This window comes from Pseudomonas syringae group sp. 26L6 (genome assembly GCF_032587815.1).
Taxonomy (GTDB): domain Bacteria; phylum Pseudomonadota; class Gammaproteobacteria; order Pseudomonadales; family Pseudomonadaceae; genus Aquipseudomonas; species Aquipseudomonas amygdali.
Window position 1 is genome coordinate 1 of sequence record NZ_JAWHPJ010000020.1, and the last position, 52,350, is coordinate 52,350.

Below are 52,350 nucleotides of genomic sequence, written 5' to 3' on the forward strand. Positions count from 1 at the left end.
GACCTGCATTCCCACGCTGGAGCGTGCGGAACGATAATCTCAACTATCGTGCGGCACTCCGCGTCGCATGCCTTTCCGGACGCTCCGCGTCCTCTTGCGACGCAGAGCGTCGAGACCTGCATTCCCACGCTGGAGCGTGCGGAACGATAATCTCAACTATCGTGCGGCGCTCCGCGTCGCATGCCTTTCCGGACGCTGCGCCAGAGCGTCGAGACCTGCATTCCCACGCTGGAGCGTGCGGAACGATAATCTCAACTATCGTACGGCGCTCCGCGTCGCATGCCTTTCCGGACGCTGCGCCAGAGCGTCGAGACCTGCATTCCCACGCTGGAGCGTGCGGAACGATAATCTCAACTATCGTGCGGCGCTCCGCGTCGCATGCCTTTCCGGACGCTGCGCCAGAGCGTCGAGACCTGCATTCCCACGCTGGAGCGTGCGGAACGATAATCTCAACTATCGTGCGGCACTCCGCGTCGCATGCCTTTCCGGACGCTCCGCGTCCTCATTGCGACGCAGAGCGTCGAGACCTGCATTCCCACGCTGGAGCGTGAGGAACGATAATCTCAACTATCGTGCGGCGCTCTGCGTCGCATGCCTTTCCGGACGCTCCGCGTCCTTTTTGCGACGCAGAGCGTCGAGACCTGCGTTCCCACGCTGGAGCGTGCGGAACGATAATCTCAACTATCGTGCGGCGCTCCGCGTCGAGACCTGTATTCCCACGCTGGAGCGTGAGGAACGATAATCTCAACTATCGTGCGGCGCTCCGCGTCGAGACCTGTATTCCCACGCTGGAGCGTGGGAACGATAATCGCAACTATCGTGCGGCGCTCCGCCCTACTTCTTCACGCCCAGCTTCTTCAATTCCTCATCACGCAGCTCGCGACGCAGGATCTTGCCGACGTTGGTAGTGGGCAGGACCTCCCGGAATTCCACGCTACGCGGCACCTTGTAGCCGGTCAGGTTGGCGCGCATGTGCTCCATGACCTGTTCCTTGGTGAGGGTAACGCCCGGTTTGGCCACGACGAAAACCTTGATGGTTTCGCCTGACTTCTCGTCCGGCACGCCGATCGCCGCGCATTGCAACACACCCGGGAGCGTGGCCAGCACGTCTTCAAGTTCGTTGGGGTATACATTGAAACCGGAGATCAGAATCATGTCTTTCTTGCGATCGACAATCCGGATGTAGCCATCGGGCTGGATGATCGCGATGTCACCGGTCTTGAGCCAGCCATCACTGTCGAGCATTTCATCGGTGGCTTCCTGGCGCTGCCAGTAGCCTTTCATGACCTGAGGGCCCTTGATGCACAACTCGCCGGTTTCACCGAACGCCAGCTCGTTGCCAGCATCGTCGATAACCTTGCACAGCGTCGACGGCACAGGAATACCGATAGTGCCCATCTGCACGTCTTTAGCGGGATTGACCGTAGCCACCGGGCTGGTCTCGGTCATGCCATAGCCTTCGCAGACCTGGCAGCCAGTGACCTGCTTCCAGCGTTCGGCAGCGGACTGCTGCAGGGCCATGCCGCCGGACAGGGTAACTTTCAACGCCGAAAAGTCGAGGTTGCGGAAACCCTCGTTATTGCATAAGGCCACAAACAGCGTGTTAAGGCCGACAAAGCCGCTGAACTTCCATTTCGAAAGCTCCTTGACCATCGCTGGCAGATCACGCGGGTTGCTGATCAGGATATTGTGATTGCCGAGCAGCATCATCGCCATGCAATGAAAGGTGAAGGCGTAGATGTGATACAGCGGCAGGGGCGTGATGATGATTTCACACCCGTCGCCAAGGTTTGAAGCCATCAGCGCCCGGCACTGCAACATGTTGGCGATCAGGTTGCGATGAGTCAGCATTGCGCCCTTGGCCACACCGGTGGTGCCGCCGGTGTATTGCAGCACAGCAACATCGGCGCTGCCGGGCGACACGTCGGTCACTGGCTGGCCACGCCCCTTGCCGAGAACATCGTTGAATTTGACGGCTTTGGGCAAGTGATAGGCCGGGACCATTTTCTTCACGTACTTGATGACGCTGTTGATCAGCAAACGCTTGAGCGGCGACAGCATGTCAGCCACTTCAGTGACGATGACATGCTTGATCTGCGTTTTGGGCACGACCTTTTCGGCCAGGTGCGCCATGTTTGCCAGACACACCAGCGCCTTGGCGCCGGAGTCGTTGAACTGGTGTTCCATTTCCCGCGCGGTGTACAGCGGGTTGGTGTTGACCACGATCAGCCCGGCGCGAATGGCACCGAAGACGGCAATCGGGTACTGCAACAGGTTGGGTAACTGCACAGCGATGCGATCACCCGGCTGCAGGTCGGTATGTTGCTGGATCCAGGCAGCGAACGCGCCGGACAGCTCATACAGTTCGCCGTAGGTGATGGTCTTGCCCAGATTGCTGAACGCCGGTTTGTCGGCGAAGCGTTGGCAGGACAGCTTCAGGACAGCCTGGACATTGGGATACTCGTCAGGATTGATATCGGCGGGGATACCAGACGGATATTTATCCTTCCAGAAGTTTTCAATCATTCAGTCGGCTCCGTAGCGATAGCGAATTCTTCACATCGCCTGAAGCGATGATTTTCTTGTGCTTGGAATTATGCAGTAGACGCTTTTTTCGCTTTATGACTGATCAAAAAGCGCGCCGAGAGTAGCAGCTTTGCCAAACGTCGACTAGAGGCTTAAGAAGGCCACGCAGTCATCAAAAAGACCATAATCTATAAATCAGTCATTTTTAAAACATTAAAAGAATATTAATAACCACCACGAAAGCACCGGAACAGAGCGGTCGCTCCCCATAATTAAGGGTTTTTCAAAAAACAAGACCCCGCATGCAGCAACCTGCAAACGGGGTCATGTACACAAATAGAGACGATTAGGTGACTCAGGCGATGTCACGAAGCTCCCGGCGCAAAATCTTGCCTACCGGCGTCATCGGTAACGATTCCCTCAGGACAATATGCCTGGGTACCTTGTAAGCCGTAAAATTCTCCTTGCAGAAGGCCTTGAGCTCTTCAACGCTCAACCCCGGCTCGCGCGCCACCACAAACAGTTTTACGGCCTCCCCCGAACGCTCGTCCGGCACACCGATACAGGCGCAGTTGGCGACTTTCGGGTGGGCCATGACCACGTCTTCGATTTCGTTGGGGTAAACGTTGAAGCCAGACACGATGATCAAGTCTTTCTTGCGGTCGACAATACTGACGAATCCGTCGGCACCAATCACCGCAATGTCACCAGTCTTGAACCAGCCTTGCGCATCCAGTGACTCGGCGGTGGCAGCCGGCTGGTTCCAGTAGCCCTTCATGACCTGCGGCCCTTGGATACACAGCTCGCCTCGCTCGCCGAAGGGCAATTCGGCACCGTCGTCGTCAATAACCTTCATCGCAGTGCCCGGCACCGGAATACCGACTGTACCCAGACGAGCCAGAGCACCGTAAGGATTGGCACTGGCGACAGGCGAAGTCTCAGTCAGGCCATAACCCTCGACGATTGTGCAGCCGGTGATCTGCGCCCAGCGCTCGGCCGTGGCCTTGACCAGCGCAGTACCACCGGAATTGGTGCTTTTCAGCGCCGAGAAATCCAGACTCCTGAACTGTGGATGATTCATGAGCGCCACGAACAGTGTGTTGAGGCCGATCATGGCGGTGAATTTCCACTTGCCCAGCTCCTTTATGAAGCCGCCGATATCGCGAGGGTTGGTAATCAGGATGTTGTGATTGCCGCTGATCATCATGCACATGCAGTTCGCCGTGAATGCATAGATGTGATAAAGCGGCAACGGCGCGATCATTACCTCTGTGCCCTCTTCAAACAGCGAGCCGCCTTCGGGACGCTGCTGGCGCATGCAGGCATAGACTTGCTGCATGTTGGCGACCAGATTGCCGTGAGTGAGCATCGCGCCCTTGGCCAGCCCCGTGGTGCCACCGGTGTATTGCAGCACAGCAACGTCGTCCAGACCTCGCGGTACGACCTGCATACGGCTATCACGCCCCAGGCGAAGCGCACGCTTGAAGCCAACGGCCTGAGGCAAATGGAATGACGGGACCAGCTTTTTGACCTTGTCGACGATGGTATTGACCAGCCATCCCTTGGCAGGTGACTGCATGTCGCCCATTTTCACTTCGATCAGGTGTTCGATTGCAGTGTCGGGGAGCACTTCCTGCACCAGCTTGCCGAACAAATTGAGGTACACCAGCGCCCTGGCACCAGAGTCCTTGAATTGATGGCGCATCTCGCGTGCGGTGTATAACGGATTGGTGTTGACCACGATCAGACCTGCACGCATCGCACCAAAGACGGCAATCGGGTATTGCAGGATATTGGGCATCTGTACGGCAATACGGTCACCCGGTACCAATTGTGTGTGCTGCTGCAGATAGCCTGCGAAAGCGGCAGAGTGACGCTCAAGTTCGGCGTAGGTCAGAGTCACGCCCATATTGCTGAATGCAGGTCGGTCCGCAAACTTTCTGCAGCAGCGCTCAAATACTTCAATGACCGACTGATAGGTCTGTAAGTCCACCTCGGAGTCGACACCTGCCGGACGCTTGTCATCCCAGAAATCACTTTGCATTATTTTTATCCTCTTCCCTGCGTAGGCCTGGCCCGACGTTAGCAGTTAAAACGTCTCAGGCAAATAATCGGCCGAGCGTCATCAGCAGCATGAATCTTGCCTCCGTTCAGACTGAAATCTGCCGACGACGATACACTTCCAATTGCAGATGGCCCGCTAATCAACAGGCTATCGATACCGCAACAGCAGTATTCTCATGACATTCGCTTATTATTTGCCTTGAATGTGATCCGGGCAGCCCCGGCAAGCGTCTGAATGATCTTGTCCGCGCAATGGCGGCGGCAGGTCATCAAGTGTTACAAATCAAGGCTAAGTCGGATTGCACGAACCGGCCCGCTTCAATCCATTTTTATTGTCAGGACAGCCACATGACTCAAGTCACCAACACGCCTTACGAAGCCCTTGAAGTCGGTCAGACCGCCAGCTATAGCAAGACAGTGGAAGAACGTGACATTCAACTGTTCGCCGCCATGTCCGGCGACCACAACCCGGTTCACCTGGACGCCGAATATGCCGCCAAGACCATGTTCAAGGAGCGCATCGCTCACGGCATGTTCAGTGGTGCGTTGATCAGTGCGGCCGTTGCGTGCGAGCTGCCTGGGCCGGGCACTATTTACATCGGTCAGCAGATGACTTTCCAGAAACCGGTAAAACTGGGCGACACCCTGACTGTGCGCCTGGAAATCCTGGAAAAACTGCCAAAGTTCCGAGTGCGCATCGCAACCCGCGTTTTCAATCAGAACGATGAGCTGGTTGTAGACGGCGAAGCCGAGATCCTCGCCCCGCGCAAGCAGCAGACGGTCGACCTGACCGTATTGCCCGAGATCACCTTCGGCTGATACCGCGCATGGGCGTGCGCCACACCATGCGCACGCCAGACTCGCCAGTGGCCTGAACAAAAAAATTCATGATGCATCCGGAACTGCTTTGCTGCGCTTTCCACTCAGGAAACCAGCGGCACTCTCTATCCGGATCACGAATTGTTCATCCTACAGGCGGGGAAATCAGCCATGAATATGATCAACAGAAACTATTACCCCGTCTCCGGGATTCCTGCGCAGGATGCCACTGCACAGACCGATCAAGCGCAGTCGCAAGGCCAAGGCATCAAGCCGGGCCACAATAGCAACCTGATCGACTTCGGCCTGACACAACAGGCCAATGGTCCGCACTCCTCGCTGAACACACTAAGCTCCAGAGTCCAGCCGACTGATACAAGCGCGTCTTCAAACATGCTGGGCGGTAACAGTGAGCAAGTACTGAACAAACTTGTGGAAGCCATTCGTAACTTCCTCAAGGAATTGTTCTCTCTCTTGCGCGGCAATCAGCAACAGGACGTTACGCCGCCTGCACAGACTCAACACGAACAGGCGCCGACGCTCGCTCAATCGCCCTCTTCCTCATCGTCATCGTCGCCTTCGACGCCTCAGGGCAACGCAGAAAAACCCTTTGTAGTGCAGAACGATCACCCTTCAGAAAAACCTGTATCACTGCAAAAAAATACAGAGTCGACGCCCACTACACCTTCACAAATAGCACCTTCACAAACACCACCGTCACACACTGCCCCCCGCACCGCCGAGCGAAGCAGTGCTCCTCCAGAGACACCGACCAGGCCCGATGCGGTAAAACCAGCAGTGGTCCATGAACCTGCGTTGCCGAAAACCTCGACCTCCACCACCGCCACACCGGATAACACGGTTAAAGCAGCAAAACCCGCCACACCGGCTGCGCACGGCCAGGGCGCGGACATGTCGGGCATCGTGGGTTTCGCCAAAGACGCTGGCACGACCGGCGGTAACGGCGGTCAAGTGGTCACTGTGAATACCGTGGCGGAACTCAAGAAAAACATGGAAGACGACACGGCTCGTACGGTGCGTCTGGGAGCCAACCTGTCTGCCGACAGCAAAGTGACCATCAATTTCGGAGCCAACAAAACCCTGTTGGGCACCGATAAGGGCAACACCCTGCACAATATCTATCTGGCCAGTGGCAAAACCGCGAGCAATGATATTTTCCAGAACCTCAACTTCAACCATGACAGCCGTTACCGTGAAAACGGTGACATGCAGATGTTCATCAGCAGCGGCAAGAAGTACTGGATCGATCAGAACACCTACACAGGCACCAAGGATCAGAACCCCAAAGGGCTGGATAAGCTGCTCTACGTTGGCGGGACGGCAGATAATGTCAGCCTGACCAATTCAAAGTTTCAGAACAACGAATATGGGGTGATTCTGGGCCAGCCCGATGATTCTGCGGCGGCCAAAGCCGCCTACAAGGGTTATCCGCAAATGACCATTGCCAACAACGTCTTCAGCAACCTGGATGTCCGGGCCCCCGGCCTGATGCGTCACGGGCAATTTGACGTGTTCAATAACTCCATCGACAAATTCCACCTCGGCTTCACTGCGACGGGGGATGCAACGATTCTGTCGCAGTCCAACTATTTCGCAAAAGGCGTGGATGTCTCCAACAAGGCAAGTAACTCCGGCGTGCTGGATGACTACGGCGACGCCCACTTCAAAGACATCGGCAGTAACGTCAGTTTCACTCAGAAATCACCGCTGACCGCTTGGTCACCGAGCTATAACCGGGACGTGAAAACAGCCGAAGAGGCCAGAGCCTACAACCTGACTCATGCCGGCGCAAAAACAGTGGCCTAAAGGCCTGGGTTGAAATACGGACGAAAAAAAGGGCGACCTGGGTCGCCCGAAATGCCTTGCGTGCTCACTGACAGAATGACTGGCCCTGGCCAGTCGTTCTTTTTTGTGCCGCCGATACCGAGCTGGCGACGACTGGCTGGTCGTCGTGTTGCGCCGTATTCGATGGCATCAGGTTAAACGCAGCTGCACGAGGGCACCTTGATCCAGATCAATGATGCAGAAAGGAGTTATCAGCGTTTTTTAGGCTTTTTCTTTGGCTTTTTGCTGCTTAAAGGCATCGCCTGTTCGAAGGCGTTGCGCACTTCGTTGAGGCGTTTGTCGTTCAAATCGTGAACGCGTCTGGCGCGCTCTGCGCCCAGGTCGATCAATTTTTCATCGTCGCTCATGGCTTGCCGCTCTCGAACACTGGAAATCAATGCCAATAATGCTTAATCGCAGCGGCCATGACCAGCGAAGAACCAGGCTTTCCCGCTTATCAGATCTGAATATCCACCCAGAGACCCTGACGCGGCTCGTCGTCGATGAGCGGTACGACAGGAACGGTGTTGTCAGCGTTCAGAGAATCCCCTGGAACGACCAACCCCTGATATTCCTCGGCCTCTTCAGAGGTTCGACCCTGCTGCTGTTGCTGACGCTGCTGTTCTTCGCGCAACAGCAACGCGCTGCGTTCGGTATCTTCGTTGCGCAGGTCGATGGAGGTCTCGTTGGAGCTTTGCTGCACCGGTGCGACAGGCGGGATGTCCGGCATGCGTTTGGCCGGGTCCATCTGTGATGTCACAGGCACCACACTTAGCGGAAGCATAGGTTGCAGCATGGTTTTATCTCCTCTTACCGGGGTGTCGGCCGTGCACGAGGCAACTTGAACCGGGCTAAAATAGTCAGCAAATGTTTATAAGATCTTTTTCGACCGCTGACAGTGAAATTAGTGTCATGGAACTAAAAATTCGATGGGTTATCAGCGCTGAAGATGAGTTTTTTCACGCTGCCTTTGGCCTTCGGTGCGCGTTCCGTTAACATACTCAGCTTTTTCAAGCGGGAGACAGGCAGCATGGCGCAGCAGTATCAACCGGGGCAACGCTGGATTAGTGACAGCGAAGCCGAGCTGGGTTTAGGCACCGTTCTGGCACAGGACGGCCGCTTGTTGACCGTGCTCTATCCGGCCACTGGCGAAACACGTCAGTACGCACTGCGTAATGCGCCGCTGACCCGCGTGCGCTTCTCCCCAGGCGATGTGATCACACATTTCGAAAACTGGAAGATGACCGTACGCGAAGTCGACGATGTCGATGGCCTGCTGGTCTACCACGGCCTGAACGCGCAGAACGAAGTGGTGACACTGCCGGAAACCCAGCTGTCGAACTTCATCCAGTTCCGTCTGGCTACCGACCGTCTGTTCGCTGGCCAGATCGACCAGTTGTCCTGGTTCTCGTTGCGCTACAACACGCTGGAGCACACCAGCCGCCAATTGCAGTCCTCGCTGTGGGGCCTGGGTGGCGTGCGGGCACAGCCTATCGCCCACCAGTTGCACATCGCTCGCGAAGTCGCGGACCGTATCGCGCCGCGCGTTCTGCTGGCCGACGAAGTGGGTCTGGGCAAAACCATCGAAGCCGGTCTGGTAATCCATCGCCAACTGCTGTCGGGGCGCGCCAGCCGCGTGCTGATCCTGGTCCCGGAAAACCTCCAGCACCAGTGGCTGGTGGAAATGCGTCGCCGCTTCAACCTGCAGGTCGCGCTGTTCGACGCCGAGCGCTTCATGGAAAGCGATGCAGGCAACCCGTTCGAAGACACCCAGCTTGCACTGGTTGCCCTGGAATGGCTGGTCGAAGACGAAAAAGCCCAGGACGCCCTGTTTGCAGCAGGCTGGGACCTGATGGTAGTCGACGAAGCGCACCATCTGGTCTGGCACGAAGACAAGGCCAGCCGCGAATACTCGCTGGTCGAGCAACTGGCCGAAGTCATTGCCGGCGTACTGCTGCTGACCGCGACCCCGGAGCAACTGGGTCAGGACAGCCACTTCGCCCGCCTGCGCCTGCTGGACCCGAACCGCTTCCACGACCTCAAGGCCTTCCGCGCCGAAAGCGAGAACTACCGCCCGGTGGCTCAGGCCGTTCAGGAGCTGCTCGACAAGGGCAAGCTGTCCGCTGCGGCTCAGAAAACCATTCATGGCTTCCTGGGTGCCGAAGGCGATTCCCTGCTGGCAGCCGTGAATACCGGCGACGACGAAGCCAAGGCGCGCCTGATTCGCGAACTGCTGGACCGTCACGGCACCGGCCGCGTGCTGTTCCGCAACACCCGTGCCGCCGTGCAGGGCTTCCCGGAGCGCAAGCTGCATCAATACCCGCTGCCCTGCCCTGTGGAATACCTTGAGTTGCCGGTTGGCGAACACGCCGACCTTTACCCGGAAGTCAGCTTCCAGTCGCAGTCGGAAGTCAGCGAAGAAGAGCGCTGGTGGCGCTTCGACCCACGCGTCGACTGGCTGATCGACACGCTAAAAATGCTCAAGCGCGTCAAGGTGCTGGTCATCTGCGCCCACGCCGAAACCGCCATGGACCTGGAAGACGCACTACGCGTACGTTCCGGCATTCCGGCCACGGTCTTCCACGAGGGTATGAACATCCTTGAGCGCGACCGCGCGGCTGCTTATTTTGCGGACGAAGAATTCGGCGCTCAGGTCCTGATCTGCTCGGAAATCGGCAGCGAAGGCCGCAACTTCCAGTTCTCTCACCATCTGGTGCTGTTCGACCTGCCGTCGCACCCGGACCTGCTGGAGCAGCGTATCGGGCGTCTGGACCGGATCGGCCAGAAGCACACCATCGAGCTGCACGTACCCTTCCTGGAAACCAGCCCGCAGGCACGCCTGTTCCAGTGGTATCACGAGGCGCTCAATGCGTTCCTCAATACCTGCCCGACCGGCAACGCCCTGCAGCATCAGTTCGGCCCGCGCCTGCTGCCGCTGCTGGAAAGCGGTGACGACGACGAGTGGCAAAGTCTGATCGACGAAGCCCGCACCGAGCGTGAACGCCTGGAAAGCGAACTGCACACCGGTCGCGACCGCTTGCTGGAACTCAATTCCGGCGGCGCCGGCGAAGGCGAAGCGCTGGTTGAAGCCATTCTGGAACAGGACGATCAGTTCAGCCTGCCGATCTACATGGAAACCCTGTTTGACGCCTTTGGCATCGACAGCGAAGACCATTCGGAAAACGCTCTGATCCTCAAGCCAAGCGAGAAAATGCTCGACGCCAGCTTCCCGCTCGGCGACGACGAAGGCGTGACCATCACCTACGACCGCAATCAGGCGCTGTCTCGCGAAGACATGCAGTTCATCACCTGGGAGCACCCGATGGTTCAGGGCGGTATGGACCTCGTGCTGTCCGGCTCGATGGGCAACACCGCCGTGGCACTGATCAAGAACAAGGCGCTCAAGCCGGGCACTGTCCTGCTGGAACTGATCTACGTCAGCGAAGTGGTTGCTCCTCGCTCGTTGCAGCTGGGGCGCTACCTGCCTCCTGCCGCGTTGCGTTGCCTGCTCGACGCCAATGGCAACGATCTGTCGAGCCGTGTGTCGTTCAACACCCTCAATGATCAGCTCGAAAGCGTGCCTCGTGCCAGCGCCAACAAGTTCATCCAGGCGCAACGTGACCAGTTGACCCCGAGAATCAATGCGGGCGAAGAGAAAATCACCCCAAGACACGCAGAACGCGTGGCCGAAGCACAGCGTCGTCTGGCAGCCGACACTGAAGAGGAACTGGCTCGCCTGACGGCATTGCAAGCGGTCAACCCGACCGTGCGCGACAGTGAACTGGTCGCCCTGCGCAGCCAGCGCGAACAAGGCCTGGCCATGCTTGAAAAAGCAGCCCTGCGCCTGGAAGCGATCCGGGTACTGGTTGCGGGTTGAAGCCTTGATACGCTCCGCGTCCGGTCTTGCGTGTGCAGTGCGGCGCAGATTTGTGACGCGGAGCGTCACGCACGGCATTCCCACGCTGGAGCGTGCGGAACGATGACCTTAACTATCGTGCGACGCTCTGCGTCGCATGCCGTTCTGGACGCTCTGCGTCCGATCTTGCGTGTGCAGTGCGGCGCAGATTTGTGACGCAGAGCGTCACGCACGGCATTCCCACGCTGGAGCGTGCGGAACGATGACCTTAACTATCGTGCGACGCTCTGCGTCGCATGCCGTTCTGGACGCTCTGCGTCCGATCTTGCGTGTGCAGTGCGGCGCAGATTTGTGACGCAGAGCGTCACGCACGACATTCACACGCTGGAGCGTGCGGAACGATGACCTTAACTATCGTGCGACGCTCTGCGTCGCATGCCGTTCTGGACGCTCTGCGTCCGATCTTGCGTGTGCAGTGCGGCGCAGATTTGTGACGCAGAGCGTCACGCACGGCATTCCCACGCGGGAGCGTGAGGAACGATAATCCAACTCTGCGTCCGTTCTTGCATCAGCACGATCACTGCCTGGCCACCACAATTCCCTGCGCCAACTCCTCCACCGGCTCGTCAGCCGCCATTCTCGCCTTCATCCGCTCGGCATCCCGGCTGAAACAGCGCGAAGCCTGATACAGGAACAGCAAGGTCAGAAACAGCGCTGCCGGGATCAGGTACATGGCATCGTGCAAACCGATGGCTTTAAAGCTTTCGCTCATCACCTCGACACCTGCAACGCCCATCGCAGCATGGGCAAAGTGATCAGACAGCAAACCGACCACCACCGGCCCCAGCCCTCCACCCAGCAAATAAAGCCCGGCAAAGAACAGCGCCATGGCCGTGGCCCGCAGGCGCGGTTCGATTACGTCCTGAATAGCGGTGTAGACGCAGGTATAGAAGTTGTAAGCGAACAGCCAGCCCAGACTGAACACCCCCACGAACACACCGATCCCGATCTGCCCTGCATGCAGCGCATAGCCTGTGGCCAGTGCGGCGATCAACATGCTGATGGTCGCAAACAACAGCCGTCCATTGGAAAAGCGCTGGTGCAGTTTGTCGGCTATCCAGCCCCCAAGCGTCAGACCGATCAGCCCGGTTACGCCGACAATAACCCCGGTCGCCACTGCAGCTTCCTGCAAGGGCAGCAGAAAATAGCGCTGCAGCATCGGCACCATGAATGAATTGCAGGCGTAAGTCGCAAAGTTGAAGGTCAGACCGCCCAGCACCAGCCAACGAAAGGTCGGAATCGACAGCACACGGCGGATCGGCTTTTCAATCTTCGCCTCTGACATCCGCACGCTTTCAGCCGCGCCGCGCCTGGGCTCCTTGATGAAAAAGATGAACACGGCCAGCAACAGACCAGGAACCGCAGCGATAAAGAACGGTGCGCGCCAGCTGTCAAACGCCTTGACCATAGCGCCGATGGTAAAGAACGCCAGTAGCAGCCCCAACGGCAGACCCAGCATGAAAAGCCCCATGGCCCGCGCACGCCGATGGGCTGGAAACAGATCACCGATCAGTGAGTTGGCAGCAGGCGCGTAGCTGGCCTCACCTATGCCGACGCCCATGCGCACCAGCAGGAAGGTCCAGAAACTGCCCACCATGCCATTAACCGCAGTCAACCCGCTCCAGACCGCCAGACCGCAGCCCATGAGCTTCTTGCGCGACCCGTTGTCGGCCATGCGCCCCAATGGCAGACCAGCGAAAGCGTAGACCAGCGTGAATGCGGTCCCCAGCAACCCCAGTTGAAAGTCACTCAAATGCCATTCCAGACGAATGGGCTCGACGATAATCGCCGGGATGGTGCGATCAAAGAAGTTGAACAGATTGGCCAGAAAAAACAGGAACAGCACGCGCCAGGCATTGGCAGCCTGAGTAGCGTTTTCAGCCTGGAGCGTGTTCATAAGGCATCCATCCCTTGACTCTCAGTCACTTCAATCTAGAAGCAGAAGCGCTATCTGTCTGTAAACATTCGTAACTACGCATAGGACATGATGGCCTTTTATAACTATTCGTTATTGAGTCAATATCAAAATGGCCGCTCGCAGGGGTGGCAGGTTGTAAACAGCTTCTATACTCAGCTCAAATCGCCAGGTCCTGAGGCTTGGCGCTCTTGTAGTGAGAATAGGGCGCGCTATGGAGTGGCTGGGTTTGAACGTATTCGCTGGCCTCCCAGCGGACGGGCAATTATTAATCGACTGCAGTCATAACCTGTTTCTGGTAGCGCTGGCTTACGGTGTGGCTTGCGCCGCATCCTTCGCCACGCTGGATATTGCCGACCGCGTCATTCAGGTCGACGCCATCAAGAGCCGTCGCCTGTGGAAAGCACTGGGCGCGTTATGCCTGGCGGGCGGCGTGTGGGCGATGCATTTCATCAGCATGCTGGCGTTTGAGGCCCCGCTGAAAATCTCTTACGACCTGACAGTCACGCTGGCTTCCCTGCTGATCGTGCTGATCACTGCACTGGTGGCCATGAGAGCCCTGACCATCCCTGAGCTGACGCTCAGGCGCTGTCTGATCAGTTCGCTGGTCATGGGGACCGGCATCAGTGTCATGCACTATCTGGGCATGTCGGCGATGCGCTCCGCTGCCACGCAGTACTACGAACCACGGATGTTCGCGCTGTCGATCGTGGTTGCCGTCCTTTCCAGCATTGCTCTGCTGACACTGTCCCGGCATCTGCGTCAGTACAACGGCATGTTTCATCAGATGTTCCGCTACGGGGTGAGTCTTCTGCTGGGTGCGGGTTTGCTGACCATGCACTTGATGGGCATGAGGGCACTGCGACTGGTCATGCCCGAAGGCGCTGCGCTGCACATCCCCGGCACCGAAAACAGCCAGCAGCTTGGGCTTACCATTGCCGCCATCACCCTGCTTATCATCGCCGGCAGCATCAGCGCGGCAATGGCCGACAAGAAACTGCAGGGCAAGGAGCACGACCTGCAACGCGTCAACGCGCTGCTCAGCCAGCTGGATCAGGCCCGCGTCTCGCTTCAGCAGGTGGCCCATTACGACCCGTTGACCAACCTGATCAACCGCCGGGGCTTCAATCAGATATTTGCCGAAAAGCTGCAGGAGCACACCTACAACAACGGCATGCTTGCAGTGATGTTTCTGGACATCGACCACTTCAAGCGCATTAACGACAGTCTGGGCCATGACGCCGGTGACGAACTGCTCAAGGTGATTGCCGAACGCATCCGCAGCGCCACCCGTGTGCAAGACGTGGTCTCCCGTTTCGGCGGCGATGAATTCTGCATCCTGCTCAGCATTCCGGACTACGAAGAGGCACGACACCTGGCCTATCGGGTCATGCAAAAAATGAAGGAAACCATCGCGCTGGCAGGAAGGCGCATGGTCATGACGACCAGTATCGGTATCGCCGTGTTCCCGCGTGACGGTTCAACCTGCGATGAACTGCTCAAACACGCAGACCTCGCGCTTTACCAGTCCAAGGGCAACGGACGCAACAGGGTCAATTTCTTCAGCCCCGCGCTCAAGACCAGGGCCAGCCTGGAACTGCATCTGGAGGAGGAACTGCGCAATGCCCTGCGCGAAGAGACCGGTCTGCAGGTCTATTATCAGCCTATCGTCGACATGCATACTGGCCACGTTGCCAAGCTGGAGGCACTGGTGCGCTGGAATCACCCGCAACACGGTTTGCTGGCTCCCGGGCGCTTCATCGGCATTGCCGAGGCCAACGGGCTGATCGCCGAGCTGGATAACTGGGTGCTGCGCCGCGCCTGTCACGACCTGCGCACACTGCGTCAGGAAGGGCTGGAACAGCTGATCATCACAGTCAACTGCTCGGCACTCACGCTGGGCCGCGACGAACTGGTCGAAGAGGTCGAGCAGGCACTGGCCGACGCCGACGTTGCACCTGGCCGACTGGAACTGGAGGTGACCGAAAATGCGTTGATGGGCAATATCAGCAATACCATTCTGATGCTCAAGCACATTCGCAGCCTGGGGGTCTCCCTGTCGATTGACGACTTCGGCACCGGCTACTCATCGCTTGCCTATCTCAAGCGGCTGCCACTGGACACGCTGAAGATCGATCGATCATTCATCATTGATATTCCCCAATCTCCACAGGATATGGAAATCGTCCAGGCGATTCTCGTCATGGCTCATACCCTGCACCTGAAAGTCGTCACGGAAGGCGTGGAAACCCCGGCTCAACTTGAGTTTCTCAGCCGATTCGGCAGTGATTACGTACAAGGCTATCTGTTCAGCAAGCCTCAGCCACTGGAGCGAATCCTGCCCCTTGCCAGACAGATGAACGAGCGCGAACCGACTACCCGTTGGTCTGCCCTGCCACCACCGCACATGCACGGCCCGGACATCGACGTTTCAGAACCTGCCGATGTGTTTGCCGACCTGACCGACAATGACGAATTTGCCAGTCACAGGCCCGTCCGTACCTGACGCTACGCTTTGTAGTCACTGGTCGGCAGGTGTGGTTTTACGCTACGTCGACGCCGGGACAGTTACCTTCCAACTCACTCCGGCAAATCGTCAGGCACCTAAATGGTGCGCAAATCAATCCTGCGCTCTGTTTTGAATCAGAACCCAAGGTGCCACCACTACAGCCCAGAGCGAAGGATCGGTCTCCACCAGCTCAAGCGCCTTGCTTTCCGAGACCTTGCCGACCTGTCCTTCAGCCAGCCATGCAGACACCCTCACTGCATCATTTTCGGCCACGGCCTCGGCAACTTCGATCAAATCCAGAGGCAGTTCGACCCACAACAGGGCACCCTTGGCAAAGAATGGTTGCAATTCAGTCCAGGTGATTGATGCGGTTTCGCCAAGCAGTTTGGCATAGAGGGTGCTAGGTTCTTGCGTCATGGGTTTCACCAGAAAGAAAATCGGCGCAATGATAGCGCCGACTTTCCCATCGGCAAGCCCAGAAGCAGGTGATTTATCGCGGGAAAGTGCAGATAACCTTATGGATCTGAAGCGATTTCAGGGCCTCAGGCGGTTTGATTCTGTAACTTTCTTTCGATTAAGCGACACGCATCGGTTTGTCCCCAAACGCCCGGCTTTCCAAGCCAACGAGCGGCACTCTAAACTGTTCCGGTACAGTTGGCGGCGTGGGAGAACCGGTGATCGAATCCGGTCCTGGAGCCTTGGCCATCAGGATTATAAAAACTACAACGCAAGAGTGGAGCATCATGACTAAGGGTACCAATAAGCTTTCAAGGCTGTTTGCCGCACTGGTTATGGCGGGGGTTGCCAGCCATTCGTTCGCAGCTGACACCATCAAGATCGGCATCGCCGGCCCCAAGACCGGCCCGGTTGCCGAATACGGCACCATGCAGTTCAACGGTGCCAAAATGGCCATCGAGCAGATCAACGCCAAAGGCGGCGTGGATGGCAAAAAGCTTGAAGCCGTCGAATACGATGACGCCTGCGATCCGAAACAGGCCGTTGCGGTCGCCAACAAGGTGGTCAACGACGGCGTGAAATACGTGGTCGGTCACCTGTGCTCCAGCTCCGCCCAGCCAGCGTCCGACGTTTACGAAGACGAAGGCATCATCATGGTGACCCCGGCTGCCACCAGCCCGGAAATCACCGCACGCGGCTACAAACTGGTATTCCGCACCATCGGTCTCGACAGCGCCCAGGGCCCGGCCGCAGGCAACTACATTGCCGACGTCGCCAAGCCGAAAATCGTTGCTGTGATTCACGACAAGCAGCAGTACGGCGAAGGTATCGCGACAGCAGTCAAGCAGACGCTGGAGAAAAAAGGCGTCAAGGTTGCTCTGTTCGAAGGTATCAACGCAGGTGACAAGGACTTCTCGTCGCTGATTGCCAAACTCAAGCAAGCCAACGTCGACTTCGTCTACTACGGCGGCTACCACCCGGAGCTGGGTCAGATCCTGCGCCAGTCCAAGGAAAAAGGCCTGAACGCGAAGTTCATGGGCCCTGAAGGCGTCGGCAACGAGTCCATCTCGCAGATCGCCGGCGATGCTTCGGAAGGCCTGCTGGTCACCCTGCCAAAATCCTTCGACCAGGACCCGGCCAACCAGGCGCTGACCGAAGCCTTCAAGGCCAAGAAAGAAGACCCGAGCGGCCCGTTCGTCTACCCGTCCTACTCCGCCGTTCAGGTCATTGCTGATGGCATCGCCGCCGCCAAGTCTGAAGACACCGCCAAGGTGGCTGCTGCCATCCATGCTGGCACCTTCAAGACCCCGATGGGCGAGCTGAGCTACGACGACAAAGGCGATCTGAAGAACTTCCAGTTCGTGGTTTACGAGTGGCACTTCGGCAAACCCAAGACCGAAGCCGCCAAATAAGCTGCTTGCGTTAACCCTCAAAGCCCACTGCCAGCGCAGTGGGCTTTGTTTTACGAATCCAGGCCCGTACGCACATTTCGGCGACCCGAACTGCATGCACGAGGCCCCCTGAAAATCTTAAAACCGTCAACAGCGGTTCCCTGACAGCGCGACAGGCTACGCATCGACAGAATGCCACCCCGGCGCAGGTCAGAGAAATGCAGATCAGGTTTTTAGGAGCGCGGTAAATGCCCGAGTTATTCCACTACATGCAGCAGCTGGTCAATGGCCTGACCATTGGCAGTACGTATGCATTGATCGCCATCGGCTACACGATGGTGTACGGCATCATCGGAATGATCAACTTCGCCCATGGCGAGGTGTACATGATCGGTTCCTATGTAGCTTTCATGGCGCTCGCCGGTCTGGCGATGCTGGGTATTCACAGCCTGCCGTTGCTGATGATTGCCGGTTTCGCCGCAGCCATCGTCGTAACCAGTGCCTACGGATACAGCATCGAGCGTGTGGCCTACCGTCCGTTGCGCAACAGCAACCGTCTGATTCCACTGATTTCTGCAATCGGCATGTCGATCTTCCTGCAGAACTCGGTTCAGCTTTCCCAGGGCTCCGGCAACTTCGCCATCCCCAACCTGCTGCCCGGCAGCCTGTCGTTCGGGCCCGGTGGTGCTCAGGAAGTGCTGATCTCCTACATGCAGATCGTGGTCTTTGTCGTCACCCTGCTGGCCATGACCGGCCTGACCCTGTTCATCTCCCGCTCACGCATGGGCCGCGCCTGCCGCGCCTGTGCCGAGGACATGAAAATGGCCAACCTGCTGGGGATCAACACCAACAACATCATTGCCCTGACCTTCGTGGTCGGTGCTGCACTGGCTGCCGTCGCGGCGATGCTGCTGAGCATGCAGTACGGCGTGATCAACCCGAGCGCCGGCTTTCTGGTCGGCCTGAAAGCCTTCACTGCTGCCGTACTGGGCGGTATCGGTTCGATCCCGGGCGCTGTGCTCGGTGGCCTGGTACTGGGCGTCGCCGAAGCCTTCGGTGCCGACATTTTTGGTGATCAGTACAAGGACGTCGTGGCCTTCGGTCTGCTGGTTCTGGTGCTGCTGTTCCGACCGACCGGCATCCTGGGTCGTCCGGAGGTTGAGAAAGTATGAGCAAGTCTTTCAAACAGGCGCTGTTCAGCGCCGCACTGGTCTGGGCCGTGGCCTACCCGGTGTTCGGCCTGAAACTGGCCTTTTCCGGCGTCACCCTGCAAGTGCAGAACGCCAGCCCGCTGACCCTGACCATCATTGCCTTCTGCTCGGTCATGCTGTTCTTGCGCGTACTGTTCGCAGAACAGATCGGCAGCATGCGCCGCGGTACCGAAAAGCCGTTGATCTCGCAGAAGACCAGCGATTTCCTGACTCAGCCGAAAACCCAACGCTGGGGCCTGGCCGCATTGATCGTGCTGGCGTTCATCTGGCCATTCTTCGGGTCGCGCGGTGCGGTGGACATCGCCACGCTGATCCTGATCTACGTCATGCTCGGCCTGGGCCTGAACATCGTGGTCGGTCTGGCCGGTCTGCTGGACCTGGGCTATGTCGGTTTCTATGCAGTCGGTGCCTACAGCTACGCCTTGCTGTCCCACTACTATGGGCTCGGCTTCTGGATCTGCCTGCCGATTGCGGGCCTGATGGCGGCGCTGTTCGGGTTCTTGCTGGGGTTCCCGGTGCTACGCCTGCGCGGTGACTATCTGGCCATCGTGACGCTGGGGTTCGGCGAGATCATCCGCATCTTCCTGCGCAACCTCACCGAGCTGACCGGTGGCCCGAACGGCATCAGCAACATCGACAAGCCGACCTTCTTCGGCCTGACGTTCGAGCGCAAGGCCGCCGAGGGCATGCAGACCTTCCACGAGTTCTTCGGCCTGCCTTACAACTCGATCAACAAGGTCGTCTTCCTTTACCTGATCGCCCTGCTGCTGGCGCTGGCGGCACTGTTCGTCATCAACCGCCTGCTGCGCATGCCGATCGGCCGGGCTTGGGAGGCGCTGCGTGAAGACGAGATCGCCTGTCGTGCGCTGGGGCTGAATCCGACCGTGATCAAGCTCTCGGCGTTCACCCTTGGCGCTGCGTTCGCCGGTTTTGCAGGCAGCTTCTTTGCCGCACGTCAGGGTCTGATCACCCCGGAATCGTTCACCTTCATCGAATCGGCAATCATCCTGGCCATCGTCGTGCTCGGCGGTATGGGCTCGCAGCTGGGCGTGATCCTGGCCGCCATCGTGATGATTCTGCTGCCTGAACTGATGCGCGAGTTCAGCGACTACCGCATGTTGATGTTCGGCGCGCTGATGGTGCTGATGATGATCTGGTGCCCTCAAGGCTTCCTGCCCATGCAACGGCCTGAAATGAAATTGAAAACGGAGCTGCCGAAATGAGCCGCCCATTATTGCAAGCCACCGGCTTGAGCATGCGTTTTGGCGGCCTGTTGGCGGTCAATGGCGTTGCCCTGACCGTCAATCAAGGGCAGGTCGTGTCGATGATCGGCCCCAACGGCGCGGGCAAGACCACCGTTTTCAATTGCCTGACCGGTTTCTACCGGCCAAGCGCAGGCACTATTCTGCTGGACGGCGAGCCCATCCAAGGCCTGGCCGGTCACCAGATTGCTCGCAAGGGCGTGGTGCGTACGTTCCAGAACGTGCGCCTGTTCAAGGAAATGACCGCTGTAGAGAACCTGCTGGTTGCCCAGCATCGGCATTTGAATACCAACTTCCTGGCCGGTTTGTTCAAAACCCCGGCGTTTCGCCGCAGCGAACGCGAAGCCATGGACTACGCCGAGCACTGGCTGGAAGCCGTCAACCTCAAGGAATTCGCTAACCGCCCTGCCGGTACACTGGCCTACGGTCAGCAACGCCGTCTGGAAATCGCCCGCTGCATGATGACGCGCCCGCGCATTCTGATGCTCGACGAACCGGCAGCCGGGCTGAACCCCAGAGAAACCGACGACCTGAAAGCCCTGATCGGCGTGTTGCGCAGCGAGCACAACGCTACGGTCCTGTTGATCGAGCACGACATGAAACTGGTGATGAGCATTTCCGACCACATTGTGGTGATCAATCAGGGCACGCCTCTGGCAGACGGAACGCCAGAACAGATTCGTGACAATCCTGATGTGATCAAAGCCTATCTGGGGGAAGCGTAAATGCTGCAGTTCGAAAACGTTTCCACTTTCTACGGCAAGATCCAGGCGCTGCACAGCGTCAACGTGGAAGTGCGTCAGGGCGAAATCGTCACCCTGATCGGCGCCAACGGCGCAGGCAAGTCCACGCTGCTGATGACCCTGTGCGGCTCACCACGCGCGCACAGCGGCAGTATTCGCTACATGGGCGAAGAGCTGGTCGGCCTGGAGTCGTCGATCATCATGCGCAAGAGTATCGCCGTAGTACCGGAAGGCCGTCGCGTGTTTGCGCGTCTGACCGTTGAAGAGAACCTGGCGATGGGCGGTTTCTTCACGGAAAAAGCTGATTATCAGGAGCAGATGGACAAGGTCCTGCAGCTCTTTCCGCGCCTCAAGGAACGCTTCAATCAACGCGGCGGCACCATGTCCGGTGGCGAACAGCAGATGCTGGCCATCGGTCGTGCGTTGATGAGCAAGCCCAAGCTGCTGTTGCTCGACGAGCCTTCGCTGGGCTTGGCTCCGATCATCATCCAGCAGATTTTCGAGATCGTTGAACAGTTGCGTCGCGATGGTGTGACGGTGTTTCTGGTCGAACAGAACGCCAATCAGGCGCTGAAAGTCGCCGACCGCGCTTATGTACTGGAAAACGGTCGTGTGGTGATGCAAGGCACCGGCGAAGAACTGCTGGTCGATCCGAAAGTGCGGGATGCGTATCTGGGCGGGTAAGCGCTGCGAAGCGCATTAACGTTCAGAACCAGGATGGGCCACGATGATTCTCATTACCACGCTCTGCGTGGTAATGCCTTTCGTGACGCTCCGCGTCACACTGCGGCGCAGGTCTGGCCGTTCCCCCTTGTGATGCACCTCCAGTCTGAGTAACGTGGCGACACTTGTCTGGAGACCACACCATGTTTGCTGCCCGTTCCGTCCTCGTATTTGCCCTTCTGCCACTGTTCGCCGGGTGCCAACTGCTCGGCAAACAGACCGAGGAACCCAAGGTTTCCACGGCAGGCATGCTCCGTATGCAGGGCGACCTGACGGGCAGCAATGGCCAGTTGCTGTTCAAGCCGTGCAACGAGCAGCGGCGCTATGTGGTCAAGGATCGCGGCAATACCGGCATCTTGCAGGAAGCTGCTTCACTGGCAGACAGCAAGGGCACGGTATTCGCCGATCTGCGCGGTAACTTTGCTGCGAGCAAAGCGGCCAACAGCGATGGTCAGCTGGACCTGCATCAGCTGTACCGCGTCGAGCGTCCCGGCCAGGCCTGTGAAGACGCCAATTTCAAACGTCTGACCTTGCACGTCAATGGCAATAAACCCGCCTGGAACGTCAACGTCAGTGGCAAGGGCATGGTGCTGGAGCGCGAAGGTCTTGCACCGCTTGCCTTGCCTTACGTGGAAGAGAAACTGCCCGACGGCAGCTTCAGCGTCAGCAGCGAAGCCAACAACCAGCGCATCGAGATCTGGGTGGCGCCACAACGCTGCGTTGACAGCGTCAATGGCTCGGTACAACACCTGACGGCCGAACTGCGTATCAACGGCCAGGCCCAGCGTGGCTGCGGTTATTATGGCGGTTCGCGCGACGAGTGATCAGGCAGGCTCGCCGCCAAAGGGGTTCAGCGCTTATAATCGCCGGTCTTGTAGTGCTGTCGGGCTGAACCTGCGGCCCGAAAACTGGACCCCTTAATGTTACGAATCACCGAACTCAAGCTGCCGATCGATCACCCGGAAGAAGACCTGCGCGTTGCACTCTTGCAGCGCCTGGGCATCGACAGCAGCGAACTGCTGGACTTTACCCTCTTCAAACGCAGTTACGACGCGCGCAAAAAGTCATCCGAGCTGTGCTTTATCTACACCATCGACTTTCAGGTCAGTGATGAACAGGCACTGCTGCGCAAACTGGGCGATGACCGCCACGTCGGCCCTGCACCTGATGTCAGCTATAAAGTGGTCGGTCACGCTCGCGAGGGGCTGACAGAGCGCCCGATCGTCGTGGGTTTCGGCCCATGCGGTATCTTTGCCGGGCTGCTGCTGGCGCAGATGGGCTTCAAGCCGATCATCCTTGAGCGTGGTACCGAGGTGCGCCAGCGCACCAAGGATACCTGGGCGCTGTGGCGCAAAAACGTACTCAATCCCGAGTCCAACGTGCAGTTCGGTGAAGGCGGTGCCGGGACCTTTTCTGACGGCAAGCTTTACAGCCAGATCAAGGACCCGAAGTTTATTGGCCGCAAGGTGCTGCACGAGTTCGTGAAAGCCGGTGCACCGGAAGAAATCCTCTACGTCAGCAAGCCGCATATCGGCACGTTCCGCCTGACCGGCGTGGTCGAGAACATGCGCCATCAGATAGAAGCGCTGGGCGGCGAAGTGCGCTTTCAGCAGCGCGTGACCGACCTGATGATCGAGGACGGTCAATTGCTGGGCGTCCAGCTCGACAGTGGCGAGCAGATCGAATCCCGGCACGTCATTCTGGCGCTGGGCCACAGTGCCCGCGACACCTTCCGCATGCTGCATGGCCGTGGCGTGTTCATGGAAGCCAAGCCGTTTTCGGTGGGTTTCCGTATCGAGCACCCGCAGTCGCTGATCGACCGCGCGCGGCTGGGCAAATACGCCGGGCACCCGAAGCTGGGCGCAGCTGACTACAAACTGGTGCACCACGCCAGCAACGGTCGCTCGGTCTACAGTTTCTGCATGTGCCCTGGTGGCACTGTCGTAGCCGCCACTTCAGAGCCGGGGCGCGTGGTCACCAATGGCATGAGCCAGTATTCGCGCAACGAGCGTAATGCCAACTCGGGCATTGTGGTCGGTATTTCTCCGGAACAGGATTTCCCCGGCAGCCCGCTGGCCGGTATCGAGTTGCAGGAACGCCTGGAGTCTCATGCGTATCTGCTCGGCGGCAGCAGTTATGAAGCGCCGGCGCAGTTGGTCGGTGACTTTATCGCTGGCAGGGCCTCGACAGCACTGGGCAGCGTTGAGCCCTCATACAAGCCGGGCGTGAAACTGGTGGACCTGGCCGACGCCCTGCCCGCCTTTGCCATTGAAGCCATTCGTGAAGCATTGCCTGCGTTCGACAAGCAGATCAAAGGCTTCTCGCTGCACGATGCGGTGCTGACCGGCATCGAAACCCGTACCTCGGCCCCGCTGCGCATTACCCGCGGACCGACCCTGCAAAGCCTGAACACCAAAGGCCTTTACCCGGCCGGTGAAGGCGCTGGCTATGCGGGCGGGATTCTCTCGGCTGGCGTAGACGGCATTCGGGTTGCCGAAGCATTGGTGCGGGACATGCTGGGGATTGAGGGCTGACCTCAGAATGACCATCGTTATACATAAGTCTTGTGGGAGCGAGCTTGCTCGCGAAGAGGCCGCGACACCCCCAGGAAATAGGGCGTTCGATACATCGTATTCGTGAGCATCGGCACGATATTCACGCCTGGCAATAAAAAACCCCGAGCATTGCGGCTCGGGGTTTTGCTGTGCGGTGCTGCAAATCAGTGAGTGACGCGGCTTGTGCCGTTGACACTCATGATGCGTACGCGCTCGCCGACACGGAAAATCTCGTTTTCCTGAACCTGCTGCACATAGGCACGCATGCTGCCGTCATCTTCACGCACGGTGATTTCAACACCCTGCGTACGGGTCAGGCCTTCTTCGGTCGCTGAACCCAGCAGACCACCGGCCACCGCGCCGATCACCGCAGCCACGATGCTGCCGCGACCGCCACCGATAGCGCTGCCACCTACGCCGCCGACGACCGCACCCGCAGCCCCGCCAATCGGAGTCTTGGTGCCTTCGATTTTAACCGGACGCAAGGATTCGATAGTGCCCATACGGACGGTCTGTACGGTCCTGGCCTCATCGCGGGAATAGGAATCACCGGTCAGGTTTGAGGCACAGCCGCCCAGCATCAATGCCATGGCAGTGAACGAAGCAACCAGAAGAGCGGACTTGCGCATAAGGGAATCTCCAGAGGAATCAGTGGCCATTAGACTACCTGACAAAGGTGCTGTCACGGCCCCGATCCTGCAATTTAAGTTCATTCAGGCGGCATACAGCGGCCCACCTGCATAACGCTCAGACGATGGCCCGGACGAATAATTCAATCAGGGCGCAAGGCGCTCACGCGTCCACCTGCCGTCTACCGAACGATAGTTCAAACGGTCATGAAGTCGACTGGAGCGACCCTGCCAAAACTCGATTCGCTCAGGCAAAAGGCGGTAGCCCCCCCAGTGCTCGGGGCAGTGTGGCTGGGTGTCTGCGAAGCGTTGTTCCGTCTGTCTGATCAGACCTTCCAGCTCGTCACGATCTGCGATCACGCGACTTTGGGGTGAGGCCCAAGCCCCCAAACGGCTGCCCAGAGGACGCACCTGGTAATAAGCATCGGACTCCTGCGCGCTGACTTTCTCGACCCGGCCTTCGATACGCACCTGACGCTCCAGCGTTGGCCAGAAGAACGTCATGGCCGCGAATGGACGTGCAGCCAGTTGCTGGCCCTTGGCGCTTTCGTAGTTAGTGAAGAACGTGAAACCCTGCGTGTCCAGCCCCTTGAGCAGCAAGACACGGCAATGCGGACGTCCTTGCTCATCAACCGTTGCCAGGGTCATGGCATTGGCCTCGACAGGTGGTTGTTCGGTCTTTACAGCGTCGTCAAACCAGGTATGGAAGAGCGCGTAGGGCTCGTCCGGTGATTGCGCTTCGGTCAACCCGTCGCGGGTGTAATCACGGCGCATGTCGGCCAGGGTCTGAGTCATGGTTTCATTCCTGCGCAGATATCATGAACGTTAGCTAACTCTCGTTACGAGGCTCGGCGCTCGCCGTTATCACACATTCGTTTTTGATTCTGGCCGAAGGCGGTGGGAGCGAACTTGTTCGCGAAGACGGTGATTCAGACGATACGTTTCGGAGACTGTACCGGCCTTTTCGCGAACAAGTTCGCTCCCACGCCCTCCGGGCAGAAGCCTGAAAGCCTTGTTTTTCAGGCTATTCAGGACTTGTGCACAACGCAAAGCGCGGAGCGTGGAGACGAAAGTCGTGAGGTAACCAGGCCTCAGTTACTGGCCTGGCTGTCATCTTTCTTGGCGGGCGCCTTGGCCGGGGCCTTGGTCGCTGCCGGTTTTTTAGCTGCTGCGGTGGTCTTGGCAGGCGCGGCCTTTTTGGCAGTGCTGGCCTTGGCCGGCGCTTTCTTGGCCGTGTCTTTCTTCGCCACGGCGGCTTTCTTGGCAGGCGCGGCAGCAGGTGCTGGCGCTACTGGCTTGACGTCCTGGGTGGCAACCATGACTGGAGCAACCGGCGGCAACGCATAACGGGCCATCAGCGCGCGCATGGTGTCCTGCGGCGTCATGAGGATTTCAACACGACGGTTGAGTGCACGGCCTTGCAGGCTGTCGTTGGCGGCACGTGGCATCACGGCACCCATCCCACGCTGGCTCAGACGATTACGCTCCAGGCCACTGAGACGGAAAATCGCGGCAACAGACTGCGCGCGTTCCTGGCTGATCTTCTGGTTGGCTTCGGTAGGCCCCGATGTGTCGGCATGACCGAGAATCAGCACGGCAGTTTTCTGATCGCCTTCGACCACCTTGGCCAGTCGCGTGATCGGGCCCAGCGTGTTGGGCAGCAGCATCGCAGGACGGTCAGGGTTGAACGAGCTGTCGACCGGTGCAGTGATTGCCAGCAGGTCTTCGCGACGCTCCAGCTGGAACGGGCTGTCCTTGATTGCAGCGCGCAGACGCGGCTCGTACTCGTCCAGCCAGGCCTGGGTCACTTTCGGATCAGGCATCGGCAGCGCTTTAGGCTCGTCCTTCTTGCCCTCGCTACCGAACGGCCACCACCACTTGCTGTCGGTTTCCGACTTGGCTACCAAGGCAGGCGCAGCCGGCTTGTCGGCCACGGCATCAGGTTTGACCTGCGCATTATCTTTCGAGCCGAACGGCCAGTACCAAGGCGCGCTGTTTTCAGCGCCAGCCGCAGGTGCTGCCGGTGCTGCAGCGGCCTTGGCGACCGGAGCAGGTGCCGGGCTTGGTGCCGGAGCCTTTGCAGCAGCGCCTGCATCAGCAGACTCGCTGCCTGAACCGAACTGCCACCAATGGCCTCCGGTTGCAGCAGAGTCGGATTGAGGGGTTTGAGCACAGCCGGTAACGGCGATACACAGGGCGAGAACGAGGCTTTTATTAGACGACATGGATAACCCGCAACGGTTTTGATCAGACAGAAGGACGTGACTACGCCGGTATAACATGCATAAAGATGCAGTTGGAAAAAGAAACCGTCGTACGGTTCCTGTTACAGCCATTTAACTGACAGTCGGTATGAAACAAGCACTTATGGCCGATACTTACTGCAAACACTCACGCAGGATTCCGACCAGTTTCTGCGCACGTGGGTCCATCAGAATGTACGGCCCCAGGGTGTTGGTAACGAAGCCAAAAGCAACCTCGTAATCAGGATCGGCGAACCCGACCGAACCGCCTGCCCCGGGATGGCCAAACGCCTTGGGACCAAGACCATAGGTCGCATTGGCAACGGTCGGTTGGTCAAGCATGCAGCCCAGGCCCAGGCGGGTCGAGGTCAGCAGAGTCCTGTCCTGACCGAGGCTGTGCTCACGGGTCAGCTCGTTGAGCATGTCTGCTTCAAGCAGGCTGCCATCCAGCAAACCGTTATAGAAACCGGCAAGACTGCGCGCATTGCCGTGGCCGTTGGCCGCCGGTTGCTGCATGCGGCGCCATTCGGGTTTGTTGGTGCTGGTCATGATCGACGGCGGATTAGTGAACGCCTTGGCAGTGATGGAGGCTGGCTCGCGCATCGTGGCTTGCAGTACGCGCTGAGCGGCATCGTCACCGGTGTTGCCTTTGCCTCGAGCGATATGGGCAACACGATGAAACTGGTCATCAGCCAGGCCCACATGAAAATCCAGCCCCAGCGGGCGAGAAATACGCGCGGCAATGGATTCCCCAGGGCCTCGACCGTCGGCCCGACGCAGCATCTCGCCCACCAGCCAGCCATAGGTGATTGCCGCGTAACCGTGACCCTGCCCCGGCGTCCACCAAGGTTCTTCGGCCGCCAGCGCCGCCGTCATGGTGTCCCACTGGTAAAGCGCTTCGGCAGGCAATTGCTCGCGCAGCGCAGGCAAACCGGCCTGATGGCAGAGCAGCTGACGCAAAGTGATCGATGCCTTGCCCGCCGCGGCGAATTCGGGCCAGAGCCTGGCGACGGGTTCGTCCAGCTTCAACTTGCCTTCTTCAACCAGCTGCAATACCGCCACGCTGGTAAAGGTCTTGGTGCAGGAGAACAGGTTGAGAATGGTGTCGGTGTGCCACGCCTCGGCACCGTCCTTGTCGGCCGTGCCCGCCCACAGATCAATGACGGTCTGGCCGCCGACCTGAATGCACAAGGCAGCGCCGCGCTCCTGAGGGTCGTCAAAGAGCGCCGCAAAGGCTTCACGTACTGCTTCGAATTGAAGTTCGTAATGACCCTGGATCTGCAACGGCTGACTCCTGACTGACGGTACTGGGCCTGATGACAGGCCGAATGGGCGCATATTGTTCCAGCGATCGGGCGCTTTGGGAACAGACCCGAGTCAACCGACAGCTGTTATTCAGGAAATCTCGCGGCGAAACGGCGGCAATGCGTTGAGAATCGCCTTGCCGTAACGCTGGGTGACGACACGTCGGTCCAGCAACGTGATAGTGCCGCGGTCCTCTTCGGTACGCAGGAGGCGGCCACAGGCCTGTACCAGACGCAAAGAGGCATCCGGCACGGCGATCTCCATGAACGGGTTGCCACCACGCGCTTCGATCCACTCGGCCAGCGCGGCCTCGACCGGGTCGTCGGGCACCGCGAAGGGAATCTTGGCGATGACCACGTGCTCGCAGTACGCACCGGGCAAGTCCACACCCTCGGCGAAGCTGGCCAGCCCGAACAGTACGCTGGACTCGCCGCTGTCGACCCGCGCCTTGTGCTTGTTGAGGGTTTCCTGCTTGGACAGGTTGCCCTGGATGAACACCTGCTTGCGCCAGTCACGGTCCAGGCCGTCGAAAACGTCCTGCATCTGCTTGCGCGACGAATACAGCACCAGCGTGCCTCGCGAACCTTCCACCAGCCCGGGCAGATCGCGAATGATCGCTGCGGTATGGGCCACCGAGTCACGCGGGTCGGCCTTGAGGTCCGGCACGCGTAGCACACCGGCATCGGCGTGATGGAACGGGCTTGGCACCACGGCGGTCACCGCCCCTTTGGGCAGGCCGGCACGCATGCGGTAACGATCAAACTTGCCCAGCGCGGTCAGGGTCGCTGAAGTCACCAGCGCCCCGTAGGCGATGTTCCACAAGTTGCGACGCAGCATTTCCGCCGCCAGGATCGGACTGGCATTGACCTCGATATCGAACATTGCACCGCTGTCGGCCAGGGTCAGCCAGCGCGCCATGGGCGGGCTGTCTTCCGGGTCTTCGGCGGTAAAGGCTGTCCACAATTCCCAATTACCATGCGCACGGGCCAGCAGGCTGCCGAACAGCGGGTACCACTCTTCAGCCTGATGGCTGGCGATACCGATGTTGACTTCGCCATCCATGCCTTCCTTGAGCAGCTCGGTAAGGCGCGTGAACAGGTCGTCGAGGCGCGCAAAGCCCTTCTTGAGCTCGATGCCCATCTCGCGGATGTGCTCGGGGATCACGCCGCCGACAAAGCGGTGACGGGGCCGCTCGCGACCCTGCATGTCTTCACCGGCGCGGAAATCTGCCAGTTGCTCGCAGGCACCGAACATGAACTGCTGATGCCCCTTTATCTCGCGGGCCAGCTCCGGCACCTGCTCGATCAGCTTGCCCAGATCGCCGGGCAGTGGGTGTTGGGCCAGCAGCTTGGCGAGGTTCTTGGCTGTCTGTTCAAGCCAGTCAGCGGTGGATTTCAGTCGGGTGTAATGAGCGAAGTGACCGATGGCCTTGTCGGGCAGGTGATGGCCTTCGTCGAACACGTACAACGTGTCACGCGGGTCCGGCAGCACGGCGCCGCCGCCAAGCGCGAGGTCCGCCAGCACCATGTCATGGTTGGTGACAATCACGTCAACCTTGCCCATGCCTTCGCGCGCCTTATAGAAAGCGCACTGCTGAAAGTTCGGGCAATGCCGGTTAGTGCACTGGCTGTGATCGGTGGTCAGCCGCGCCCAGTCCTGATCGGCGAGTTCCTGAGGCCAGCTGTCGCGATCACCGTCCCACTTATTGCCCGCCAGCTTCTGCAGCATGCTGGTAAACAGCTTCTGACTGGCTTCATCGACCTCGATCTTGAAGCCTTCTTCCTCGAAAAGCTGCGCAGTCGCGTTGGTCGCGTCGCTCTCCTGCAGCAACGCGTCGAGTTTCGACAGGCACATGTAACGGCCGCGGCCCTTGGCCAGCGCGAAGGTAAAATTCAGACCGCTGTTGCGCATCAGGTCCGGCAGGTCCTTGTAGACGATCTGCTCCTGCAAGGCGACGGTCGCGGTGGCGATCACCAGCCGCTTGCCTGCCGCCTTGGCGGTGGGGATCGACGCGATGGCATACGCCACGGTCTTGCCGGTGCCCGTCCCGGCCTCGACGGCCACTACCGCAGGATCGCCCGAACGACGGCCCTCTTCATCGGTGTCAATGTCCCCCAGCACCTTGGCAACTTCAGCGATCATCAATCGCTGGCCATAGCGTGGCTTGAGGCTCTTGGCTTCGAGGAAACGCGAGTAAGCGCCCTGGATCTGGGTTTTGAGTTCGGTACTGATCATTGGCTTCGGTTCGGGGGCACGGCTAAAAAGGCTGGATAAATTTTCAGTAGTTCTGAGTGGGCGCTATCATAGCGCGCTAAATCCATCCGCGCAGAACGGAGTGTCCGATGACCGCTTTTTCTACTGTCTACACGCTGCATCTGCTGGCTGCCCTGGTGTGGGTTGGCGGGATGTTTTTCGCCTGGATGGTCTTGCGTCCAGCAGTCATTGCAGCACTTGAAGGCCCTTCTCGCTTGAAAGTGTGGGTCCAGGTGTTTCGACGCTTCTTCGTCTGGGTCTGGGCAGCCGTGGTGCTGCTGCCGATTACCGGCATCGGCATGATCCAGCTGAACTTCACCGGCTTTGAAACTGCGCCGCGCTATGTGCAGATCATGATGGGCCTGTACGTGGTGATGGTTGCGCTGTTCCTGCGTATCCATTCATTGCAGTTGCCGGAGTTGCGTCGCGCCGTGGACGCCGAACAATGGGCCGAAGGCGCAGCAGCACTCGGTCACATTCGCCGGCTGGTCGGAATCAACCTGATTATCGGCCTGGCAGTGGTGATATTGGCAGCCGCCCGTCCGGGCCTTTGAGGCAAAACGGAACATCGCGGGGCACTGGCGGTGACACTGCGCACAGCTTGCGGGCAGTTTCCTGCCCGATCGGTCATCTTCTGTGCCTGATATCCAAGCCATTCAACATCTTGAAACACTTTGGCATGGGCTGTGCAAACGTTTGCGATCAGCAGTACGCGCCCACGAAAAGGAGCTTCAATGCCACAGCCGCCATTCACTCGATCCGCAACGCCCTCAACATTCCTCATGCCTCTGTTGTTCGCCGCCGCTGCGGCGTTGCCATGCACCAGCGTCCTGGCACAGCCCCCCGCCGCCGAAGACTCGGCTCAAGGCGAAGCACTCAGCCCGCCCGCCTCGCCCAAGGAAGGCAAAGGCGCGTACTTTTCAGACTGGTTCAACCAGGACCTGACGCTGATCGGCAGCAAGGACATCAGCTTCGGCCCCAAGCCCAACGATGACATTTATCTGGAGTATGAGTACTTCGGCCGCAAGGGGCCGTTTGAGCTCTATGGCTATGTCGACGTGCCGAAGATCCTCGGCATCGGCAATGATAATGACAAAGGCGTCTGGGATCATGGCTCGCCATTGTTCATGGAGCATGAGCCACGTATCTCCATCGACTATCTGGCCGGGCGCAGTCTGGCCGTCGGGCCGTTCAAGGAATGGTACGTCGCCTTTGACTGGATCTACGACCACGGCAGCAACTCGGCCAACCGTGCCAACACCCTGTACAGCGGCCTTGGCACTGACATCGACACCCACTCGCGGGTCAATCTGTCGGCCAACTTCTATGGCCGCTACCAGTGGGAGAACTACGGTGCCAGCAATGAGTACTCGTGGGATGGCTATCGCGCCCAGCTCAAATACATCGTACCGATCAGCAAATTCGACAACGGCGCTTCGCTGACGTACATCGGCTTCACCAACTTCGATTTCGGTTCGGACCTCAAGAACGATCCGGCACGCACGGGCAACTCCACAGTCGCCACCAACGTGCTGCTTTACGCCTTCACGCACCTGCGCTTCACCCTGGTGGGTCGTTACTTCCACAACGGCGGCAACTGGCAGGACGGCAGCGAGCTGAACTTCGGCGAAGGCAACTTCCGTGCGCGCTCCGACGGCTGGGGATATTACGCAGGCGTGGGTTACCAGTTCTGAAACTGATTATGACGACAGGAGTTTTCATGAAACACATCACCCGCAACACACTTGGCGCCACACTGGCCCTGCTTAGCCCTGCCCTCTGGGCAGCCACCGCGCCGGTTACGCCAGTCACGCCCAAGCTCATGCTGGTCGCCATGTTTGCGCCCGAAGCGCAGAACTGGATCGACCGGCTGCATCTGACCAAAGAGATCCAGGTGCCCGGCCTTGCCGCCGAGTATCCGGCCATCCGCTGCAACGCTCAGGACGTCTGCCTGCTGGTCACCGGCATGGGTCAGACCAATGCCGCAGCATCGACTCTGGCCCTGGCCCTGTCGCCGCAATTCGACCTGCGCAAGACTTACTTCATCGTCGCGGGCATTGCCGGCATCAACCCGCACCACGGCACACTCGGCACCACGGCCTGGGCGCATTATCTGGTGGAATTCGGCACGCAGTGGGAAATCGATTCGCGCGACGTGCCCAAGGAATGGCCGACCGGTTACCTGGGTATCAACACCAAGGGTCCGAACGAGAAGCCGCCACTGGACTACAAGACTGAAGTCTTCGAGCTGAACCCCAAACTTCAGGCCAAGGCCTTCGCCCTGTCGCAAAAAGTGACGCTCAGCGAGAGCAAGGAATCTGCCGCCTGGCGCGTCAAGTACCCTTACGCCCCGGCCAATCAGCCGCCGCAGGTGACGCAGTGCGATACGCTGGCGGGCAACACGTGGTTTTCCGGAACGCGTCTGAGTGAGCGGGCGGAAGTCTGGACCAAGCTGCTGACCGACGGCAAAGGCGTGTATTGCACCACCCAGCAGGAGGACAACTCGACGTACGAAGCCCTGTTACGCGCCAGCAAGGCAGGCAAGGTAGACGTCAATCGACTGGCCGTGGTGCGCGCAGGTTCCGATTTCGACCGTCCGTATCCGGGTTACAGCGAGGTGGACAACCTGCTCAAGTACGCCGATCAGGGCGCCTTCGTACCAGCACTGGAAAACCTGTACCGCACCGGTAACCCGCTGGTGCAGGCCATTGTCGGTGACTGGAAGAACTGGGAAAAAGGCGTGCCGCAGTAAGCGCGCGGCCGTAATGACTGCCCGGATCATGGCCTTGCGCCTGATCCCGGGCAGTCTCTAGAAGGACGACAGCTGGTGAAGGTTACAGGCGCTGCAGAATCAAACTGCCTGCTGGCCCTGCAACGCCTGGCAGGCCAGGTTCGCCCGGTCTGCCAGGCTTGCCGCCATCCGCGCGGTAGACGATGCAGCCCTTCGAAGCGCCGCCTTTGCCTGCCTTGCCGCCTTCACCGCCCTTGCCTGCCGCTCCGCCCGCAACATTCACCTTGATACGTTCGGCCGGAAAGCTCTGTGGCAGCTCCAGACGAACCTGCGCACCTGCTGCGCCGTCGTGGCCGTTGCCGCCACTATCGCCGTTGTAACCACGTCCAGCCTGGCCCCAGGTACAGCCCGGCTCTTCGCCCGTGCCGCCATCGAGCCCGGCGTAGCCTGGGCTGCCCGCGCCGCCGCGTGCATCGATCGACAGTTGTTCGGCATTCAGGCTCTGTAGACGCAGGGTCAGGTTGCGCCCCGGCAGTGCCGGCTTCTCGAAGGTACCCGGAGCGCCTCGCGCAGTGATCTGGCTGCCGGTGCCGAATTCACCATGCACCACGACGAGGTTGAACGCCTGTACACCGGGGACGATGGCAATCCGCGCTTCGTGCCCTAGCACCAGTTCGCCGATCTTCACGTCATCGATACCGGCCGGGATCAGCAGGGTGCCGTAGTCGGCCACTTCAAGGCGCTCGACCTGCAGAACGCTGCTGTTGCCAGGCAGACGCATGAGCGAGTGTGGCGCGACGATAATCGCCTGAGCCATGGCCAGAGGGCTGAACAGTGCTGCCAGCAGAACGAGCTTACGCATGAGAGTGCCCTGTGGCCGAACGGCCGATGGATTGAACATGAAAAATGCCGAACAGGATGATTTTGCCCCGGTCGCGCCAGGGATGCCTGCGACCGCGCAGGCTGCCGTTGAACAGGATCAGTTCGAGCAAGTGAGTCAACAACAGCACGGCACCGGCCATGTCGATCATCACGCCCATCGGGCTGGGCGCTTCAATGACCGCATTGGCCAGGACTACCAGCCAGAAGCCCAGCATCAAGATTTTTCCCAGCCCCCAAAACACCTTCATCGCCTGCCCCCTTGTCATGATCCGTTACGAAAGCGCAGTCTGCGCGCGCTTTTCGTCGCTGCACAGTAGACGTGCTGTACGCCGAATATGCCAGCAGTGTATTGAAAAAGATCAAGCATAGATCGTTGTCGTCAGTCTGTGGGCGTTCGCCTGATACTGACGGCTGTTCAGAGCGGGTCCGGCAGGCTAGTCTTGTCAGTCAACCAGAGGACTTTCGATGAACGTCGGCTACTCATCCCGCACGCCGCAGCAAGCGCTGGCTGCCCTGCTCGACCGTTACGCCCCCCAGCGTCTGCTGTTGATCGGCGCTCAGGCGTTCCCTGCGTTGCAAGCCTTTCAGGAAGCACACCCGCAGACCGAGGTGGCGCTGGCCGAACCCGGCCACCTGCCCGCAAATCTGGCGGCGCAACGTTTCGACCTGGCGCTGGTGGTCGATTGCCTGGAGCACATCCCCAAGCGCACCGGTCTGGAGCTGCTGGGCGGTATCCGCAACCTTAACGCCAGCCGCATTGCGGTGCTGGCCGACTTGCAGGCCTGCGGCTGGCAGGAGACCGACTTTTTCTCGCTGGCCCTGCAATCCAGCGAACGCTTCACCCGCGACGAACAGGTGCTGAACCTGTTCACCTACGACTTGCGCGAATACAAACAGGTGCCCGACTGGCTGAACGCGAAGTATTGGGCCAACCCGGAGAATTTTGGAAAGTATTGGTGGTGACCTATGAGTAGTGCTATTTGCCCGTGCGGCAGCGGCGATCTGTTGCTGGCCTGCTGCGGTCGCTATCACGCAGGTCAGCCTGCGCCCTGCGCTGAAAAGCTGATGCGCTCGCGCTACAGCGCCTACGTGCTGGGGCTGACTGATTATCTGGTCCAGACGACGTTGCCTGTTCAGCAAAGCGGGTTGAACCGTGAGGCCATCGCCCAGTGGAGCGCGCAGAGCACATGGCTGGGGCTGGAGGTAGAAAGTTCTGAGGTATTCGGCGGCAAGCCCGAGCATGCTTTTGTGACCTTCACTGCCCGCTGGCACGACGGTAACGGTGAACACAGCCACAAGGAACGCTCGTCGTTCGTGCAGAATCAGGGCCGCTGGTATTTCATCGATTCCACGGTCCCGCTCAAGGCCGGACGCAATGACGCGTGTCCGTGTGGCAGCGAACAGAAATTCAAGAAATGCTGCTCGCCTTACGTGGTTTGAGATAGTCGAGATGATCGTTCCGCACGCTCCAGCGTGGGAATGCCGTGGGTGACGCCCTGCGTCACACAGTTCTGCGATTCAGTGAGATTCAGGCTCGACTTGAGTCACCTTTTCGCCCCTCGGCGACCTACTTTGATGGGGCCAAAGTAGGCAAATCCCCTCGCTCCTGTTTCCGGCCCGACTTCGTCGGGTTCCTTCGCCCTGTCACTGATCCGGGGGTCGCCGCAACGGGCCATCCATGGCCCGGTGCGGCTAGCCTGGCGTCCTGCCAGGCTACCCCCGGATCAGCGCCAGGACTCAGCCGTCACTAAGGTCGCACTCTGCGTCGTCAGTGCCACCGTGGTTGAAAAGCGCTTCTGTGGCAGTGGCCAGCTGACAAGGCATGACCGTCGTGCCCACGCTCTAAATCACACAGCGGTCTGCCGTGTCAGGTGGATTGGGGTTCGGCTCAAAACTCCAATTGCGCCGAGAACGCTACAGTACGCGGGTCGCCCAGGTAGCTGCTGTTGAGCCAGTATTCCTTGTTGGTCAGGTTGCTGACGTTGACCCGCAGGGTCAGGTCGTTTTCCGAGACGCGCATGCGGTAGCGGGCACCGGCGTCGAAGGTGGTAAAGGACGGCAGGTCGTTTTCGTTGCTTTGGTCGGTGTATTGCTTGCCGGTATAAAACGCTCCACCGGTTACCGCCAGCCCAGGCACCGGATTGATGTCGTACTCGGCATAGACCTTGGCCAGTTGCTTGGCGACGTTGGTCGGTGCGTTGCCTTCATCCGCGGCAATGCCGGTTTTCTTGATCTTCGGGTCCAGCAAGGTAAAGCCGCCGACCAGTGTCAGCTCCGGAACGACTTTGCCGGTCACGCTGAACTCCAGGCCATTGTTTTCCTGACGTCCGTCCACCACGTAAATATTCGAGGCCGTGGTGTAGCCGTTGGGCTTCTCGATGTTGAACAGCGCCAGGGTAAACAGGGTTTCACCCAACTTCGCCTTGGCACCGATCTCGTATTGCTCGCTGACTTCCGGTGCGAACGCCTGGCCGGCATTGGCTGCGCCGCTCGGGGCGACACCTCCGGATTGCAGACCTTCTATATAGGTGGCGTAAGTGGTCAGCCACGGCAGTGGCTTGTAGACCAGCGAGATATTCGGCGAGGTCTTGCTTTCGTTGTATTTGGTCTCGGTCTCTGCGGAGCCGAAAGCCTTGGCGTAAACGAACTCGTTGGCGTAAGTCTTGATCTGCGTGTTGGTCACGCCAAGAATTGCCGACCATTGCTCGTTGAAGGTGATGATGTCGCCGATCAGGAAGTTGTTGCTCTCCGAGCTATTGGCCAGACGCTGGTTGCCGTGGCCAATCGAGTACGACGGTTTGCCGACCTGAGGTGTCTGGTCGAGCGGTATCGTGCCGACTGGCGAGGTGTATTGCGGACCAGGCTGACCAGGCGTGTACGGGATGTGGTCTTCGTACTGCTTCTGGCGAGATGTATTGCCCTGGTACCCCATCGTGACTTTGTGGCCGAGAAAGCCGGTATCGAATGCTGCATCCAGAAACAGCGAGCCGGTCTTTTCTTCGGTTTCGATCGGTGCGAAGGCGTATAACGGCTGCGAATACAGACCCGCGCTGTAAACCGTCGGCCCGGTGTAGGTGTTTTCCGAAGTGTACTGCTGGGCTGCAAAGGCCGCGCGCAAGGTGAATGTATCGTTCAAGCGCCATTTGGCGCGTACGCCCGCCTTGTCGGATTCATAATCGGAAAACGACCATTTCTGGCTGTAGAGTTTGTCGTTGTCCAGCGAGGCTGCGCTTGGGCGTAACGACTGGTCACCAAAGTACCAATAACTGGTCAGACCGCGGATTTCGGTCTTTTTGTGTGAAGCGTCGAACTGCACCAGCAGGTCGTCGGAGACGTTCCAGTCCAGCGCCAGGGAAATCATTTCGCGACGACGCTTGTTCATGTCGACAGCGGTTTCGCCATCCTGAGTCAACACGTTCAGGCGATAGGCAAACTTGCCTTCGCTGTCGATCGGCCCGCCGAAATCGCCATGCAGGTAGTAGTTTTCGCCACCGGCATTGCCCAGCGTGACGCTGTTATAGCGTTCGTAAGTGGGGCGCTTGATGACGTAGTTGACCAGCCCGCCTGGCGAGGCCGGGCCATACAGGAAACCGGTCAGGCCGGTGATGACTTCCAGCTGTTCCATCTCTTCAATGTAGTTGCTGCCATCAGCACCATTGGTAAAGCGCAAGCCGTCATTGGCGATGTTCAGGCTGCCCGCGCTGCTGAAACCACGAATGTTGACGGCGCTGGCATAACCGGCGCTGGTCGGCGAGTACATCTGGGTGAATGGGTTGTGCTTGATAACATCGTCCAGCGAGGTGGCCTGAATGTTTTTCAGTAGAGCCTGAGGCGTCACGCTGATGGAATAAGGCGCGTCCTGCAGTTTCATGCCGCCCAGTGCACCGACACTGCTGATGTTCTCACTGCGATAACCGGCTGCTTCCGAACCTTCGGCGGGCGCGCTGTTGGCATTGATGTTCACATCCGACAGGTTCAAGGCGTTTTGTTCCATGACCATCAGCGTGTAGGTCCCGGCGCTGCTCTGCACCAGTTGCAGGCCGCTGCCACGCAACGCCTCACGCAAGGCTGTCGCAGCGTCGAAATTCCCCTTCACCGCCGCGCTTGTTTTGCCAGCAACCAGCGCAGGATCGAGGCTCAATGCCAGACCACCCTGGCTGGAAATCTGGTTCAGCGTGGTCGCCAGAGGGCCTGCAGGCAGGTCATAGGCAACCACGCTGGCCTGCTGCGCGGCCATCAGCAGCGGGCTGGCCAGAGGCGTGCACAGTGCAATCGCCACGGCCAACAGACTGGGACGCAGAAGGGTGTCTAACGAACGGGACATCGGGCAACTCCTGATGGAATATTTCTCAATGCCTGTTAGCCGAGCGAAAGTTCGAAAGTAACAGAGCTGATTGAAAATAATTCCGTTTCAGGATTCAGTTGGCCTGCGGCATTACTCCGCAATGACCTTCAGGTGAGAAGTATCGGGAGCAGCTTGTGACTCGGGCCTTTCGACATGGCCCATGTCGCTGCCCACCGGTGCCAGGCTAAATCGGGAAAGATCCAGCAGCGGCGCAGCGGGCTGAGGTTTGGCAGGCAGCAGGTCGACCCCCGCTTCGGCCACCGAATAATCCGGCGCATCGACACTTTCGAAAGCAGCCATATACGCGTCACGCGGTTTGATCTGCAGACGGCCCGTACCCGACTGCGGGGTGGCCTGGGATTTACGCAACCAGGTAGGAGCGTCGGGCGGCGGCGCCAGTTCGACCTCTTCCATGGGCGGCGGTGTATTCATTTCCAGCACATGAACCCGTGCGCCTGCACGCTCCAGCGTTGCGCGGTATTTTTCAGCGGTTGCCGCGTCGAGGTTGTTTTTCAGGACCAGTCGGCGCCCGGAGAACAGAAGCTCCAGACGCTCGGCATCGGCATTGAATAGCTTGCCAAGGTTGGCCCTGACCTTCTCGGGCTGGGCTCCGGCGACCAGTTCGGCACTGAAGACAATTTCGTAGACACTCATGGAGACACCGGTAAGCACGTCAATAAAAAGTATGGCGTAGCGTCAGACAGCGCAACAAGCGCGTTACCCTTGACCGTCGAGTTGGTAGACTCAGGCGTCAAACGGAGCACATCCATGTTTTTTCAGGCGCACATTACAAGAATCATTAGCCTCGCGCTGGTCATGTTCGGTCTCAGCGGATGCTCGTTACTGAGCTTTGACAGCGTCCAGGATCCGGAAGTGCATTTGCTCAAAGTCCAGGTGGTCAAGGCAAGGCTGACACAACAGGATTTCAAGCTGTATTTCGAGGTCGATAACCCCAACGACTCGGACCTGTTCGTGCGCGGCCTGAACTACAAGATCTCGCTTAATGACGTTGTGCTCGCTGACGACCAATTCAGTGATTGGTTTTTCGTCGATGCGCATAGCCGGAAAACCTTTGTGGTGCCTGTTCGTACCAACCTTTGGCGGTACGCGAAATACATCGCTCAACTGCTGAAAAAACCTGATGAGCTGATCCATTACCGGCTTGAAGGCAAGCTCAAGACCGGCATGCTGTTCAGGCACAACGTACGGATCGGCAAAACCGGCGATGTTGCACCAGAGGAGCTGATTCAACGCAAATAAGCAGGCGGCCTAACCGCCCAGCTTGCCCTTGATCAGCTCCAGCAGAAACTTCCAGATATCCGCCGCCCACAATGCGCGATTGATTGCGCTGATCAGCGCTCCACCAAACGAGCCCAGCAGAAAGCCCACGCCTGTGGTGTTGCGGGGGTCGGCCACGCCCAGATAATCACTGGCAATGCCGGTGAGAAACACCGCACAGGCCACGCCAGTGATCAAGAAAACCAGCCAGGCACGCCAGTCGAGCAAGCCTGCCTTATGCCACCAGCCAGAGATGATTGCACCCACCAGACCGGCGACCAGCCATTCGCCCCTGTCTGCCAAACCATTCAAGATATCCATCGGACCTGACTCCGCTCAAGAGATACAGCCGTTCACGAACACAGAAATTCAGACGCTGAGAGCCTGCCATTCGAATGGCAGGGAACGGGTTGATGAGGGTCATCCTGGTTGACGTTCGGGCCCGCCCTGCCCTTGATCGCTTCCTTGCGCGTATTGCGGGTCGATGCTGCGGCGGTATGTGAAGCTGGAACCAAAAAATTAAGCATGCTTAAAAATAAAGTGAAACGCTTGCCATCAAACGTGGAGCAGCACCTTATAAACGCTCAGTTATCGATATAGCGCTGCCAGCCGATCCTTACCGAACCGTCTGGCTGAGGATCGACCTCGATACCTTCGGTTTCTTGGATTTCCCGGAGCACCACGTTCCAGCTGTCCTCAGGTTCATCGTCGCGTCGGGCTACGATGACCCACTGGGTCTTTTGAACATTCGGCGCAGATACCAGCCGTTGAATACGCTTGCCGATCTGTTCATAAGACGACGCGCCCGTCGGCCCATTACGAGTGCCAGTCATGACTGCCTCCCGGAAATAACTGTATATAAATACAGTATTCCAGCTGCAAGACCTGCGCAAGCACTTCGTAGGACGCGCTCCGCTTCACGTCGCGACGGATAACGTCCGCAAGCCTTGTACAACAAGGCTCATAGCCTGGCGGTCATTCTCACGGCCACGCCAATGATGCGACAGTCGGCACCGCACTCGATCATTTTGTACGCAGGATTCAAGGGCTTCAGGTAACGCGTGCCGCCGTCCTCGACCAGCTTCTTGAAGGTCGCCTCGTTGCTGGCGGGCAGCTTGGCGATAACGAGCTTGCCGGGCTGCACATCGGCTTCTGTATCAACCAGAATCATCATCCCCTCTGGCACGCTGACGCCAGTGGGTGCAGTCATCGAGTCGCCCTTGACCTCCAGCCAGAACGCCGGGCCCTTGGAGTCGTAATCGGAGATTTCATAGCGATCGGAAAAACCGTCGGGGTAAGGCTCGACGGCTTCTTCCCAGGAACCTGCCGACACCCAGCTGATTACCGGATAACGAAAGGACATGTTGGGTTGATCGATCAGGGCAACGTTGGCATCAAAGGGGGCGTCCTTTTCAGGCCCTTCGCCAATCGCCAGCCACTCGGCACGAAAGCCCGTGGCCCGCGCCAGTGCATAGAGGTTTTCTGGCCGCAGGCTTTTGCTTTCGCCGCTGATCCATTGAGTGACGGCAGAATTGGCAACGCCGCACTGTGCGGCAATTTCCCCTTTCTTCATACCGCTGGCGGCAATTGCCCTGGCAATACGCTCTTGTCGGGTCATAAGGTTGGCTCTGCGCATGAAAATACAAAGACGCTGAAAAACGCCCGAAAAAATAAGCATACTTAAATTTGCAATCATATGTGAATCGAAATATGCCGATACTGCTTCGTCCCGATTTGCTGGATAATGCGCGCCAGATTTATTTGCGGAGTAAAACCGATGAACCAGCAAGCCCATGTTCATGGCCCCGATTGCAACCACGACCATGATCACGATCATCACGACCACCAGCATGGCCATGTGCACGGTCCGAACTGCGGGCACGCCCACCAGGAACCGGTGCGCAACACCCTGAAAGATGTGGGTCGCAACGATCCTTGCCCGTGCGGCAGCGACAAGAAATTCAAGAAGTGCCACGGCGCGTAAAGCGTTGAGCGTTCTTCTGACGGCCTGCATAAGCAGGCCGTTTTCATTTGCGCGCATCTTCAAACGCGGCGGAACAAGAGGCGTGTGGCCAGCTTCTGCAAAATCCTGAAATAAACTCGCCCTCCCCGCTTGCGCGCTGACGGCCTGCTCTCTAACGTAGCGACTTTTGTACGTTACCCCTCCAGGAGCTTGCCCATGGCCTCGCCAGCCCTTCGTCATTTTCTACCCCGATTCGGCGCTGCCGCCGCTGCGGCGAGTTTCCTGAGCCTTGCCGGCTGCCAGTTGGGCGGCGGTGATCCCGAGACCGTACTGCCTGCTTCCGGGACGTTCCCGCTCAAAGGGCTGGCGCAAAACGTTTCCGTGCGCCGCAACAACATGGGCATGCCGCTGATAGAAAGCAGTACGTACCACGATGCGCTGTTCACCCTCGGATACATCCATGCCGGTGATCGCATCGGTCAGATGCTCGGAATGCGCCTGCTTGCGCAGGGCCGTTTGTCGGAAATGGCCGGGGTGGACGCGCTGGAAGTCGACCGTTTGATGCGCTCGGTCAACCTCAAGCAAAACGCCAGCGACCTGTATAACGCCGCCTCGCCTCGCTTGAAGCGCTTCTTCGACGTTTATGCGCGCGGCGTTAACGCTTACCTGTTCCGCTACCGCGACAAGCTGCCGGCCGATGTCGCCAGTTCGGGCTACAAGCCGGAATACTGGAAACCGGAAGACTCGGCACTGATCTTCAGCCTGCTCAATTTCAGCCTGTCGGTGAACCTGCAGGAAGAGCTTTCGGCACTGGTGCTGGCGCAGAAAGTCGGGGCAGACAAACTTGCCTGGCTGCTGCCGACCTACCCTGACGAAGAACTGCCATTTGCCGAAGCCGACAAGCTCAAGGGCCTGAACCTGAATAATCAGGTCAACGGCCTGAGCGACCTGAACAAGATCGCCTTGCAGCTCTCGGACCTGAACATGCTTGGTGTTGCAGCCTCCAGCAACTGGGCCATCGCGCCGCAACGCAGCCGAAGCGGCAAGAGCCTGCTGGCCAGCGACATGCAACTGCCTGCCGGGCTCAACTCCGCCTGGAGCTTCGTGCAGATCCGGGCACCGAAATATCAGGTGTCCGGTGTTTCCATCGCAGGCTTGCCGCTGGTCCTGAGCGGTTTCAACGGCAAGCTGGCGTGGAGCATGAGCAACGTCAAGGGCGACAACCAGGACCTGTTTCTGGAGAAGATCAAGCGCGAAGGCAACCGCGTCTCTTATATGGCTGACGGCAAATGGCTGCCTGCCACTGCCCATCAGGAGACCTTTCTCGTCAAAGGCGGTAGCCCGCTTCGCGAAACCGTATACGAAACCCGCCACGGCGCGCTGCTCAACGCATCCGCAACGCCACCGGGCAATGGCTTGAGCCTGGCGCTGCAAGTGCCGAACTTCAAGGACGACAAGAGCCTGGACGCATTCTTTGATCTGTCCCGTGCACCCAACGTCGAGAAGGCGTTCGATACCAGCCGCGAGATTCGTGCGATTACCCTGAACATGATCTTCGCCGATGCCTCGAATATTGGCTGGCAGGTCACCGGCCGCTTCCCGAACCGCCGTGAAGGCCAGGGCCTGCTGCCTTCGCCGGGCTGGGATGGCAAATATGACTGGGACGGTTTCGCCGACTCAATGCTCCATCCTTACGACCAGGACCCGCGTCAGGGCTGGCTCGCGGCGGCCAACCAGCGCACCATTCCGAAAGGCTACGGCATGCAGCTCTCCAACTCGTGGGGCTACCCGGAGCGCGCCGAGCGCATTGCCGAACTGGCCAACAGCGGCAAGCAGGACCTGCGCAGCACCGTCGCCATGCAGTACGACCAGACCACGACATTCGCGGCCAAACTCAAGACCATGTTCCAGGCACCGGGCATGAGCAAGCCGCTCAAGCAGGCTATCGACGCCCTGCCGGAAGCGGATCGCAACAAGGCCCGCGAAGCGTTCACGCGCCTGATGGCATTCGATGGCAAGCTCAGCGCAACGTCGGCTGACGCTGCGCTGTACGAGCTGTTTCTGCAGGAAAGCGCCAAACAGATTTTCCTTGATGAGCTAGGCCCGGAAACCAGTCCTGCCTGGCAGGCGCTGGTGGCCAACGCCAGCTCGTCGTATTCGCCGCAAGCCGACCATTTGCTGGGCCGTGATGACAGCCCTTACTGGGATGACGTCAAAACTCCGCAGAAAGAAGACAAGCCAGCCATCCTGGCGCGCAGTCTGGCGGCTGCTGTCACCAGTGGCGACAGCCTGTTGGGCAGCGATCACAAGGCCTGGCAATGGGGCAAACTGCACCGCGACAACTGGACCTCGACCAGCCCGCTCGCCAAACAGTTGGGTGGCGGCGAGTTCAATCGCGGTGCCTCACCGGCAGGTGGTGACCACAGCACGCTGAACGTGTCCGGTTTCGAGTGGGGTAAAGGTTTCGATACACACGTGGCCCCCGGCCTGCGCATGATCGTCGACTTCAGCCTTGTCGAGCCTATGACCGGCCTGATCAGCACCGGCCAGTCCGGCAACCCGGCCAGCCCGTATTACGCCAACAGCATCGAGCCGTGGCAGAAGGGGCAATACATGTCGATACCGCTGCAACAGCAGAACTATGAGAAGGGCTACGGCAAGCAACGCCTGACACTGACGCCGGGCAAGTAGGCGCCGAAAACCGGACGCGGAGCGTCCAGAACGGCGTACCCACGCGGAGCAGGCTCCCGAACGCCTATCGTTCCCACGCTCCGCGTGGTAATGCATTTCGTGACGCTCCGCGTCACACAGTTCTGCGATTCAGTGAGACTCAGGCTCGACTTGAGTCACCTTTTCGCCCCTCGGCGACCTACTTTGATGGGGCCAAAGTAGGCAAATCCCCTCGCTCCTGTTTCCGGCCCGACTTCGTCGGGTTCCTTCGCCCTGTCACTGATCCGGGGGTCGCCGCAACGGGCCATCCATGGCCCGGTGCGGCTAGCCTGGCGTCCTGCCAGGCTACCCCCGGATCAGCGCCAGGACTCAGCCGTCACTTACGTCGCACTCTGCGTCGTCAGTGCCATCGTGATAAAAAAGCGCTTTTATGCACAACAGTGCTCTCCAGAACATCATCTCCATACCAGAGCATGGTGACGGTAGCGACCTGTTTTCTCGTACACATGTCGCGACTCACGCTCCGTAGCGCACGCAAACTCCCCGAACTTCCCGCCCTGCCCCTGCTCATAGCTAACAAGCCCATCCATACGGTTGCCTCATGGATCTTGTCGTTGCTCGTCCCGAAGGTTTGTACTGCCCACCCGGTGATTTCTATATCGACCCGTGGCGCCCGGTCGAACGGGCCGTCATTACCCATGCGCATGGCGACCACGCCCGTACCGGCAATCAGCATTACCTGTCGGCGGCCAGTGGCGAGGGCATTCTGCGTTCGCGCCTTGGCCAGGACATCAACCTGCAGACCCTGGAATACGGCGAAACCATCACCCATCACGGGGTAAAACTCAGCCTGCACCCGGCCGGGCATGTGCTGGGGTCGGCGCAGGTGCGGCTGGAGTACCAAGGCGAAGTCTGGGTGGCTTCCGGGGATTACAAAGTCGAACCCGACGGCACGTGTGCGGCGTTCGAACCGGTGCGCTGTCACACCTTTATTACCGAATCGACCTTCGGCCTGCCGATCTATCGCTGGGCACCGCAGTCGCAGATTTTCGAAGGCATCAACCAGTGGTGGCGTGGCAATGCGGCCCAAGGCAAGGCCAGCGTGCTGTTCGCCTACTCGTTCGGCAAGGCGCAACGCATTCTGCATGGCATTGATTCGCAGATCGGGCCGATTCTGGTGCATGGCGCTGTCGAGCCGTTGAACCGGGTCTATCGCGAAGGTGGCATTCGTATTCCGGAAACCCAATACGCTGGCGATTTCAAAAAGACTGATCCGGCCCTGCGTCAGGCGTTGATTCTCGCCCCGCCCTCGGCCGGTGGCAGCAGTTGGATGAAGCGCTTCGGCGAATACAGCGATGCGTTTGCCAGCGGCTGGATGATGCTGCGCGGCACGCGACGTCGGCGTGGCGTGGATCGCGGCTTTGTGCTATCCGATCACGCTGACTGGCCGGGCTTGCTGTGGGCCATCGAACAGACTGGTGCCGAGCGGGTCATGGTCACCCACGGTTCGGTCGGCATATTAGTGCGCTATCTGCGCGAACTGGGGCTGGATGCGCAAGGCTTCAGCACCGAATACGGCGATGAAGAAGACAGCAATCCGGCGACGGCAGAGCCTGAGGCGGTAACTGCGGGGGAGGCTCAGTCATGAAAGCCTTCGCGGAACTCTACGCACAACTGGACGCAACCACATCGAGCAACGCCAAACTCGCCGCGATGCGTGATTATTTCGAGAAAGCGGCTGCAGAAGATGCTGCCTGGGCCGTCTACTTTCTGTCCGGTGGACGCCCCAGGCAATTGGTGCCGACCCGCGTGTTGCGCGAGCAGGCAATGACTCTGGCGAATCTGCCAGAGTGGCTGTTCGAAGAAAGCTATCAGGCGGTCGGCGATCTGGCGGAGACCTTGTCGCTGTTGCTGCCCCAGGCCGATCACAGCAATGACGAGGGCCTGGCCACCTGGATGGAAGACAAGCTGCTGCCGTTGCGCGGCCTGCCGCCCGAAGAACTCGCCGAGCGGTTGCCGCTGTTCTGGTCGCAACTGGACCGCAGCAGCCTGATGGTCTGTATAAAACTGATTACCGGCAGTTTCCGGGTTGGCGTGTCGAAACTGCTGGTGACGCGCGCACTGGCTGCGCTGGCGGACATTGACAGCAAGCGCGTCGCCCAACGACTGGTGGGCTATACCGACCTGTCGCATCGGCCCAGCGCCGATCGTTACCTGAAACTGATCGCGCCTGAATCCGAAGATGAGCACGCACAACGTGGCGGTCAGCCTTATCCGTTTTTTCTTGCCCATTCCCTGCAACAGCCCGCAGATCAGTTCGAGGAGTTGCTCGGGGCGGCCGAGAACTGGCAGGTGGAATGGAAGTGGGACGGTATTCGCGCACAACTGGTCAAACGTGACGGACGCTTGTGGATTTGGTCGCGTGGCGAAGAGCTGGTCACCGACCGGTTTCCGGAGCTGCACAGCCTGACGCAGTGCCTGCCTGACGGCACGGTGATAGACGGCGAAATCGTCGTCTGGAAAGCTCCCGAGCCGAGCCCCGATGGCAGCGCTGAATTTGCGTTGAACGGTGATGCCACCACAGCGTCACCTTCGGTTCAGCCCTTCGCCCTGTTGCAACAGAGGATTGGCCGCAAGACACTCGGCAAGAAGATCCTCGCCGACGTTCCCGTGGTAGTGCTGGCCTATGACCTGCTTGAATGGCAAGGCGATGACTGGCGCAGCCGGCCGCAACATGAACGTCGCACGCAACTGGAAACCTTGATCGAAAGCGTCCAGAGCGAGGTGCTGATGCCCTCCCCGGTACTCACTGGCAAGGATTGGCTTGATCTGGCGACGCAACGTGAAGCCTCTCGCAGTCTGGGCGTCGAGGGCATGATGCTCAAGGCCCGCGACTCGCTGTACGGCGTCGGTCGCACCAAGGACATGGGCGTGTGGTGGAAATGGAAAATCGACCCGTTCAGTGTCGATGCCGTGCTGATCTACGCGCAACGTGGCCACGGCCGACGCGCCAGTCTGTACAGCGACTACACCTTTGCGGTGTGGGACGGCCCGCCCGACGCCAGTGAGCGCACGCTGGTGCCATTCGCCAAAGCCTACTCAGGGCTGACCGACGAGGAAATGCGCAAGGTCGACGCCATCGTTCGTAAAACCACCGTGGAAAAATTTGGCCCGGTGAGCAGCGTCACGCCGACGCTGGTATTCGAACTGGGCTTTGAAGGCATTGCCTTGTCAAAGCGCCACAAGAGCGGCATTGCGGTGCGCTTCCCGCGCATGTTGCGCTGGCGGCAGGACAAGCCGGTGGCCGAAGCCGACAGCCTGGCGTCATTACAGGACCTGCTGAACTGACGCACCGAAAAAGTGCACGTAAATTGACGTGCACCTTTTTGAAACACGGCCTGCCACCAGGGTTTGCCTGCCCGCAACAACCGTTCTCTTTCGTTACCATTCTGCCGCTCGCCGCGAGCCTGATGGGGGTGTGGTTTAAGTCACAGAGAACAACATCCCGCCCATAAACATGCCAAGGCGGCAGATTGCCAGCCATTTATACGAAATAGCGACAACGCCTTACATTTCAAACGCACGTTCATCGCTCTGGTTCGGAAATTGCTACCTTCTGCCAGTCTGGCACTTGCCGGTAGCAAGCTTCGCGTGTTCCCAACGCCCCATTTAAGGTTTTAAGGACTGAACAATGAAAAAAGCATGGCTGACTCTTTCTGCACTGGCTCTGTGCCTCGCCGCCGGTAATACGATGGCCAAGGAATACAAGGAACTGCGCTTCGGCGTTGATCCGTCCTATGCGCCGTTTGAATCCAAAGCCGCCGACGGCAGCCTGGTCGGCTTCGATATCGATCTGGGCAACGCGATCTGCAAAGAGCTGAAGGTCACCTGCAAATGGGTTGAAAGCGATTTCGACGGCATGATTCCCGGCCTCAAGGCACGCAAGTTCGACGGCGTTATTTCCTCGATGACCGTGACCCCTGCTCGCGAAAAAGTCATCGACTTCTCCAACGAACTGTTCTCCGGCCCTACTTCGCTGGTGTTCAAGAAAGGTGCAGGCTTTACCGCCGACCCGGCCAGCCTGAAAGGCAAAACCGTTGGCTATGAGCAAGGCACTATCCAGGAAGCCTACGCCAAGGCCGTACTGGACAAGGCCGGTGTATCCACCAAGGCCTACGCCAACCAGGATCAGGTTTACGCCGACCTGACTTCCGGTCGTCTGGACGCTTCGATCCAGGACATGCTGCAAGCCGAACTGGGTTTCCTGAAATCGCCAGCCGGTGCTGATTACGAAGTCAGCAAGCCTATCGACAGCGAATTGCTGCCAGCCAAAACCGCCATCGGCATCGCCAAGGGCAACAAAGAGCTGAAAGCGCTGCTGGATAAAGGCATCAAAGCGATGCACGACGACGGCACCTACGCCGAAATCCAGAAAAAGCATTTTGGCGACCTGAACCTGTACAGCGGCAAATAACACCCCGACGCCCATCGATTTCGGCGATGATTCGCCGCCCAATCGATGGGCGTCTCTGTTTTTGAAAGCAAGGCCTATCCATGCTCGATGCACTCATGCAAAACCTGGGACTCTCGGCATTCAGCCTGAAGGGCTTTGGCCCGCTGTTGCTGGAAGGCACCTGGATGACCATCAAACTGGCTGTGCTGTCCCTCGCGCTGAGCATCCTGCTCGGGCTGATCGGGGCAAGTGCCAAACTGTCGAGCTCGGCGCTGCTGCGCGTGCCGGCACAAATTTATACAACACTGATCCGCGGTATCCCGGACCTGGTGTTGATGCTGTTGATTTTCTACAGCCTGCAAACATGGCTGACCATGCTCACCGACGCGATGGAATGGGAATACATCGAGATCAACCCGTTTGGCGCGGGTGTCATCACTTTGGGCTTCATTTATGGGGCATATTTCACCGAGACGTTTCGCGGCGCGATTCTGTCCGTGCCTCGCGGTCAGGTGGAAGCAGCGACGGCCTATGGACTGAAACGCGGCCAGCGCTTTCGCTACGTTGTGTTCCCGCAAATGATGCGTTACGCACTGCCGGGGATCGGCAATAACTGGCAGGTACTGCTCAAGGCTACGGCGCTGGTATCGATCATCGGCCTGGCTGATCTGGTCAAGGCCTCGCAGGACGCCGGCAAAAGCACCTACCAGTTGTTCTACTTTCTGGTGTTGGCGGCATTGATCTACCTGCTGATCACCAGCGCCTCGAACTTCGCCCTGCGTTGGGCTGAACGGCACTATGCCGCAGGCAGCCGGGAGGCACAGCGATGATCGAATTGTTACAGGAATACTGGAAACCCTTCCTTTATACAGACGGCGTAAATATCACTGGGCTGGCCATGACCATGTGGCTGCTCAGCGCCTCTATCGCCATCGGCTTCTGCGTGTCGATCCCGCTGTCGATTGCACGGGTGTCGAAAAACCGCTGGGTACGCTGGCCAGTGCAGTTCTACACCTACCTGTTTCGCGGCACGCCCCTCTATATACAGTTGCTGATTTGCTACACCGGCATTTACAGCATTGCTGCGGTGCGTGAACAGCCGATGCTGGATGCGTTTTTTCGCGATGCGATGAACTGCACAATCCTGGCCTTCACCCTGAACACCTGTGCGTACACCACAGAGATCTTTGCCGGTGCGATCCGCAGCATGGCCCACGGCGAAGTCGAAGCGGCCAAAGCCTACGGCCTGACCGGCTGGAAGCTTTACGCCTACGTGATCATGCCGTCGGTGCTGCGCCGGTCGCTGCCGTACTACAGCAATGAAGTGATCCTGATGCTGCACTCGACCACGGTGGCCTTTACCGCCACGGTGCCGGACATATTGAAAGTGGCGCGGGATGCCAACTCTGCGACCTTCATGACCTTCCAGTCCTTCGGTATCGCCGCCGTCATGTACCTGACCGTGACGTTCATTCTGGTCGGGCTGTTCCGCCTTGCCGAACGCCGCTGGCTGGCCTTTCTCGGCCCGGCCCATTAATCAGGACTGAACATGCACCATCACACCCATGACTTGCTGTCGCCAGTGCCAGGCACTGCCCGGCAGGTCCACAGCTTTCACTACGGCCCGCAAAACGCTTCCGGCAAGGTTTATATCCAGGCTTCGCTGCATGCGGACGAACTGCCGGGCATGCTGGTTGCCTGGTACCTGAAGCAACGTCTGGCAGAACTGGAAAGTGCCGGGCGCCTGCTGGGTGAAGTCGTCGTGGTGCCGGTCGCCAACCCGATTGGTCTGGAACAGGTCCTGATGGACACACCTTTGGGCCGCTACGAGCTGGAAAGCGGCCAGAACTTCAATCGCTGGTTCAGCGACCTTGGCGCGCAGGTCGGCGATGATATCGAAGCCCGGCTGACTGCTGATGCAGAGCACAACGTCGCACTGGTGCGGGACAGCCTGAGAGCGGCGCTGGATGCCGTACCCGCAAACACCCAATTGCAATCGCTGCGCCTGACCCTGCAGCGCCTGGCTTGCGATGCCGACATGGTGCTGGACCTGCACTGTGATTTCGAATCGGTCGAGCATCTGTACACCACGCCCGAAGCCTGGCCGAAAGTCGAGCCGCTGTCGCGCTACCTGGGCGCGCAAGCCAGCCTGCTGGCGACCGACTCGGGTGGCCAGTCGTTCGACGAATGCTTCACGCTGGTCTGGTGGCAATTGCAGCAACGCTTCGGTGAGCGCTTTCCGATTCCCATGGGCAGCTTCTCGGTGACACTGGAGTTGCGCGGGCAAGGCGATGTAAACCATGCCCTCGCCAGCCGTGACTGTCAGGCCATCATTCATTACCTGATCGACGCAGGCATCATCGACGGCGAACGCCAGCCGCTGCCCGAACTGCTCTATCCCGCGACGCCATTGGCAGCGGTCGAACCGGTGACCACGCCGGTCGGCGGCCTGCTGGTGTTCTGCGCGATGCCCGGCGAACACGTCGAGGCTGGCCAACTGATTGCCGAGGTCATCGACCCGATCAGCGACACCGTGGCCTGCATCCATGCCTTGAACGCGGGCCTGCTGTACGCCCGCTCACTGCGCCGCATGGCGACTGCCGGCATGGTCATTGCGCACATCGCTGGCACCCAGGCCTATCGCAGCGGCTATCTACTTTCTCCTTGAGGACCTGTCATGTACAAACTGACCATCGATGGCCTGCACAAAAGCTATGGCGACAACAAAGTGCTCAAAGGCGTATCGCTCAAGGCCAGCAGCGGTGACGTGATCTGCCTGATCGGCGCCAGTGGCTCCGGCAAGAGTACCTTTCTGCGCTGCATCAACTTTCTTGAACAGCCCAATGACGGGGCGATGAGCCTGGATGGCAAGCAAGTACGCATGGTCAGCGACAAGGACGGCATGCGCGTTGCCGACGCGGACGAACTGCAGCGCATCCGCACGCGGCTGGCTATGGTGTTTCAGCACTTCAACCTGTGGGCGCACATGACCGTGCTGGAAAACATCACCATGGCTCCACGCCGCGTACTGGGCGTGCCAAAGGCCGAAGCCGAGGCCCGCGCGCGCAAGTACCTGGAAAAGGTCGGGCTGCCGGAGCGTGTTGCCGATCAGTACCCGGCGTTCCTGTCGGGCGGCCAGCAACAGCGCGTGGCCATTGCCCGTGCGCTGGCAATGGAGCCGGAAATCATGCTGTTCGACGAACCTACCTCGGCACTGGACCCGGAACTGGTCGGTGAAGTGCTGAAGGTCATTCAGGGCTTGGCCGAGGAAGGCCGGACCATGATTCTGGTGACACACGAGATGGGCTTTGCGCGCAAGGTTGCGAGCCAGGTGGTGTTCCTGCACCAAGGCCAGATCGAAGAATCCGGCCACCCGGACGAGGTGCTTAACAATCCGAAAAGCGAGCGCTTGCAGCAGTTTTTGAGTGGAAATCTGAAGTAGCGCTTTTTGTGTATGAAGCCGGAAACGCCTGGTAACCGGAACTGAAATATCCACGACTATAGTCCCCACTCCAGCGTGGGGATGCAGTGCTAGAGGCTCTGCGTCGCCAGGAGGACGCGGAGCGTCCGGAAAGGCATGCGACGCGGAGCGACGCACGATATTGAGATCATCGTTCCTACGCTCCAGCGTGGGGATGCAGTGCTCGACGCTCTGCGTCGCCA

44 protein-coding genes and 1 pseudogene are annotated in these 52,350 nt (G+C 59.1%); 27 read left to right on the plus strand and 18 right to left on the minus strand.

All coding sequences use genetic code 11. The features are described from left to right. Positions 1-834 precede the first annotated feature (834 nt). Both fadD1 and fadD2 read right to left on the minus strand, forming a co-directional pair. The gene (gene fadD1, locus RYA97_RS10940) at positions 835-2,526 is read right to left on the minus strand and encodes a long-chain-fatty-acid--CoA ligase FadD1 (protein WP_004657538.1); all 1,692 of its coding nucleotides are present in this window, start codon (positions 2,524-2,526) and stop codon (positions 835-837) included. A gap of 355 nt (positions 2,527-2,881) precedes the next feature. Then, a complete protein-coding gene (gene fadD2 / locus RYA97_RS10945; RefSeq protein WP_117140189.1) occupies positions 2,882-4,570 on the minus strand; it encodes a long-chain-fatty-acid--CoA ligase FadD2 in 1,689 nt (562 codons plus the stop codon). Between the two features lie 368 nt (positions 4,571-4,938). Between fadD2 and RYA97_RS10950 the strand changes: the two genes are divergently transcribed. Continuing rightward, entirely contained in the window at positions 4,939-5,409 is a 471-nt protein-coding gene (locus tag RYA97_RS10950) for a MaoC family dehydratase (RefSeq protein ID WP_005743244.1), read from the plus strand. Positions 5,410-5,580: 171 nt separating this feature from the next. Next, positions 5,581-7,236 carry a type III helper protein HopAK1 gene (locus RYA97_RS10955; protein ID WP_230016691.1) on the plus strand — a complete coding sequence of 552 codons (1,656 nt, stop codon included), beginning with the start codon at positions 5,581-5,583 and terminating at the stop codon, positions 7,234-7,236. Between the two features lie 230 nt (positions 7,237-7,466). Here RYA97_RS10955 and RYA97_RS10960 read toward each other — a convergent pair whose 3' ends face one another. Next, positions 7,467-7,622, minus strand: a complete 156-nt coding sequence (locus RYA97_RS10960; protein ID WP_005743242.1) for a hypothetical protein — start codon at positions 7,620-7,622, stop codon at positions 7,467-7,469. An 89-nt stretch (positions 7,623-7,711) separates the two neighbouring features. Continuing rightward, complete coding sequence (locus RYA97_RS10965; protein WP_005743241.1) at positions 7,712-8,050, minus strand: hypothetical protein; 339 nt, start codon at positions 8,048-8,050, stop codon at positions 7,712-7,714. Positions 8,051-8,284: 234 nt separating this feature from the next. Here RYA97_RS10965 and rapA point away from each other — a divergent pair, with 234 nt between their 5' ends. Further along, positions 8,285-11,131, plus strand: coding sequence for an RNA polymerase-associated protein RapA (rapA, locus tag RYA97_RS10970; RefSeq protein WP_005732270.1), 2,847 nt, complete (start codon positions 8,285-8,287; stop codon positions 11,129-11,131). 556 nt (positions 11,132-11,687) lie between these two features. Here the strand turns inward: rapA and RYA97_RS10975 are convergent. Beyond that, entirely contained in the window at positions 11,688-13,067 is a 1,380-nt protein-coding gene (locus RYA97_RS10975) for an MFS transporter (protein WP_316892290.1), read from the minus strand. Positions 13,068-13,299: 232 nt separating this feature from the next. Here RYA97_RS10975 and RYA97_RS10980 point away from each other — a divergent pair, with 232 nt between their 5' ends. Then, positions 13,300-15,591: a putative bifunctional diguanylate cyclase/phosphodiesterase gene (locus tag RYA97_RS10980; RefSeq protein ID WP_005743237.1), complete on the plus strand. Its 2,292-nt coding sequence runs from the start codon at positions 13,300-13,302 to the stop codon at positions 15,589-15,591. Positions 15,592-15,705: 114 nt separating this feature from the next. Here the strand turns inward: RYA97_RS10980 and RYA97_RS10985 are convergent, their stop codons facing one another. After that, a complete protein-coding gene (locus RYA97_RS10985) occupies positions 15,706-16,011 on the minus strand; it encodes a DUF2288 domain-containing protein (protein ID WP_002554802.1) in 306 nt (101 codons plus the stop codon). On the opposite strand from RYA97_RS10985, the pseudogene RYA97_RS10990 reads away from it, so the two are divergent. The 8 genes and pseudogenes from RYA97_RS10990 to RYA97_RS11025 form a co-directional block, all read left to right on the plus strand. Then, a pseudogene (locus RYA97_RS10990) lies at positions 16,010-16,261 on the plus strand (hypothetical protein); the annotation flags it as partial. The gene RYA97_RS10985 and the pseudogene RYA97_RS10990 sit on opposite strands and share 2 nt — an antisense overlap. A gap of 76 nt (positions 16,262-16,337) precedes the next feature. Next, positions 16,338-17,462 carry a branched-chain amino acid ABC transporter substrate-binding protein gene (locus RYA97_RS10995; RefSeq protein WP_002554803.1) on the plus strand — a complete coding sequence of 375 codons (1,125 nt, stop codon included), beginning with the start codon at positions 16,338-16,340 and terminating at the stop codon, positions 17,460-17,462. 227 nt (positions 17,463-17,689) lie between these two features. After that, on the plus strand, positions 17,690-18,613 hold the full coding sequence (gene livH / locus RYA97_RS11000; RefSeq protein ID WP_002554804.1) for a high-affinity branched-chain amino acid ABC transporter permease LivH: 924 nt from the start codon (positions 17,690-17,692) through the stop codon (positions 18,611-18,613). Further along, positions 18,610-19,875 carry a high-affinity branched-chain amino acid ABC transporter permease LivM gene (locus RYA97_RS11005; protein WP_316892292.1) on the plus strand — a complete coding sequence of 422 codons (1,266 nt, stop codon included), beginning with the start codon at positions 18,610-18,612 and terminating at the stop codon, positions 19,873-19,875. The genes livH and RYA97_RS11005 overlap by 4 nt, the downstream gene beginning before the upstream one ends. Beyond that, a complete protein-coding gene (gene livG / locus RYA97_RS11010; protein ID WP_002554806.1) occupies positions 19,872-20,639 on the plus strand; it encodes a high-affinity branched-chain amino acid ABC transporter ATP-binding protein LivG in 768 nt (255 codons plus the stop codon). The genes RYA97_RS11005 and livG overlap by 4 nt, the downstream gene beginning before the upstream one ends. Continuing rightward, entirely contained in the window at positions 20,640-21,341 is a 702-nt protein-coding gene (locus RYA97_RS11015) for an ABC transporter ATP-binding protein (protein WP_002554807.1), read from the plus strand. Positions 21,342-21,523: 182 nt separating this feature from the next. Then, a complete protein-coding gene (locus RYA97_RS11020) occupies positions 21,524-22,204 on the plus strand; it encodes a COG3650 family protein (protein WP_002554808.1) in 681 nt (226 codons plus the stop codon). A gap of 96 nt (positions 22,205-22,300) precedes the next feature. After that, positions 22,301-23,914, plus strand: coding sequence for an NAD(P)/FAD-dependent oxidoreductase (locus RYA97_RS11025; RefSeq protein ID WP_316892293.1), 1,614 nt, complete (start codon positions 22,301-22,303; stop codon positions 23,912-23,914). A gap of 185 nt (positions 23,915-24,099) precedes the next feature. Here RYA97_RS11025 and RYA97_RS11030 read toward each other — a convergent pair whose 3' ends face one another. The 5 genes from RYA97_RS11030 to dinG form a co-directional block, all read right to left on the minus strand. Then, on the minus strand, positions 24,100-24,564 hold the full coding sequence (locus RYA97_RS11030) for a glycine zipper 2TM domain-containing protein (protein ID WP_004657512.1): 465 nt from the start codon (positions 24,562-24,564) through the stop codon (positions 24,100-24,102). 147 nt (positions 24,565-24,711) lie between these two features. Continuing rightward, positions 24,712-25,359: a pyridoxamine 5'-phosphate oxidase gene (gene pdxH, locus RYA97_RS11035; protein ID WP_316892295.1), complete on the minus strand. Its 648-nt coding sequence runs from the start codon at positions 25,357-25,359 to the stop codon at positions 24,712-24,714. A 296-nt stretch (positions 25,360-25,655) separates the two neighbouring features. After that, positions 25,656-26,789, minus strand: coding sequence for an OmpA family protein (locus RYA97_RS11040; RefSeq protein ID WP_316892297.1), 1,134 nt, complete (start codon positions 26,787-26,789; stop codon positions 25,656-25,658). Positions 26,790-26,942: 153 nt separating this feature from the next. After that, positions 26,943-28,091 carry an EstA family serine hydrolase gene (locus tag RYA97_RS11045; RefSeq protein ID WP_005779325.1) on the minus strand — a complete coding sequence of 383 codons (1,149 nt, stop codon included), beginning with the start codon at positions 28,089-28,091 and terminating at the stop codon, positions 26,943-26,945. Between the two features lie 111 nt (positions 28,092-28,202). Further along, positions 28,203-30,347 (minus strand): ATP-dependent DNA helicase DinG, encoded by a 2,145-nt coding sequence (gene dinG / locus RYA97_RS11050; protein ID WP_002554813.1) that lies wholly within the window; start codon positions 30,345-30,347, stop codon positions 28,203-28,205. Between the two features lie 107 nt (positions 30,348-30,454). Here dinG and RYA97_RS11055 point away from each other — a divergent pair, with 107 nt between their 5' ends. The 3 genes from RYA97_RS11055 (at position 30,455) to RYA97_RS11065 (ending at position 33,117) form a co-directional block, all read left to right on the plus strand. Continuing rightward, the gene (locus RYA97_RS11055; protein WP_316892299.1) at positions 30,455-30,919 is read left to right on the plus strand and encodes a CopD family protein; all 465 of its coding nucleotides are present in this window, start codon (positions 30,455-30,457) and stop codon (positions 30,917-30,919) included. Between the two features lie 228 nt (positions 30,920-31,147). Further along, positions 31,148-32,059 carry a nucleoside-specific channel-forming protein Tsx gene (locus RYA97_RS11060; RefSeq protein ID WP_005732257.1) on the plus strand — a complete coding sequence of 304 codons (912 nt, stop codon included), beginning with the start codon at positions 31,148-31,150 and terminating at the stop codon, positions 32,057-32,059. A gap of 26 nt (positions 32,060-32,085) precedes the next feature. After that, the gene (locus RYA97_RS11065; RefSeq protein ID WP_316892303.1) at positions 32,086-33,117 is read left to right on the plus strand and encodes a purine nucleoside permease; all 1,032 of its coding nucleotides are present in this window, start codon (positions 32,086-32,088) and stop codon (positions 33,115-33,117) included. An 82-nt stretch (positions 33,118-33,199) separates the two neighbouring features. On the opposite strand, the gene RYA97_RS11070 is transcribed toward RYA97_RS11065, so the two are convergent. After that, entirely contained in the window at positions 33,200-33,958 is a 759-nt protein-coding gene (locus RYA97_RS11070; RefSeq protein ID WP_002554817.1) for a hypothetical protein, read from the minus strand. After that, positions 33,951-34,226 carry a DUF1145 domain-containing protein gene (locus tag RYA97_RS11075; protein ID WP_117140185.1) on the minus strand — a complete coding sequence of 92 codons (276 nt, stop codon included), beginning with the start codon at positions 34,224-34,226 and terminating at the stop codon, positions 33,951-33,953. The genes RYA97_RS11070 and RYA97_RS11075 overlap by 8 nt, the downstream gene beginning before the upstream one ends. Positions 34,227-34,443: 217 nt before the next feature. Between RYA97_RS11075 and RYA97_RS11080 the strand changes: the two genes are divergently transcribed. Then, on the plus strand, positions 34,444-34,941 hold the full coding sequence (locus tag RYA97_RS11080) for a DUF6231 family protein (protein ID WP_316892305.1): 498 nt from the start codon (positions 34,444-34,446) through the stop codon (positions 34,939-34,941). Between the two features lie 3 nt (positions 34,942-34,944). After that, positions 34,945-35,418, plus strand: coding sequence for a YchJ family protein (locus tag RYA97_RS11085; protein ID WP_004664098.1), 474 nt, complete (start codon positions 34,945-34,947; stop codon positions 35,416-35,418). A 448-nt stretch (positions 35,419-35,866) separates the two neighbouring features. On the opposite strand, the gene RYA97_RS11090 is transcribed toward RYA97_RS11085, so the two are convergent. Together RYA97_RS11090 and RYA97_RS11095 are read right to left on the minus strand one after the other, a co-directional pair. Beyond that, positions 35,867-38,302: a TonB-dependent receptor gene (locus RYA97_RS11090; protein ID WP_316892307.1), complete on the minus strand. Its 2,436-nt coding sequence runs from the start codon at positions 38,300-38,302 to the stop codon at positions 35,867-35,869. Positions 38,303-38,413: 111 nt separating this feature from the next. Then, positions 38,414-38,977 carry a hypothetical protein gene (locus tag RYA97_RS11095; RefSeq protein ID WP_016982558.1) on the minus strand — a complete coding sequence of 188 codons (564 nt, stop codon included), beginning with the start codon at positions 38,975-38,977 and terminating at the stop codon, positions 38,414-38,416. 114 nt (positions 38,978-39,091) lie between these two features. Here RYA97_RS11095 and RYA97_RS11100 point away from each other — a divergent pair, with 114 nt between their 5' ends. Next, a complete protein-coding gene (locus tag RYA97_RS11100; protein WP_005755521.1) occupies positions 39,092-39,583 on the plus strand; it encodes an LEA type 2 family protein in 492 nt (163 codons plus the stop codon). 9 nt (positions 39,584-39,592) lie between these two features. On the opposite strand, the gene RYA97_RS11105 is transcribed toward RYA97_RS11100, so the two are convergent. The 3 genes from RYA97_RS11105 to RYA97_RS11115 all read right to left on the minus strand — a co-directional run bounded on the left by RYA97_RS11105 (position 39,593) and on the right by RYA97_RS11115 (position 41,219). Continuing rightward, positions 39,593-39,922: a hypothetical protein gene (locus RYA97_RS11105; RefSeq protein ID WP_002554823.1), complete on the minus strand. Its 330-nt coding sequence runs from the start codon at positions 39,920-39,922 to the stop codon at positions 39,593-39,595. Between the two features lie 263 nt (positions 39,923-40,185). Then, positions 40,186-40,434, minus strand: coding sequence for a DUF1654 domain-containing protein (locus RYA97_RS11110; RefSeq protein ID WP_005743217.1), 249 nt, complete (start codon positions 40,432-40,434; stop codon positions 40,186-40,188). A 128-nt stretch (positions 40,435-40,562) separates the two neighbouring features. Beyond that, on the minus strand, positions 40,563-41,219 hold the full coding sequence (locus tag RYA97_RS11115; protein ID WP_054996890.1) for a LexA family protein: 657 nt from the start codon (positions 41,217-41,219) through the stop codon (positions 40,563-40,565). A gap of 159 nt (positions 41,220-41,378) precedes the next feature. On the opposite strand from RYA97_RS11115, the gene RYA97_RS11120 reads away from it, so the two are divergent. The 9 genes from RYA97_RS11120 to RYA97_RS11160 all read left to right on the plus strand — a co-directional run bounded on the left by RYA97_RS11120 (position 41,379) and on the right by RYA97_RS11160 (position 52,129). Continuing rightward, positions 41,379-41,585 (plus strand): SEC-C metal-binding domain-containing protein, encoded by a 207-nt coding sequence (locus RYA97_RS11120; RefSeq protein WP_002554826.1) that lies wholly within the window; start codon positions 41,379-41,381, stop codon positions 41,583-41,585. 195 nt (positions 41,586-41,780) lie between these two features. After that, the gene (locus RYA97_RS11125; RefSeq protein ID WP_117140182.1) at positions 41,781-44,255 is read left to right on the plus strand and encodes a penicillin acylase family protein; all 2,475 of its coding nucleotides are present in this window, start codon (positions 41,781-41,783) and stop codon (positions 44,253-44,255) included. 580 nt (positions 44,256-44,835) lie between these two features. After that, positions 44,836-45,882, plus strand: coding sequence for a ligase-associated DNA damage response exonuclease (locus tag RYA97_RS11130; protein WP_005732249.1), 1,047 nt, complete (start codon positions 44,836-44,838; stop codon positions 45,880-45,882). Further along, positions 45,879-47,582: an ATP-dependent DNA ligase gene (locus RYA97_RS11135; protein WP_057405485.1), complete on the plus strand. Its 1,704-nt coding sequence runs from the start codon at positions 45,879-45,881 to the stop codon at positions 47,580-47,582. Before RYA97_RS11130 ends, RYA97_RS11135 begins: the two co-directional genes overlap by 4 nt. 343 nt (positions 47,583-47,925) lie before the next feature. Then, entirely contained in the window at positions 47,926-48,708 is a 783-nt protein-coding gene (locus RYA97_RS11140; RefSeq protein ID WP_002554829.1) for a transporter substrate-binding domain-containing protein, read from the plus strand. A gap of 80 nt (positions 48,709-48,788) precedes the next feature. After that, positions 48,789-49,517 (plus strand): ABC transporter permease, encoded by a 729-nt coding sequence (locus tag RYA97_RS11145; RefSeq protein WP_002554830.1) that lies wholly within the window; start codon positions 48,789-48,791, stop codon positions 49,515-49,517. Further along, a complete protein-coding gene (locus tag RYA97_RS11150) occupies positions 49,514-50,224 on the plus strand; it encodes an ABC transporter permease (RefSeq protein ID WP_002554831.1) in 711 nt (236 codons plus the stop codon). Before RYA97_RS11145 ends, RYA97_RS11150 begins: the two co-directional genes overlap by 4 nt. Before the next feature lie 12 nt (positions 50,225-50,236). Continuing rightward, positions 50,237-51,355, plus strand: a complete 1,119-nt coding sequence (locus RYA97_RS11155) for a succinylglutamate desuccinylase/aspartoacylase family protein (RefSeq protein WP_117140181.1) — start codon at positions 50,237-50,239, stop codon at positions 51,353-51,355. 9 nt (positions 51,356-51,364) lie between these two features. After that, positions 51,365-52,129 carry an ABC transporter ATP-binding protein gene (locus RYA97_RS11160; protein WP_002554833.1) on the plus strand — a complete coding sequence of 255 codons (765 nt, stop codon included), beginning with the start codon at positions 51,365-51,367 and terminating at the stop codon, positions 52,127-52,129. Positions 52,130-52,350: the final 221 nt, after the last annotated feature.

Coding starts and splice junctions, on each gene's coding strand:
- RYA97_RS10965 (WP_005743241.1), bottom strand. CDS start 8,050: ATGCTGCAACCTATGCTTCCGCTAAGTGTGGTGCCTGTGACATCACAG.
- RYA97_RS11040 (WP_316892297.1), bottom strand. CDS start 26,789: ATGTCGTCTAATAAAAGCCTCGTTCTCGCCCTGTGTATCGCCGTTACC.
- RYA97_RS11060 (WP_005732257.1), top strand. CDS start 31,148: ATGCCTCTGTTGTTCGCCGCCGCTGCGGCGTTGCCATGCACCAGCGTC.
- RYA97_RS10980 (WP_005743237.1), top strand. CDS start 13,300: ATGGAGTGGCTGGGTTTGAACGTATTCGCTGGCCTCCCAGCGGACGGG.
- RYA97_RS11160 (WP_002554833.1), top strand. CDS start 51,365: ATGTACAAACTGACCATCGATGGCCTGCACAAAAGCTATGGCGACAAC.
- livG (WP_002554806.1), top strand. CDS start 19,872: ATGAGCCGCCCATTATTGCAAGCCACCGGCTTGAGCATGCGTTTTGGC.
- fadD1 (WP_004657538.1), bottom strand. CDS start 2,526: ATGATTGAAAACTTCTGGAAGGATAAATATCCGTCTGGTATCCCCGCC.
- RYA97_RS10995 (WP_002554803.1), top strand. CDS start 16,338: ATGACTAAGGGTACCAATAAGCTTTCAAGGCTGTTTGCCGCACTGGTT.
- livH (WP_002554804.1), top strand. CDS start 17,690: ATGCCCGAGTTATTCCACTACATGCAGCAGCTGGTCAATGGCCTGACC.
- RYA97_RS10985 (WP_002554802.1), bottom strand. CDS start 16,011: ATGACGCAAGAACCTAGCACCCTCTATGCCAAACTGCTTGGCGAAACC.
- RYA97_RS11110 (WP_005743217.1), bottom strand. CDS start 40,434: ATGACTGGCACTCGTAATGGGCCGACGGGCGCGTCGTCTTATGAACAG.
- RYA97_RS11125 (WP_117140182.1), top strand. CDS start 41,781: ATGGCCTCGCCAGCCCTTCGTCATTTTCTACCCCGATTCGGCGCTGCC.
- RYA97_RS11070 (WP_002554817.1), bottom strand. CDS start 33,958: ATGCGTAAGCTCGTTCTGCTGGCAGCACTGTTCAGCCCTCTGGCCATG.
- RYA97_RS10950 (WP_005743244.1), top strand. CDS start 4,939: ATGACTCAAGTCACCAACACGCCTTACGAAGCCCTTGAAGTCGGTCAG.
- RYA97_RS11075 (WP_117140185.1), bottom strand. CDS start 34,226: ATGAAGGTGTTTTGGGGGCTGGGAAAAATCTTGATGCTGGGCTTCTGG.
- RYA97_RS11120 (WP_002554826.1), top strand. CDS start 41,379: ATGAACCAGCAAGCCCATGTTCATGGCCCCGATTGCAACCACGACCAT.
- RYA97_RS11135 (WP_057405485.1), top strand. CDS start 45,879: ATGAAAGCCTTCGCGGAACTCTACGCACAACTGGACGCAACCACATCG.
- RYA97_RS10955 (WP_230016691.1), top strand. CDS start 5,581: ATGAATATGATCAACAGAAACTATTACCCCGTCTCCGGGATTCCTGCG.
- RYA97_RS11145 (WP_002554830.1), top strand. CDS start 48,789: ATGCTCGATGCACTCATGCAAAACCTGGGACTCTCGGCATTCAGCCTG.
- RYA97_RS10975 (WP_316892290.1), bottom strand. CDS start 13,067: ATGAACACGCTCCAGGCTGAAAACGCTACTCAGGCTGCCAATGCCTGG.
- RYA97_RS11150 (WP_002554831.1), top strand. CDS start 49,514: ATGATCGAATTGTTACAGGAATACTGGAAACCCTTCCTTTATACAGAC.
- fadD2 (WP_117140189.1), bottom strand. CDS start 4,570: ATGCAAAGTGATTTCTGGGATGACAAGCGTCCGGCAGGTGTCGACTCC.
- RYA97_RS11090 (WP_316892307.1), bottom strand. CDS start 38,302: ATGTCCCGTTCGTTAGACACCCTTCTGCGTCCCAGTCTGTTGGCCGTG.
- rapA (WP_005732270.1), top strand. CDS start 8,285: ATGGCGCAGCAGTATCAACCGGGGCAACGCTGGATTAGTGACAGCGAA.
- RYA97_RS11085 (WP_004664098.1), top strand. CDS start 34,945: ATGAGTAGTGCTATTTGCCCGTGCGGCAGCGGCGATCTGTTGCTGGCC.
- RYA97_RS11140 (WP_002554829.1), top strand. CDS start 47,926: ATGAAAAAAGCATGGCTGACTCTTTCTGCACTGGCTCTGTGCCTCGCC.
- RYA97_RS11155 (WP_117140181.1), top strand. CDS start 50,237: ATGCACCATCACACCCATGACTTGCTGTCGCCAGTGCCAGGCACTGCC.
- RYA97_RS11095 (WP_016982558.1), bottom strand. CDS start 38,977: ATGAGTGTCTACGAAATTGTCTTCAGTGCCGAACTGGTCGCCGGAGCC.
- RYA97_RS11015 (WP_002554807.1), top strand. CDS start 20,640: ATGCTGCAGTTCGAAAACGTTTCCACTTTCTACGGCAAGATCCAGGCG.
- RYA97_RS11065 (WP_316892303.1), top strand. CDS start 32,086: ATGAAACACATCACCCGCAACACACTTGGCGCCACACTGGCCCTGCTT.
- RYA97_RS11100 (WP_005755521.1), top strand. CDS start 39,092: ATGTTTTTTCAGGCGCACATTACAAGAATCATTAGCCTCGCGCTGGTC.
- RYA97_RS11055 (WP_316892299.1), top strand. CDS start 30,455: ATGACCGCTTTTTCTACTGTCTACACGCTGCATCTGCTGGCTGCCCTG.
- RYA97_RS11005 (WP_316892292.1), top strand. CDS start 18,610: ATGAGCAAGTCTTTCAAACAGGCGCTGTTCAGCGCCGCACTGGTCTGG.
- RYA97_RS11105 (WP_002554823.1), bottom strand. CDS start 39,922: ATGGATATCTTGAATGGTTTGGCAGACAGGGGCGAATGGCTGGTCGCC.
- RYA97_RS11115 (WP_054996890.1), bottom strand. CDS start 41,219: ATGACCCGACAAGAGCGTATTGCCAGGGCAATTGCCGCCAGCGGTATG.
- pdxH (WP_316892295.1), bottom strand. CDS start 25,359: ATGACTCAGACCCTGGCCGACATGCGCCGTGATTACACCCGCGACGGG.
- RYA97_RS11130 (WP_005732249.1), top strand. CDS start 44,836: ATGGATCTTGTCGTTGCTCGTCCCGAAGGTTTGTACTGCCCACCCGGT.
- RYA97_RS11030 (WP_004657512.1), bottom strand. CDS start 24,564: ATGCGCAAGTCCGCTCTTCTGGTTGCTTCGTTCACTGCCATGGCATTG.
- dinG (WP_002554813.1), bottom strand. CDS start 30,347: ATGATCAGTACCGAACTCAAAACCCAGATCCAGGGCGCTTACTCGCGT.
- RYA97_RS10960 (WP_005743242.1), bottom strand. CDS start 7,622: ATGAGCGACGATGAAAAATTGATCGACCTGGGCGCAGAGCGCGCCAGA.
- RYA97_RS11020 (WP_002554808.1), top strand. CDS start 21,524: ATGTTTGCTGCCCGTTCCGTCCTCGTATTTGCCCTTCTGCCACTGTTC.
- RYA97_RS11025 (WP_316892293.1), top strand. CDS start 22,301: ATGTTACGAATCACCGAACTCAAGCTGCCGATCGATCACCCGGAAGAA.
- RYA97_RS11080 (WP_316892305.1), top strand. CDS start 34,444: ATGAACGTCGGCTACTCATCCCGCACGCCGCAGCAAGCGCTGGCTGCC.